Genomic DNA, 44727 nt, shown 5'->3' with positions numbered 1-44727 from the left:
GGGTGCAGCGTGCTCGGGTGCAGCGTGCTCGGGTGCAGCGTGCTCGGGTGCAGCGTGCTCGGGTGCAGCGTGCTCGGGCGATGCCGCGTCGCGGCACGCCCGATCGGTCGCGGCAACCTAGCCCGCCACGCCGTCCTCGAGCGCGAACAGCGCGCGCAGCTGGCGGGCGACGCCCGCGTCGGAGTTGTTGCCGATCCGCGGCACGCGCGGCAGGCGCGAGACGAGATCCGGATTCGCATTGTTCATCATGAACGGATGACCGGCGGTTTCCAGCAGGTCGATATCGTTCATGTTGTCGCCGAACGCCACGCAGTGCGCGGGATCGACGCCCAGCCGGCTCAGCACGACGCGCAGCGCGCGCCCTTTCGACACGTTCGCCGTCATGACTTCGAGGCAATCGGGCAGCGAATAGGTAACGTACAGCGCATCGCCGAAATTCGCGGCGAGGTTGTCGGACACCTCGGCCAGATCCTCGGGCTCGCCGATATACAGCACCTTCGCGACATCGGCGCCATCATGGGCCAGCAGGTCGACGACGCTGTAGTTGAAACCGGAGTCCTGGTGGAAGTCGAGCAGATGCGGCGCGTCGCGGTCGATCAGCCAGGCGTCGTTCGTGAACAGGTTGACGATCACCCGGCCGTGGGCGCCCGCCGACTCGGGCCGAACCAGCTGCCGCACGGTCGGCGCGGGGAGGTCCTGTGCGTAAATCAGGCTGCCGTCGGGCGCATGCACCCGCGCGCCGTTCGACGTGATCAGGTACGGCCGGATCCCGAGCACGTCGCGAATGCCGTTCACGTCCGCATGATGGCGCCCGGTCGCGATCACGAAGTCCACGCCGTCGTCGGCCAGCCGCCGCACCGTCTCGATCGTATAGGGATCGAGCTGGTGGTCGCTGTTCAGCAGGGTTCCGTCGAGATCGGTGGCGATGACTTTATACATGGCGGCAGGTCGGAATTGAGCGGGGGAGGCGGAAGCGCAAACGGCCATTCTAGCGCCGCGGCGCGCGCCCTGCCGCCGTTTGTCGCGGCGGGCGCGGCTCAGGGCGCCGCCGCGCGGCCCGCCGCCTCGCGGCGCGCGAGCTGCAGCGCACCCTGCGCGGAGTCGGCGAGCGGCGCGCGCAAGCGGGGCCGGTGGCGTTCGGGCACGGCGTCGGCGAGCGGCGCCGCGAGCCCGCCGCAGAGCGCGACGGGCCACGCGGCGGCCGGATCGAGGGCGTCGATCAGCTTGCCGATCTCGTCGCCCGCCTGCGCGACGAGCATGGCCGCATACGGGTGCGCGCGATGCGCGAGCACGATCGGCGCAAGCCGCGCGTAGGCGGTCTGGTTCGCGTCGCACGACCAGACCACGAGACTGTCGCGCTCGGCCGCGCCGGTTTCGTCGAGCAGCGCACGCGCGAACGCATCGAGCGGCGCCCGGCCGTCTAGCGCCTGCTGCGCGTAGGCGAGCGCGCGCAGCCCGAGCCACGCGCCGCTCGCCTCGTCGCCCGATGGGAAGCCGTAGCCGCCCGCGAGGCGGCAGGCGCCGGCCGCGTCGAGCGCGGCCGCGATGCTGCCCGTGCCCAGCGCGACGATCACGCCCGGGCCGCCGCCGTGCGCGCCCAGCACGGTCGTGTAGGCGTCGCTCTCCACCGCCAGCGCAGCAAGCGGCGCGCGCGCGCGGAACGCGGCCAGCCACGCGGGATTGTTCACGCCCGCGAGCCCGCAGCCGAGCACGCAGGCGTGCCAGTCGAAGCCGACGCCGGCCTGCGCGGCCGCCGCGCGGCATGCGGCCTCGATCGAACGCCACGCGTTCTCGACGCCGAGCGCGAGCCCCGACGGCCCGCCCGCGCCCCGGCCCAGCTCGCGCCCGGCGGCGTCGGCCAGCACCGCGCGGGTGCCGGTGCCGCCGCCGTCGATGCCGATCAGATAAAGGTCATGGCTCATTGCTTGGGTTCCGCCTGTTCATCGACGCGCAAGCTTAACCGCAACCGCGGCCGCCGCGCATCGGCCGAATGGCCGGGCTTGCACGTGCGCGGCATTCCGCTATCCTGACGCAGCTCAAGCCGGAACGACACGAGAGGATGCGATGGGAGAACGTTGCAACTGGGTCCGCACGGACGCCGACGCCCACTATCACGACACCGAGTGGGGCGTGCCGTCGCGCGACGACCGCCACCTGTTCGAGATGCTGATCCTGGAAGGCGCGCAGGCAGGCCTGTCGTGGTCGACCATCCTCAACAAGCGGGAAGGCTACCGCGCGGCCTTCGCCAATTTCGAGGTCGACAAGGTGGCGCGCTTCACGCCGGCGCGCGTCGACAAGCTGATGCTCGACGCCGGCATCGTGCGCAACCGCGCGAAGATCGAATCGGCGATCGTCAACGCGCGGGCGGTCCAGCAGATCCAGGCCGAGCACGGTTCGTTCGCGGCCTTCCTGTGGTCCTTCGTCGACGGCGCGCCGCGCCAGAACAGCTGGGATTCCTATCGCGACGCGCCGGCCTCGACCGACGCCTCCGACGCGCTCAGCAAGGCGCTCAAGCGCTATGGCTGCAAGTTCGTCGGCTCGACCATCTGCTATGCGCTGATGCAGGCCACCGGCCTCGTCAACGATCACGAGCGAACCTGCCCATGCCACGCGCGCTGTGCGGCGCTCGGCAAGGCGTCCGCCAAGCGCGGCGCGCGCGCCTAGCTGGCCGCACCTAGCCGGCCGCACCTGGCCAACCGCGCCTTAGCCGACCGCGCCTGGCCAGCCGGCTCAGGACGCGGCGCGCGCGGCCTTGGCCGGATTCGACGCGGCGGCCGGACGGCGCCGGGCGCGGAGCTTCTTCAGCCAGATCCACAGGCCCGTCACGCTGAGCATCGCGATCACGACGCCGAGCGCGCTGACGAGCACGCGGCCCGGCAGGCCGGCGATCCGGCCGGAATGCAGCGGGAACTGCGCCTGCATGAACACGTCGCCCGCCGACCCGCGGCCGGGCACGAGCCCCGCCACGCGCTTGCCCGTCGAGGCGTCCCAGAACAGCCACGGATTACCCAGGCCGACATCGCCGTGGTCATTGCCCGGCCGGAAGAAGCCGACCGCGTAAACATTGAGCGCGGTGGAATAGAACATGCCGCCCGGCGGCGCCTCGATGCCCTCCGCGCGCGCCGCGTCGGCGGCGATCGCCGCCATCCGCTCGCGGCTGATCGGCGCGGGCGCGTGCTGCGCGGGCGCGAAGCGCTGCGGATCGGTGAACGGCGTGGCCGTGAGCGGCGACAGCCGCTCGACGAGCGGGCGCACGACCTGGTTGCCGAGATTCATCGACACCGAGGTGAACGCGACCACGATCAGCAGCGCCCACACCCACACGCCGCCCGAGCGGTGCAGGTCGAACACCACCGGGTAGCCGCCGCGCGCGAAGCGGAACGCGAACGACTTGCGCCACTGCTTCCGGCTCGGGAACGCGAGCACCAGCGCGATCACGCTGTCGACGAGCCAGACCATGCTGACGACGCCCATCACCCACATCCCCAGATCGATGCCGCCCACGGCGGGCAGGTGCAGCGCGTAGTGCAGGCGATAGATGAACGGGATCAGTTCGAGCGGCGCGAGCGAGATCGCCCCCCATTCGCGGCGCGCCTGCACCGCGCCCGTCCCCGGGTCGACGGCCAGCTGGTTGAAGTCGAGTACGTAGGGCGCGCCGGTCGCGGGATCCGTGCGCGGCATCAATCCCACCTGCAAGGTATGGCCGGGCTCGATCGCAAGCGGCAGGTAGGTCACCTGGATGCGCGGATCGGCGCGCTCGATCCGGTTGGCCAGCTCGAGCGCCGACAACGGCGGCTGGCCGCTGTGCGCGTGGAAATACTCGGGATTGATCAGCGCATCGAGCTCGTGGTCCCAGGCGATGATCGCGCCCGTCAAGCCGGCCAGGAACAGGAACAGCGCGACCCCGACACCGAGCCAGCGGTGCAGGAGGACGAACAGCGGCCTCATGCGCGCGACAGACGAAACGGGACGGAAGCGGCCGGGCGGACGCCGAAGAAGTGGGCTGCGGGACTCACTGCACGAAAATAGAATAAGAATCGTTCTCATTCTATCAAATCTCTTGCCTGGGCGACAAGTCGCCGGCTCACCGCCGGTTGCGCGTTCCAGACACATCTGAGTTTGCAGCCAAATGATTTCGGACTCCGGCCGATCTTTGATAGCATGCGCGCCATTCATATAAATGCGAATGATTCGCAACACTATTCCATCTTCATGACCCATCCCGCCCTTCGACCGCTGCGCCTTGCCGCGTGGCTCGCCTTCTGCAGCAGCGCCCTCGCTCACGCGGCCCCGTCGCCGGACAGCACGCCGCCGCAGGAAAACACGCTGCCCGCCGTGCGCGTCACGGCCGCGCCCGACGCCCCGCAGCATCTGCGCGAGGACGTGAGCGGCGGGGCGCTCGGCACCCGCTCGCAACTGGATACGCCGTTCTCGACCACGATCGTCGATGCGAAGGAATTGGCGGAGCGCCAGCCATTCAAGCTCGCCGAGGTGTTCGGGGGCGACGCGTCGGTGACCGACAACGGCAACGGCTACAGCGTCTGGGCCAGCTACCTGTCGGTGCGTGGCCTGCAGCTCGACTGGCAGAACGGCTACAAGATCGACGGGCTGCCGTTCGTCTCGTACGGAATCACCATGCCCTACGAGCAGCTCGAGCGCGTCGAGCTGCTCAAGGGCCTGGGCGGCTTCATGTACGGCTTCGCGTCACCGGGCGGCGTGATCAACTACGTGACGAAGAAGCCCACCGCGCAGCCGGTGGCGAGCGTCGACGTCGGCTACCGGAGCACCGGGGTGTGGAGCGAGCACGTCGATCTCGGCCGCCGCTTCGGGCCGGACCAGATGTTCGGCGCGCGCCTGAACGCGACCCACGAGGAAGGCAAGATCTACAACGGCGGCAACGTCCGGCGCGACACCGCCTCGCTCGCGCTCGACGCGAACCTGACGCGCGACCTGTCCGTCAATTTCGGCGCGCTGTACCAGAACCGGCGCACCTCGGGCCAAACGCCGTCGATCTATACCAGCAGCTACACCGGCGCGAGCCTGCCGAGCGCGATCAGCGGCGGCACCTCGAACCTCGCCGGCGCGGACCAGTATCTCGCCACCAACCTGCAGCAGTACACGTTCGGCGTGCAGTACCAGCTCACGCCGGACTGGGTCGCGAGCGCGACCTACAGCTACAGCAAGGTGACGCGCCAGCGCAACGAAAGCACGCTGAACCTGCTCGACGGCGCCGGCAACTACAACGACACGCGCTACGCCGGCAACCAGGGGCATCGCTTCAGCCTGTGGCAGGCGATGCTCGAAGGCAAGGTGCGCACCGGCCCGTTCAGCCACCAGCTGGTGTTCGGCGCGGCGTGGCAGAAGGAGACCAGCGACTATTCGAGCAACGACCTGTACCACAGCATCGGCACGGGCAACCTGTACGCGCCCAATCCGAATACGCTGTACAACCCGGGCGGCTTCACGCAGTACCGCGACAACGACATCACGCAGAAATCGCTGTTCGCGAGCGATACCGTGAAGCTGACCGAGCGCTGGTCGGTGATCGCCGGCCTGCGCTACATCAGCTACGAACAGAATTCGTACAGTCCCGCCGGCGCGACGCTGTCCACCTATGCCGACAACGGCGTGATCACGCCGACCTTCGCGCTGCTGTACAAGCTCGCGCCGTCGACGACGCTGTACGCGAGCTACGTCGAATCGCTCGAACCCGGCCAGCGCGTCGGCGACACCTATGCGAACCACGGCGAACTGCTCAAGGCGCTGCGCAGCAAGCAATACGAGGTCGGCGTGAAGAGCGAGCACGCGCGCTGGAGCGCCACGGCCGCGCTGTTCCGGATCGAGCGCGGCGCGGCGTATGCGAACAGCGCGAACGTCTACGTGCAGGACGGCCAGTCGATCTATCAGGGCGTGGAACTGGCCGCGAGCGCGAAGCTCGGCTCGCAGTGGGAAGTGGCTGGCAGCCTGATGGCGCTCGACAGCTGGTATGCGAAGGGCGCGGCCAACAACGGCAACCGGGTGGCCGGCGCGCCGACCTTCGTCGCGGCGGGCAAGCTCGCGTATGCGGTGCCGACGCTGCCGGGCCTGACGCTCGGCGCGCAGGCGAAGTTCACCGGCAATACGCCGCTGCGCGCGGCGGGCGGCCTGAACGCGCCCGGCTATCTGCTGCTCGGCCTCGGCGCGACCTACACCACGCGAGTCGGCGGTCACGGCGTCACGCTGCGCGCCTCGCTCGACAACCTCGCCAATCGCCGCTACTGGCAGTATCAGTACGAGAACTACGTGATGCCGGGGGATCCGCGCACCGTCAGCGTCAACGCGAAGTTCGATTTCTGAGCGGCGGGATCAAAGCGATCCGCTCGCCTGACGCTGCTCCGGCGGGCGTGCGGTATCGCACGAGAATCAGTTGCCACCTTCCGGGGTCGGCACATACCGAAAGCGTTGCGGCAATATCTCGCCTGTGCCGTCAATAGGCCCATCTCTCGATGGTCATGCTGACCATGCCGGCATTGTCGAAGCGCGCCCGGTCTCGTCTGCCGTGCTCATCCGAGCGTCAGTCCCGACCGCGGCGGATCGAGCCGGCATTGATATCCCCGGGCAAGCGGTCGATCAAAATCCTTTCCAGTAATCCACGAATCCCTGCTTGTAATGAAAATAGGGGGTCTGCAATTCGCGGTTGATCCCGATGATGCGCGCCTCAAGCTCGGCCAGCCCCGGGCAGCCGCGTTTGAACAGATACCAGCTTTTGGCCTGCGGCGAATAGACCGACGCGGCGTATCCCCACTGGTCCATCAGCAAGGACATGCTCTTGTTGGTATGGAAGGCCGTGTGGACCATGGTGTCGATGTAGAACCAGTCCGGATCCTTCGGCACCCGCTCGGCGATCACGGTATGCAGCATCAGTACGCCATCGTCACGCACGAGTCGATTGACCTCATCAAGCGCATCTCGGTCCAGCACATGCTCGAACATCGCGCTGTTGATCACCAGCGTGTAGCGGGACAGATCCTGCTCGGCCACATAGCTGACGCGATTGTCCTGATTGCGCACGTAGCGATCGAAGATGGGAATGCCGATATCGAAGTACTTCTTCATGCAACGGGAGAACGTACCGTAGCCGGCCGCATAGTCAATCGCATCGTCAAGCTCGACGACGCCGTTCTTCGCCAACAGCGTCAGGGCGAGCGCCTGATCGATGTATGGCGGCTGGTTGGTGGTTCTCGATGCAAGATCGTTTTCAAACGTGTGATGCCAACTCGAATTCAGTTGCGACCATTGCGCATCGGTCATTTCCTGATGGGTTCTCGACACGGTGAAACCGCAGTTTCCGCATTTCCAGAAATCAACTGTCAGCGTCTCGGGAAACGGGCTGCCCGGATAGGTCGGGTAGTCTTTCGAGAAAAAGTACGCCGTTTCGCGGCTGCAGATCATGCATGGGTGAATTCTCATACTTGCCGTCGGACCCGACATCTTGGTTAGCTGCCGCAAAGTATACCGAGGGAACCGTTCGGGAGGCGAGCGCGCTGGCGGACGGCTCCTGCGCAAGTCTGGCGCAAGGGTGAACGCCGTGCAGTGACCGGCTTCTCCGCTGGCATCGCCGCCGGGTCGCGTTCAAAGAGCCGGTCCGGTCCGCCTGAAGGTCGATCGCGCGACGATACGGCCGGACCCATGAGCGTGCTCGGTCCGGCATTTCGCGATTGCGGCCCGGATGCCGTTCGCGCCGCATGCGCCGGCGCCGTCCGGAATCGCAGTGGCGATCCGCATCGCCGGTTGCCGTTTGCGCAGACGTCCCGGCGCCCGGTAACAAAAAACCCCGCCCGACTAGCGCCGGGCGGGGTCTTTCATCGTACGTCACGCCGGATGCTCCAAGCAAAACGGCGATGCAGCCTCTTTCGAGACTCGCATCGCCGCTCGCGGACGAACCGGAAAGAAGCTTTTAGTGGAGCTTCTTCGGCAGCATCTGGCTGCGCAGGCGCTTGTGCAGACGCTTCACCGCAGCGGCCTTCTTGCGCTTGCGCACAGCCGTCGGCTTTTCGTACGACTGGCGTTCACGCAGTTCAGCGATCAGGCCATTTTTTTCGATAGCACGGCGAAAGCGGCGAATCGCCACTTCGAACGGCTCGTTTTCCTTCAGAAGAATCGTCGTCATGTCGTTCCTAAATTGCTTGATACGGTCAAAAACGTAGCGGCCAAGCGCCACGCACCGGCCTTCCGGGCGTTCCCACAACAGGCGAAACGAGCGGCTAACGGCCTCGGAGGCCGGAAATGAGAGGCGGAATGCACCGCGACACGCTTGGCAACCCACACCAGGCGCCGCGTTTGACTGCCAGCAGACATGCCGCGAGCGGCAAAGGCTTGACAGAAAATCTCAATTCAGCCCGCCATCATAACAGGTAAACATTGGGCCGGCTACCGGTTTACCGCTTTCCCGTGGCGGGCTCCCCGAGCGCCTTCCCCTGCGTTCCCGCGCATTTGCTGCCCTATTTTGAGATAAATCCTCGAATCCGGGCACATATAAATAAGGGATCAATCCAATTGACGTCACGCCTCACTCAAATCCTTTCCAAACCTTTCATTTGTATTCAGCCGCTTTTATGAGAGACGACAACCTGCATTGAGGCCGCCGGCAAGGGACGCAGGCGGCCGCCGATGCCGACTCCGGCTTCCTTTTCGTCCGACTCTCCCAGGAGTGTTCCATGCTCGGAATCAACAGCAACATCAACTCGCTGGTCGCCCAGCAAAACCTGAATGGCTCGCAAAGCGCGCTGTCGCAGGCCATCACGCGCCTGTCCTCGGGCAAGCGCATCAACAGCGCGGCCGACGATGCCGCGGGGCTCGCGATCTCGACCCGCATGCAGACCCAGATCAACGGCCTGAACCAGGGCGTGTCGAATGCGAACGACGGCGTGTCGCTGATCCAGACCTCATCGAGCGCGCTGTCGTCGCTGACCAACAGCCTGCAGCGGATCCGCACGCTGGCCGTGCAGGCGTCGACCGGCACGCTGTCCACCTCCGACCAGAACGCGCTGCAAAAGGAAGTCTCGCAGCAGATCTCCGAAGTGAACCGGATCGCGTCGCAGACGACCTACAACGGCAAGAACATCCTCGACGGCTCGGCCGGCATCCTGTCGTTCCAGGTCGGCGCGAACGTCGGCCAGACGGTCAGCCTCGACCTGAGCCAGAGCATGTCGGCCGCGCAGATCGGCGGCGGCCTGGTGCAGCAGGGCCAGACGGTCGGCACCTTCACGAACCTGAGTCTCGACGCCAGCGGCTCCTCGACGGCGGGCGCGCCGGCGATCACGGCGGTCAGCGTCATCGCCGACGGCCGGGGCGGTTACACGTTCACCGACCAGAACGGCTCGGCGCTGACCTCGGCCACGGTCGGCAACATCTTCTCGTCGGGCACGGCGGCCGGCTCGGGCACGGCCGTCACGGACCTGGCGCTGAAGGCGTCGGTCACGAGCGGCATGTCGCCCGCGGCGGTCGCCGCGACCGCCGCGATGCAGGCACAGATCAACGCGGTCAACCAGCCGCCGACGGTCTCGAACCTCGAGATCTCGACCGTCGCGGGCGCGAACCAGGCGATGGTGTCGATCGACAACGCGCTGCAAACGGTGAACAACCTGCAGGCCACGCTCGGCGCGGCGCAGAACCGCTTCACCGCGATCGCCACGACCCAGCAGGCGAACTCGACGAACCTGTCGTCGGCTCAATCGCAGATCCAGAGCGCGGACTTCGCGCAGGAAACCGCGAACCTGTCGCGCGCGCAGGTACTCCAGCAAGCGGGCATCTCCGTGCTCGCCCAAGCAAATTCCAACCCGCAACAGGTGCTGAAGCTCCTGCAATAAGAAGCGGTCGCCCGACGGGCGGCCCCTTCCGGGCGCGCCCGTCGCGGCAAGCGCGCCAGCGGTCCTGGCGCCGCACCGGCCAGGTCGTTCAGGCCGGCCGGCGAGCGCCGCCGGCCACCCGCGCCCCCGAGCTTTCCCGCGCCGCGCGGCGCCTGCCGCCGGCCCGCCCGAGCCCGTTTCGCCCGCCACCGGCGCGGCCAGGCGGGCATTTCGCGCCGCGCCCGACATAAAAATCGGGCCGAATCTATTCGCCCGCCCCTCAAGTTTTGTTTCCGAAGGCCGAAATCCTGCTCTGAGGCGGCCAGCAAAGAACGAGTGCTTCCGCCGATGCCAATAGTGGCTTTTATGGGCTTTCGGCTCACTTAGGAGATTTTCCATGCTCGGAATCAATAGCAATATCAACTCGCTGGTCGCTCAGCAAAACCTGAACGGTTCGCAAAGCGCCCTGTCGCAGGCGATCACCCGTCTGTCGTCGGGCAAGCGCATCAACAGCGCGGCGGATGATGCAGCGGGCCTCGCGATCTCGACCCGGATGCAAACCCAGATCAACGGCCTGAACCAAGGCGTGTCGAACGCAAACGACGGCGTCTCGCTGATCCAGACCGCGTCGAGCGCACTGTCGTCGCTGACCAACAGCCTGCAGCGTATCCGTACGCTGGCCGTGCAAGCGTCGACCGGCACGCTGTCGACCTCGGACCAGAACGCGCTGCAACAGGAAGTCTCGCAGCAGATCGCGGAAGTGAACCGGATCGCGTCGCAAACGACCTACAACGGCAAGAACATCCTCGACGGCTCGGCAGGCATCCTGTCGTTCCAGGTCGGCGCGAACGTCGGCCAGACGGTCAGCCTCGACCTGAGCCAAAGCATGTCGGCGGCGCAAGTCGGCGGCGGCCTGGTGCAGCAAGGCCAGACGGTCGGCACGTTCACCAACCTGAACCTCGACTCGACCGGCACCTACACGTCGACGGCGTCCAGCGTGGCGATCACGTCGGTCACCGTCAAGGCTGACGGCAAGGGCGGCTACACGTTCAGCGACCAGAACGGCACCGCACTGTCCGCGACGGCAGTCGGCAACATCTTCTCGGGCGGCACGGCAGCGGGCACGGGCACGGCAGTCACGACCCTGGCGCTGGCGACGCAAGCCACGGGTGGCATGTCGACTGCGCAAGCCAGCGCGGCAACGACGATGCAGGCACAGATCAACGCGGTCAACCAGCCGCCGACGGTCTCGAACCTGAACATCTCGACCGTCACCGGCGCGAACCAGGCGATGGTATCGATCGACAACGCGCTGCAGACGGTGAACAACCTGCAGGCGACACTCGGCGCGGCGCAAAACCGCTTCACCGCGATCGCGACGACGCAGCAAGCGAACTCGACGAACCTGTCGTCGGCACAATCGCAGATCCAGAGCGCGGACTTCGCGCAGGAAACCGCGAACCTGTCGCGCGCGCAAGTGCTGCAACAGGCCGGCATCTCGGTGCTCGCGCAAGCGAACTCCAACCCGCAGCAGGTTCTGAAGCTTCTGCAGTAATGCTGTAACGGGCAACCGTACGATGGGCCGCGCAGTAGAGCGGCCCGTCTTGTGCGGCGGTGCAACTCCTCGTGGCCGCCGCACTCTTTTTCGCTTATCGCGACTGAAGTTCCAGATTCGCGCCAGCCGCTTCCGGCGACGCACGGAGTACAGCGATGTCCACACCCATTTCGTCGACGACCAACACGCCGATCACCAGCTCGACCAGCGCCACCCAGCAGGCCGCCCAGCAGGCGCTGCAGGAAGCCGCGCAGTCCATCATCAGCGGTGCGACCGGCAACTCGTCGCTCGACGTCAATTCGCTCGTTACCGCCCTCGTCAACGGCAAGACGGCCGGCCAGACCGCCCAGCTGTCGACCGCCACCGCGTCCGACCAGACCCAGCTCACCGCGCTCGGCACGCTGCAATCGGCGCTCGGCGCGCTGCAAAGCGGCCTCGGCGCGCTCGCCGACGGCACCTTCAACCAGGTCCTGACCGCCACCACCAGCGGCACCGGCCTGACCGCCACGACCGGCGCGGGCGCGGTCGCCGGCAGCTACCAGATCACCGTCAATCAGATCGCGACCTCGCAGACGCTGACTTCCGGCGCGTTCGGCGCGACGCAGCAGCTCGGCACCGGCACGCTGACCCTGTCGATCGGCAGCCAGTCGACCTCGATCTCGATCAACTCGACGAACGACACGCTGGCCGGCGTCGCCGCCACGATCAATTCGGCCTCGAACAATCCGGGCGTCACCGCGACCGTCGTGACGGGCAGCGACGGCGCCCACCTCGTGCTGCGTTCGACCAATACGGGCGCGGCCGACACGATCAACGTCGGCGTCAGCAACCTGTCCGGCGACAACGGCCTGTCGAGCCTCGCCGTCACGTCGACGCCGAGCACCACGGGCGGCCAGTCGACCATCGCCTCGGGCGGCAGCATCGCGTGGTCGCAATCGACCGCCGCGCAGGACGCGGAATTCTCGATCGGCGGCGTCGCCGCGAGCAGTGCGTCCAATACCGTGTCGAACGCGATCGCGGGCGTCTCGCTGACGCTCACGCAGGCGGCCGTCAGCACGACGCCGCAAACCCTGACCGTGTCGCAGGACGTCACGACCCAGGTCAACGACATCTCCAATTTCGTGTCGCTGTACAACGCAGTCGTGTCGACGGTCACGCAGCTGACCTCGCTGAGCGGCGGCGGCACCAGCTCGGCGTCGGCGGGCCCGCTGCTCGGCGACTCGACGCTGAATACGATCAACAACTCGCTGATGACGATCCTCGCGAGCGGCGTGCCCGGCGGCGGCTCCACCGCGACGCTCGGCGCGCTCGGCATCACGATCGCCGACGGTGCGTCCTCGAGCCTGCCGGACGGCTCGCTCGTGCTCAACAAGGCGCAGCTCACGGCCGCGCTGCAAAGCAACCCGGCGGCCGCTTCGACGCTGTTCAACGGCACCAACGGCATCGGCGCACAGATCAACACGGCAATCACGGGCTTCACGCAAACGGGCGGCATGCTAGCCACGCGCACCAGCGCGCTGAACTCGGACCTGCAGAGCCTCGCGACCCAGCAGCAGAACCTGACCAACTACACGACCCAGCTCACCGACCAGTACAGCGCGCAATTCACCGCGCTCAACACGCTGATGGCTTCGATGAACTCGAACCAGAACTACCTGACGGCGCTGTTCGGCGGCACCAACAGCGCGGGCGCGCTGGCAAGCAACAAATAAGCGTAGAGTCGCGCTTGGACGAACAAAGGAGCGATTCCATGGACCAGACTTCGCTGGTGCAATACGTACTGGAGCTGACGCGCGCCATCGACCAGGCGGCCCGGCTGGCCGACTGGTCGGAGGCCGCGCGCCTGATCGACGTGCGGTCCCCGTACCTGATGTCGATCACGGCCGAGCAGACGAGCGCGTCGCTCGAGCTCGTGCGGCAGATCCAGACGCTCGACGCGGCCGTGTTCGACAACGCGCAGACGACCCAGACCGAGCTGCAGACCGAATACCGCGCCGCGATGGCGCGCGCCAATGCGGCCAGCGCCTACCAGCAGGCCGCCGCGCGGTTCTGAACGCCGCTTCCCCTGACAACAATAAATCACGCGTGTAGACGCGTGCTCGTTCGCCTCCGTGCCCGCCTCGTGCGGGCCTTTTTTTATGCCGGAGCAAAAATCGGGACAGATTGACCATGCGGCAAACTGACGGGGGATTTGGGGTTAGCTCCGCGCTTCAGGCTCGGGGGGCGGCGCCGATAATCAGGTGAACTCGCTCATTCCGTCATGCCCATGGCCACCTTGTCCGTCCCGACCTCCTCCCCGCTGTCTCCCGAAGCCCAGCAGGCCGCCGACATCGCACTGGTGCTGCAAAGCGCGATAGAGCAGCACCAGCAGGGCGCGTTCGATGACGCGCAGGCGCTCTATGAGGCAATTCTCGGCGCACTGCCCGAGCAGCCGCAGGCGCACTATGGGCTCGCCATGCTGAAGGTCCGGACCGGCGCGCCGGCCGACGCGCTGCCGCACTTCGAGATCGCGCTCGGCAGCGCGCCGAATGACGAGAGCTACTGGTTCGGCTACATCAACGCGCTGATCGAGGCGGGCATGATCGCCGCCGGCTGGACGGCGGTCAATCTGGCGCAGCAGCGCGGCGTCGGCGGCCAGACGCTCAACCTGCTGATGCTGCGCCTGTCGAATTCGGTCGAGGGCACGCCCTCGCCGATGCGCTTCACGCTGAGCACGCCGCTCGACCTCCCGTCCATGCCGGATACCGCGGAAGCCTCCGCGTCGGAGCCTGCGGCCAGCGTGCGCCGGCCGAACCCGCAGGACATGAACCGCCTCGCCACGCTCTACAACAAGGGCCGCGACGAGGACGCGATCAAGCTGGCGCGCACGCTGACCCGGCGCTTTCCCGCGCATGGTCCCGCATGGCGCGTGCTGGGGCTGGCGCTGCATCGCAGCGGGCAGACGGAGCCGGCCCGCGAGGCGTTCGTGCGAACCCTCACCTTGCTTCCCGACGACACGCAGTGCCGGCTGCTGCTGGCCGATGGGCTGCGCCTCCTGAACCAGTTCGCGGACGCAGAACGGCAATGCCGCCAGATCTTCGAGCTTGCGCCCGACATGCCGGAGGCGAACCGCCTGATGTGCACGCTGCTCGGCGGGCTCGGCCGCGTGGATGAAGCGCGCACCTACGGCCTGCGCGCGATCGAACTCGCGCCGAACAACGAATCGATGTACAGCTCGCTTGCCGTGATGCTGTTCGACCACAACGGCTCGCCTACCGAGGCCGAGCCCTACTTCCGGCGCGCGTGCGAACTGAATCCCTCGGATGCCGGCGCGCACAGCAGCCTGCTGTTCAGCCTCACTCACCAGATCAACATCGACGTCGCCGCGCTCGCCGCCGAGCATCGCGGATTCGCGGCGCGCCACGAGGCGCCGCTGCGCGCGCGCTGGACCCCGCACCCGAATCGCCGTGATCCGGCGCGTCCGCTGCGCATTGGCTTCGTGTCCGGCGACCTGTTCAAGCACGCGGTCGCGTCGTACCTGACGCCACTGCTCGGCCCGCTCAAGCGCGAAGGTGATCTGTCGCTGTACTTCTATTACAACCACGTGCTCACCGATTACGTGACGGCCGGGTTGAAAGGCCATGCGAGCGCGTGGCGCGACGTGTCCACCCTGTCGGACGACAAGCTGTGCCGACAGATCCGCGACGACCGCATCGACATCCTCGTCGACCTGTCGGGGCACACCGGGCGCAACCGGCTCCTGACCTTCGCACGCAAGCCTGCGCCCGTGCAGGTCAGCTTCATCGGTTATCCGGGGACCACCGGCCTCGACGCGATGGACTATTACTTCGCGGACCGCTTCGCGATTCCGCCGGGGCCGGTCGAGCAGCAGTTCAGCGAGAAGATCGTGCGCCTGCAGGCCGCCGCCGCCTTCGAGCCAGAACGCCAGGCGCCGCCCGTCAACCTCCTGCCCGCGCGGCACAACGGCTATGTCACGTTCGGCAGCTTCAACCGTCTCAACAAGCTGCGCGCCGATGTGATCGCGGTCTGGGCGCGCCTGCTGCACGCGCTGCCCAATGCGCGCATGGTGCTTGGCGGCATTCCGCCCGAGGGTGGCCAGGACGAGCTGGTCGGCTGGTTCGAGCAGGCCGGCATCGGGCGCGAACGCCTCGACTTCCTGACACGTTCCGCGACGATCGTCTACCTGCAGCAGCACCACCAGATCGACATCTGCCTCGACACGTTCCCCTACAACGGCTCGACCACCGTGCTCCATTCGCTGTGGATGGGCGTGCCGACGCTCACGATCGAGGGCGACACCCTGCCGAGCCGCTCGGGCGCGACCTGGATGTCGCACGTCGGCCTCGATGCGTTCATCGCCGCCGACGCCGATGATTTCGTCGCGAAGGGCGTCGCCGCCGCACGCGATGTCGATACGCTCGCACGCGTGCGTGGAGAACTGCGTTCGCGCTGCCAGGCAAGTCCTGCATTCCAGCCTGAAGTCGTCGGACGCAACATCGCGGACGCGTTCAGGACCATGTGGCGCCGCTGGTGCGACGAGCTGCCGCCCGAAAGCTTCAGCGTGACGCCGCGCCCCGAACTCGACGGAGAATCCAAGTGAACGCCCTGCCCCTGCGCCAGATCGAACTGGAAGCCCAGGCGCCGATCTACGTCACCCAGCCGTACCTGCCGCCGCTCGAGGAATTCATGCCGTATCTCGAGCAGATCTGGGAAACCAGGACGCTCACCAACGGCGGCCCGTTCCACGAACAGCTGGAGCGCGCGCTGTGCGAGTACCTCGGCGTGCGCCATCTGTCGCTGTTCACCAACGGCACGCTCGCGCTCGTCACCGCGCTGCAGGCGCTGCGCGTGACGGGCGAGGTCATCACGACGCCCTATTCCTTCGTCGCGACCGCCCACTCGCTGCTGTGGAACGGCATCAATCCCGTGTTCGTCGACATCGACCCGGTCACGCTGAACCTCGATCCGGCCAGGATCGAGGAGGCGATCACGCCGCAAACGACCGCGATCATGCCCGTGCACTGCTACGGCCGGCCATGCGACGTCGAGGCGATCCAGCGCATCGCCGACAACTACAACCTGAAGGTGATCTACGACGCCGCGCACGCGTTCGGTGTCCGGACCGCGAGCGGCAGCGTGCTCGAGCACGGCGACATGTCGATCCTCAGCTTCCATGCGACGAAGGTGTTCAACACCTTCGAAGGCGGCGCGATCATCTGTCCCGATGCGAAGACCAAGCGGCACATCGATCACCTGAAAAACTTCGGCTTCGTCGACGAGGTCACGGTGGTCGCGGCCGGGATCAACGGCAAGATGAGCGAGATCAATGCCGCGTTCGGGCTGCTCCAGCTCAAGCACGTCGACGAAGCGCTGACGCGCCGCGCACGCATCGATGCGATCTACCGCGAACGGCTTGGCGACGTGGCCGGCATCCGATCCCTGCCGGCCCTCGACGTGAAGGTCGGCAACTACGCCTACTTTCCGATCCTCGTCGACGACGCGTATCCGCTGACGCGCGACGCGCTCTACCAGAAGCTGCGCGATCACGGCATCTACACGCGCCGCTATTTCTATCCGCTGATCTCGGATTTCCCGAACTATCGCGGCCTGCCGTCGGCGCAACCCGACGGCCTGCCCGTTGCGCGCGAAACCGCCGCACGCGTGCTGTGCCTGCCGATCTACCCCGCGCTCGACGACGCATCGCTGATGCGGATCATCGACCTGATCGCGGACGGTCGCGCATGACGCCGCTGCCCCCACGGCACGGCACGCGCGAGCACACGGACTCGGCGCGATGATCCGCACCGACCACGCCGACCGATCGCCGCGCGCGGTTCTGCGCGACCTCGCCGGCCATCTGCCGGAAGCGGCGTTGACGAACGATGCGCTCGCCGCGCTCTACCCGGAATGGCCTGCCGACAAGATCCTGGCGAAGACCGGCATCCGGACCCGTCATCTGGCGGGCGCCGACGAAACGGCCGCGGATCTCGCATATGCGGCAGCACGACGCCTGTTCGCGCGGGGCGCGGTCGCGGCCGAGCAGGTCGATTTCGTGATCCTGTGCACCCAGGCGCCGGACTATGTCCTGCCGTCCTCCGCCTGCATCCTGCAACAGCGTCTCGGCATCCCGACCCACGCCGGCGCGTTCGACGTCAACCTCGGCTGCTCCGGCTATGTCTACGGCCTGTCGCTCGCGAAGGGGCTGGTGGAAACGGGCGCCGCGCGCTGCGTGCTGCTGCTCACGGCCGACACATATTCGAAGTACATCCATCCGTACGACAAGAGCGTGCGCACGCTGTTCGGCGACGGTGCGACGGCCACCGCGATCACCGCCGCCGACGACGGTGCGGGCAGCATCGGCCCGTTCGTGTTCGGCACCGACGGACGCGGCGCGCCGAACCTGATCGTGAAGGCCGGCCTGTTCCGCACGCCGCTCGATGCGGCCGGCATGCAGGCGTACGAGGACGCGTCCGGCAACCGGCGCACCGACGCGCACCTGTACATGAACGGCGCCGAGGTCATGGCGTTCTCGCTCGCCGAGGTGCCGCGCGCCGCCGAACGGCTGCTCGAGCGCAGCGGCGCGGACCGGGACGACATCGATTTCTACGTGCTGCACCAGGCCAACCGCTTCATGCTCGAAGCATTGCGCAAGAAGATGAAGATCCCCGAGCACAAATTTCCCATCCTGATGGAGCACTGCGGCAACACGGTGTCGTCGACCATCCCGCTCGCACTCGAGCAGATGCGCGACGCGGGCACCCTGTCGCGCGGACAGCGCCTGATGTTGCTGGGTTTCGGCGTCGGCTACTCGTGGGCCGGCTGTCTTTTGGATTACTAGCAGGAGCGCAACATGAATGCATTGAACGATGGACTCGTCGACGTGAAGGCCTTCTACGAAGGGTTGGCCGAAGTCTTCGAGATCGACGCCGCCGGCATCACGCCCGAGTTCGATCTCGTCGCGCACAACTGGGATTCGCTCGCGATCGTATCGACCATCGCGCTCGCGGACGATTGCTTCGGCGTGTTGCTGAACGGCCAGGCGCTCGGCAACTGCAAGACGGTCGCCGACATCGAGGCGCTGATCGCAGCGCAGAAGGGCTGACGATGTCCGCGCAAGCCGCCGCGGGACGCGCGCTGCACACCCGAGGCGCGCGAATCGCGGGCCTGGTGTCGGCGCTGCCCGCGCGCGAGATCGGCAACGACGTGTTCGACGCCCGCTTCGGTGCCGGCCCGGTGCGCGACGTGATCAAGATGATCGGCGTCGAGCGTCGCCGCTGGGCAAGCCCCGGGCAGTCGACCGGCAGCCTGTGCCTCGCGGCGGGCAAGCGGCTCCTTGCCGGCCTCGACTGGGAGCCGGGCAGCGTCGATGCCGTGCTGTTCGTGTCGCAGACGCCCGAGTACCGGCTGCCGGCCACCGCATTCGTGCTGCAACGCGACTGGGGCCTGCCGGCCACCTGCCTTGCACTCGACGTCAATCTCGGCTGCTCCGGCTATCCGCAGGCGCTGTGGCTCGGGATGAACCTGATCCAGAGCGGCGCGGCGCGGCGCGTGCTGCTGGCCGTCGGCGACACGATCAGCAAGCTGATCGACCCGGACGACCGCTCGACCAGCCTGTTGTTCGGCGACGCGTGCACCGTCACCGCGCTCGAGGCCGGCACGCCGGACGACGACGCACACTTCGTGATCGGTTCGGACGGACGCGGCGCCACCAACCTGATCGTGCCGTCGGGCGCATTCGGCGACTACGATACGACTGCCGATCCGCGCTTCGCGGAACGCTCGCCGCGCCATCTGTTCATGGACGGCGGCGAGATCTTCAACTTCACGCTGCAGGGCGTGCCGCCGCTCGTTGCGCACACGTTCGCGCATGCGGGACGCGAGCCCGGCGCCTACGACGCCTTCCTGTTCCATCAGGCGAACCAGTTCATGCTCAAGCACCTCGCGAAGAAGGCCGGCCTGCCGGCCGCGAAGGTGCCGTCGAACATTGCCCGCTACGGCAACACGAGCTGCGCGTCGATTCCGTTGCTGATGACGACCGACCTTCGGGCCGAGCTGGCGGTGCGCCCGCTCGAACTCGCGATGTTCGGCTTCGGCGTCGGCTACTCATGGGCCTCCGCGTCGCTCGCCGTGGGGCCGCTGCGCGTCATCGACACCCTCGATCTATGACCTACTTTTCCGAACGCTGCCTCGCGGGCGGCACCTATCTCGTCACCGGCGCGTCGTCCGGCATCGGTCAGGCCGCCGCGCAGGCCATCGCCCGCGCCGGCGGCCGCGTGATCGCCGGCGGCCGCGACGCCGCACGGCTCGACGCCGCGGTCGCCGCGCTGCCGGGCGACGGCCATTTCGCGGCGCCCGCCGCGCTCGACCAGGCGGACCCGGCCGCGGACTGGACGGGCCAGCTCGCCGAATTGCATGGTTCGTTCGCCGGTATATTCCACGCGGCGGGGACCGAGCTGATCCGGCCGGCCCGCATGACACGTCAGGCCCAGCTCGACCAGGTGTTCGGCAGCAGCCTGTATGCGGCGTTCGGGATCGCGCGGGCGGTCAGCCGCAAGGATGTGATGAGCGACGGCGGTTCGGTGGTGCTGATGTCGTCGGTCGCCGGCGTGACCGGACAGGTCGGGATGACCGCGTATTCGGCCGCGAAAGCCGGCGTCGACGGCCTCGTGCGTTCGCTCGCCTGCGAACTCGCCGCGAGGCGGATCCGGGTCAATTCGATCTCCGCGGGTGCGGTGAAGACGGCAATGCATGCGCGACTCACCCAAGGCAGCCCTGACGACGCGGTGGCTGCCTACGAGCAGAGCCACCTGCTCGGCTTCGGCGAACCGGACGACGTCGCGCACGCCGTGCTGTTCCTGCTGAGCGGCGCGAGCCGCTGGATCACCGGCACCGCGCTCGCGGTGGACGGCGGCTACCGGGTGCGCTGATGGCCGCGCGACTGGTGGTGGCCGGCTGCGGCGCGTTCGCCCGCGAACTGATCAACTGGGTGGACGACGCCGCCGAGCGCGGCGCTGGACCACGTATCAGCGGATTCCTTGACGCGAATCCGGATGCGCTGGCCGGTTTTGCCTACGATCTCGAATGGCGGGGCGACCTCGATGCCTATACGCCGCGCGCGGACGAAGCGCTGCTCGCGGCGATCGGCGATCCCGCCGCGAAGCGCGACGTGGTGGCGCGCCTGCGCGCGCGCGGCGCCGTGTTCGCCGGCTTCCGGCACCCGAGTGCGCTCGTCGCGCGCACCGCGCAACTCGGCGAGGGCGTGGTGTTGTGCCCGTACACGGTGATCTCGGCGGACGCGCGGATCGGCGATTTCGTTGCCGTCAACCTGCACAGCACCATCGGCCATGATGTGCGGGTCGGCGCGTATTCGACACTGAGCGCCCACGTCGACTTGACGGGTGGGGTCGAGGTCGGCGACGCCGCGTTCTTCGGTTCCGGCGCACGCGTGTTGCCGCGCGTGAAGATCGGCGCCGGGGCCAAGGTCGGCGCGGGTGCGACCGTGATGCGCGCCGTGCCGGAACAGGCGGTGGTCTACACGACGCCCGCCAAACGACTCTGACGACCCCACTCAGCATGGAATTCGACACCGCACTGATCGACCACTACTGGCACCTCGGCTGTCACCGGCGCGAGTTGCCGGCCGATGGCGATTATCTGCGCTTCGACAGCGCGGCGGGTGAAATCGTGCTGTTCAACGACGCGGGCAACCTGGTCGCGTTCGACAATCGCTGCCGCGCATCGCGGCGCGCGTCTCTATGTCGGCGACAGCGGCAACCAACCGGCGACCTGTGCCTATCATGGCTGGACCTATCGTCGCGGCGAGCTGATCGTGCCCGGCCGCGAACGCTTCGACGCCTGCCAGCTCGCACACGCCGCGCTGCGCCGCTTTCGGATCGACTGGTGCGGCGACTTCCTGTTCTTCGCGAAGCAACCGCGCACCGATCTCTCGACCCAGCTCGGCGCGTTCGCCGCCACGCTCGAGAGCCTGTCGTTCAATATTGCCGGCCGGCTCGACCTGAACCGCTACGACTACGCGTGCTACTGGCCACTCGCGATCGAGAATGCACTGGAGCCCTGCCACATCGATGCGGTTCACCAGGACACGCTCGCGACCCTGCGGCTCGAAGCCGGCGAGAACCGCTTCGACGGCGACAACAGCGCATGGTATGCGCCGCTCGGTGAGGCTCGGCTGAACAGCCGGCTCGCGAAGCTGCGACGTTTCTTCATGATCGACGACGCGTACGACGGCTACATGAGCCTCTATCTGTTCCCGTTCACGATGATCTCGTCGACTTACGGGTACTCGTATTCGCTACAGCATTTCCTGCCCGCAGCCGACGGCGCGCGCACGCACTTCACGAGCCGCCTCTATGCGGCCCATGCGACCGATCCCCATGCGAGCGATCTGCTGGGGTCGTTTTTCGATTCGACGATCCGCGTGAACCGGCAGGTATTCGACGAGGATCACCGGATCTGTCAGCGCATGCCGCGCGACAGCTGGTCGATGGAGCCGCTGCGGTTCGCCGCCGCCGAAGAGGCGAAGATCGATCATTTCCGCGCGAGTTGCCGGCGCTTCGTTGCGACGACGGCCGCAGCGGTCGCCCGGGCGCCCGCTTCAGCCGACGCCTGAGCGCGCAGGCTTCTCACGGCCACCCGGCCAACGGCGACCGCCGCCGGCCGGATCGGCCCCGCTCCGTGCTCAACCCAGTTCGAGCGCCTGGGTCAGATCCCCCGGCGGCGTCGCGCCGCGCGCGGCGAACGCCTTGTCGCGCGACGCCACACCGTCGAGCGGCGTGAGGCCGTGCACGCGGCTGATGAAGCGCAGGATCGAGTTGGTGTCGTACAGCGTGTGATCGACGTGGCCTTTCTTCGCGAACGGCGCGATCACCAGCGCCGGGATCCGCGAACCCGGGCCCCAGCGGTCGCCCTGCGGCGGCGTCGCCGGATCCCACCAGCCGCCGTTCTCGTCGTGGGTCATGACGATCACCGTGTTCGCCCACTGCGGCCCGCGCTGGATATGCTCGATCACCGTCGCGATGTGGCGGTCGCCCGATTCGATGTCCGCGTAGCCCGCGTGCATGTTCAGGTTGCCCTGCGGCTTGTAGAACGTGACGGCGGGCAGGCGGCCCGCGTCGATGTCGGCGAGCAGGTGGTTGGTCGACGGATCGTCGCCGAGGCCCGCGTCGCGCAGGTGGCGACGGCGCGCCTCGGTGCCCGGCGCGAAATTCACGAAGTAGTTGAACGGCTGGTGGTGATACTGGAAATCGGGCACCTCGCCCGTGTCCCGATGCTCGAGCGCGTACTGCCACGCGCCGCCGTACCACGCCCAGTCGACGCCCTTCTCCGACAGCCGGTCGCCGATCGTCGCGTAGCTTTGCGGCGGCAGCACGCGCGGGTCGGCCGGATCCGCGTAGGCGGGATTGCCGCCCTCGGGCGGCGGCACGTAGCTCGGCTGGTACGGCGGCGCCATCGTGTTCACCGCGTAGCCGTCCGGCGTGAAAGCCCCGTCGCGCTCGAACTTCGGCGGACCGTCGAGCGCCGACGCGGGCGAATCGGCCGCGACCTTCAGGCGCGTGCCCGTCGGATCGTCGCCGTCGACCACCGACACCAGGTGCTTGGCCGCGCTCGTGTGCACGTCGGGATACAGCGGCGTCTGCGCGGAGATCAGGTAGATGTGGTTCAGCCAGGAACCGCCGAACGCGGCCATGAAGAAGTTGTCGCACAGCGTGTACTGGCGCGCGAGGTTCCACAGGCGCAGCGTCTCGGCCGAATTGCGGTAGTGGCCCATCACGAGGCCGCCCGAATCCGCCCACGCGGCGAACTGGTTGTTGCGGCCCGCGTTGATCTGCATCTGGTTCTGGTAGAAGCGATGCCACAGGTCGCGCGTGATCACGTTGTTCGGCAGCGGCTTGCCCTGCTCATCGCGGATCAGGAACGGCGCGTTCGGCAGGTTCTGGATGTCGCGCTCGGCGATCATGTAGCGCTTGCCGTCGATCTCCTGCGCCTGCGGCACGAGCCCGCCCCAGACCTTCGGCAGGGTGGGCAGCGGCGTCTTGCCGTCGCGGTCGAGCTGGAGCGCCTGGTTCGGCGACACGTCGGCGAGCGGATGGCGCACACCCGGGAAATGACCGTACAGGTTCACGAAGCTGCGGTTTTCCGCGTAGATCACCACGATGTTGCGCACCTTGTCGCGCAGCAGCTGGTCGAACCGCAGGTCGGCGGCGGAACGCGGCGCAAGCTGCGCGGTTTCGCAGCCGGTGAGCGCGAGGCTCGCGCCCAGCGCGGCCATGCCGCCCAATACGCGGCGGCGGTCGGGATCGGCGGGGGTGTCGTCGTCGGGAAGATCGGGGGTGTCGGTCATGGGTGGGGCGCTCCTCTACAGTCTGATTGGATCTTGGTCAGTCGGCCGCGGCGCGGCTTGCGGCGCGCGCGGCGTGTGAGCAGGTCTCGATGCAAGGCTTTGTCACGAAACTGTCACATCCGCGACTATAGCGTGCGACGGCGCGTGAGGACAGTCATGCCGCGGCGAAAGCGCGGCGACTTCGCGACTTCGCCGCCGACGGTCATCCGGAGCTAAGCATCGTGTCGTGACGGTTTGGTGTAAATGGGACGAACGGCAGGGGACGCGGTCAAGCGCGTCCGTCCGTGGCGATCCGGGCGGCGGAGGCGACAGAAAGGAGCCGGCCGACGGCGCGAGCGACTGCCGCTCCATCAGCCTCGCGGCCCCATGCCGCGGCGCCCGGCCAGCTTGCCCCGCGGCGGATCGAGCCGCCCTCGACCCAGCGCCGGGCTGCGTCGCCCCCAGCCTTCGGCGAGCCGACCCGTCCTTCGCTTTTATTTGCATTCCGAAGTATTGACGGCCTGGAATCGCATGGCGCGCGCGTGACACGAGACACTGGCGCCGCGGTCCGTTTCTCGCTGCCGCACAATGCGGTCTCGCCTTGGCGTGGAACTTGCGCGGAACATCACTGGTCTTCTCACCTTATGCCCTTCATCCCCGGAACGAGCCATGCCGCCCTCGAGCGACTCGACATCCCTCTCGCTGTACCGTCGCGTCGCAGCAGCGCTCCTGCTTTCCGCGAGCAGCGCCTGCGCGCCTCCGCCGGACACGCGAAGCGCGCCGCATGCGCCGAGCGCGTCGAACGCACCGGATACGCCGGCGCAATCCTGTACGCCGGACGCCGCAACGCCCAAGCGGCAATTCCGCGCCGCCTGGATCGCCTCGGTCGTGAACCTCGACTGGCCCTCCCGCCCCGGGCTCGCGGCCACCCGGCAGCAGGACGAGCTGCGCCGATGGTTCGACGAGGCGGCCCGCATGCATCACAACGCGGTCATCGTGCAGGTGCGGCCGGCCGCGGACGCGTTCTGGCCGTCGCCGTTCGAACCCTGGTCGACATATCTGACCGGCAGGCAGGGCACCGATCCCGGCTACGACCCGCTCGCGTTCGCCGTCGCCGAGGCGCACCGGCGCAATCTCGAATTCCACGCCTGGTTCAATCCGTTCCGGCTCGCCATGAGCAGCCGCGTCGATACGCTCGCCGCCACGCATCCGGCGCGCGCGCATCCGGACTGGATCGTCCGCTACGGCGGCAAGCTTTACTACAACCCGGGGATTCCGGCCGCGCGCGCGTTCGTCATCGACGCGATCATGGATGCGGTCGGCCGCTATGACATCGACGGCGTTCATCTCGACGATTACTTCTACCCGTATCCCGTCAGAGGCAAGACCTTCGACGACGCGGCCGCCTACGCGCGGTACGGCGCGAATTTTCCAACGCTCGCCGCATGGCGTCGCCACAACGTCGATCGCTTCATCGAGGCACTCGCGCAGCGCATCAAGGCAGCGAAGCCCTGGGTGAAGTTCGGCGTGTCACCATTCGCGGTGTGGCGCAATGCCTCGACCGATCCGCTCGGTTCGCCGACCCGGGCCGGCATCGAGACCTACGACGATCTGTACGCCGACACCCGACGCTGGGTGCGCGAGGGCTGGCTCGACTACGTCGCGCCGCAGGTCTATTGGGCCCGGGGCTTCCCGGCCGCCGACTACGATCAGGTCGTGGCGTGGTGGGCCGAGCAGGTGCGGGGGCGCGACGTCCATCTCTATATCGGGCAGGCCGCCTTCAAGGTCGGCAAGCCTTCCCGTCAGTCGCCCGGCTGGGCCGATGCGGATGAATTGAGCAAGCATCTGGCGGCCAATCGCGCCTGGCCCGAGGTGCAGGGCGACATCTACTTCTCCGCGAAGGACGTGCGCGCGGATTCGCTCGGCGCGATGTCGCGGCTGACCCGCACATGGTATTCGCGCCCCGCGCTCGTGCCGGTCATGGCTTCGCCCGGGGTGTCGCCGCCCGCTCCGGTCGACACGGTTCAGGTCGAACGGGCCGCAGGCGGCGCACGCCTGCAATGGCAGCCCCGCCCGGCGGCCGGTGCGACCGCCTATGCGATCTATCGCAGCGAGCAGACGCCGCTCACCGCGTGCGACCGCAGCGATGCGCGCCATCTGCTCGCGACGGTGCGCGGCGTCGAGTATGTCGACGCGACCGCGCGGGCCGATCGCGGCTACCACTACGAGGTCACCGCGCTCGACCGGTTCTCGAATGAAAGCGCGCCGGCGGAGGCGCGCCTCGCAGCGGCATCCGGCAAGGCGAGCCCGCGCTGAGGCGAGTGACCGGCGGGTTCGGTCGACACGGCGTGAAGAGTAAGACGACGATGCGAGTTCCAACTGATCTGGCATTCGTTGCGCATCGTGCCGCATGCGTGGAACAACGGCGGCGTCGCTCTCATCGGAAAAGCGACCGGATCTATCGGACATTCCGGCGTTCACCGGCACGGCAAGCAGAACAGGTGTGTCGCAACGGCCGCCCCGCAATGGTTCGCCGAGTCGGCGAAAAGACAAGAGGCGCCGAAGCGCCTCTTGTCCTGCCGCCTCACCGGAACCATGCGTGAGGCGCGTCCCGCGGCAAGCGCAATGCGCGCTCAGTTGGCCGGCTGGATCAGCAACGTCGCCCCGCCGGCATTGTCGGAACAAATGTCGTCGCTGACGTATGCGTACATATCCGTCGTGGTATTGGTGACATCAATTACCGACGGATGCGCCGTGGCGTTGGTGCCCCAGTGAGCCGTGCCCCAACCGCCCTGCATGAACACGGTGTCGATCAGGCAGCCGCCGCCCAATCCGCCACCGGCGCAGCTCATGTTGTTGGATACGAGCGAAATGACATAGCGTCCCGGCGTGAGCTGGAAGCGCGCCGGTGTGCCGCCCGGCGCGCGGCCGAACACGGCGGTGATGCAGTTGTTGCGCGCGTCGATCGGAATCGACGTCGCCGCGCTGCTTACCAGGGGAACGGCAACCGCCAGCAGTGCGGCGACAATTTTCGTACGCATTGATCTAGTCCTCTCAAGGTTCATGCCCGACTGGGTTTCGAAGCGTTGAGCGGGAGGTTCGCGCAAGGTGCTTGGCCCCATGCTCGAATCAGTCTTCGCATCCGGACCGGGAAGGGCACACAGCAAGCCGTGCCCTGCGATTCCGCGAACCGTCGACGCTCCATCGCGTAAGAATCGACGTCATGCATCGACTCGCTTGCATCGCGCATGACAGCTTCCTTACGCCCTCCCTATAACGACAGATCAATAGTCAACTTTAGTTTTTGAAAAACTGCCCGGCGTTTCTGTTGCCAGCCTGTTCAGCCCAATTCGGCGCACATTCCTTGCGGCCATCCAAATACGCAAGCGCGCGACACGAAGAAAAAGCTGATTCGCCTGAAGGAGCGTTCCGAAGCTGCGTGCCCGGTCACGACTACCGGAATGGGCAGCCAGAACCCGGTGCGCGGTTCGGCGGCCAGCCTCATTGGGCCTGCGAGGCCTCTCCCCCGATAAATGGTAGGGCCGCCGGGCCGAGGCCTTTCTAAACTGAAATGCTTCATGCGTGTCGGCGATGACGGCAAGGACATGGCTCGTGATGCGTCGGCACGTCATGGACTCACCGACGCCCCATGAGCAACGGGCCGACAACCGCACCTTGAGAGACAGGAGGTTTCATCATGTCACGGAGAGATGTCTTCCACGATCTTCAACTCAATCTCACCCTCGCCTACGCGACCAATGTCGGGCAGAACCAGATGAACATCACCCCGGTTCTGCTGCAAAAGGAAATTCAGGCCGCACTCAAGGCCTCGTCCCTTACCCGGGACCAATACACGATCATCTGGGGACCCTCCGTCTACATGGACCCCAGCGGATTCCCCGCCAACGTCACGGCCGTCCTGCAGGGGACGCAGGACCCCGACGATTACCGGGTCGCGACGAGCGGAACCAACTTCCTCGCGCTGCTCGAAGTCGGTCTCGAGGATCTCGACGTGCTGCCTCCGCTCGTCCCGTTCCAGCAATACGTCTCGGGCTGCCCGTCTCCCGCGCTGATTTCCCCGGCAACGGACATCGGCCTGCAAGCCGTTCTGACAACCCCATCCTCGCTGAATCCGGGCACGGGCAAGCTGACCGATGTGCTGAGCGCGCTTCCCGCCACCGCCCGGCTGACGATCACCGGGCACAGCCTCGGCGGCACCATGGCGGCCACGCTCGCGCTGCTCTTTCACGAGACACTCGGCAAGCTGGCCGCGAATCTCAGCTGTTACGCCTTCGCCGGCGCGACCGCCGGCAATGCGGCCTTCGCGCGCTATTCGGACAGCGTGCTGCAGGGCAAGCTGACGCGCGTGTGGAATTCGCTCGATATCGTTCCGCACGCGTGGAACAGCAGCGACCTGAAGCAGATCGATTCGCTTTACCACGACATCGGCACGCCGGATTACATCAAGAAGATCGTGCGGGATGTCGTCGCGCTCGATCTGGGATATACCCATTGCGGCACCTCGCATCGGCTCGAGGGCGTGCAGAATGAAGGCCACAACTATCGAAAATTCACCGGGCAGGCCGGGTATCAGCACATCGATGCGTATCGGGATCTGCTGAAGTTGGGGTGAAGCGGATCGCGGTGGAGACGCCTCCGCTGCACCGGCTGTCCATGCCGGCCGCACCGGGCCGATTCCGCCTCCCTCGGGCAAGGCGGAAATAGGCCCGGCCCGAGGTGCCGGACAGACGCGTCAACCCCTCGCCCGCGCGTTGTCCGGCAGCCGGGAGGACGACCGAGCGCCCTCCTCGCAACCCCTGCCTTCGGAGCACGATGCTCGCCCCCCCAACCCCAGACAAATCAACGCCTTACCCCCACCCCCGCCCGCAACTCCAAGCTCACCCAATCTCCCCCAAGCCTGCCCGTCCCCACCCAAGGTGCAATTCCGCTGCACCCGCGCCGCGTCGCGGCGTCCCCGCCGCCACGACGCACGCCGTCCGTTGCCGCCCGACGCCCCACCCCGCACCATCGTTCCGACGCTGTCCGCCCGGCCCGGCGACGTCGGCGCGCGGGCGCCGGACCTGACCGTCACGCCCTGCCCGCCGCCCGTGAGCCGGTCACCGACGCGCACCGCTTTTCCATCATGGAGCCGATCCGATGATCATCCGTTCGCAACAAGGGGACACCGTCGACGCCATGTGCTGGCGTCACTACGGCCGCACGCGCGGCATGGTCGAGGCCGTGCTCGAACACAACACGGGCCTCGCCGACCACGGCCCCATGCTGCCCATCGGCGTCGCGGTCGACATGCCCGAGCTTGCCGCCGCGCAAAAGCCGGTCCCGCTCCTGCAACTCTTCGATTAACCCTGGAGCCGCGCCAATGGCCGAACCGAGCACCACCACCTTTTCCGTAGCAGCCGCCATCGGCGTCGCGGGCCTGATGCCCGGCATCGACGGCAACGCGCTGCTCGGCGCATTCACCGGTGCGGCGCTCGTCGTCGTCACGTCGAAGGACGTGTCGATCCTGCAACGCTTCGCGTACCTGCTGATTTCGATCACGGTCGGCTATCAGTCCGCCCCCGAGGTCATCCAGGCGACTCCGATCCATTCGACCGGCGTCGCCGCCTTCTTCGCCTCGGCACTCGCGATCACCTTCACCCTGCAGCTGATCGAGCGCATCAAGTCGTTCGATCTGCTCTCGTTGTTCAGGAAGTGAGCCTGCCATGCTCGAGAATCCGCCTGCACTCGCCGCCTTCATCGCCTATCTGCTGGTCTGCATGCGGCTGCTGACCTATCGGCGCGGTCGCGCTCGGCATCGTCACGGCGTGGCCTGGGTCGCGTGGATGCTCGTCGTCGTGTCGGGCTGGTCGGCGTTCCAGGCGCTCGTCCACGAAGCCGGGATCTCGACCGTCGAGGCGCTGCGGGCCGCCCTGCTGTGTGTCTTCGTATTCGGCGTGCGCGGCAACGTCGCGCGCCTCCTGCGGGGCGCGCGATGACCGTGCGCCTGAACGACGCCGGGCCGGACGTCGCCCTGCTGCAACGCCAGCTGACCCGCGCCGGCTATCCGCTCGTCGCGACCGGCCGCTTCGACGCCGTCACGCAAAGCGCCGTGATCGCGCTGCAACGCGATCGCGCGCTCGCCGTCGACGGCATCGCCGGCCCCGCGACCTGGATCGCGCTCGAACGCGCGGTCCAGCCGGCGCCGCTCGAAGCGGCGGAGCTCGCCGCCGTCGCCGCGCGCCTGGACGCGCCGCTCGCCGCCGTCCGAGCCGTCGCCGAGGTCGAATCGCGCGGCAACGGCTTCCTGCCCGACGGCCGCCCCGTCATCCTGTTCGAACGGCATCAGTTCTGGAAACGGCTCGCCGCGCGCGGCATCGCACCCGCCCCGCTCGCCGCGTCCTGTCCGGACATTCTCGCGACCACGCCGGGAGGCTATGCAGGCGGCGCCGCCGAATACGCGCGCCTCGCGCGCGCCGAGGCGATCGATCTCGCCGCGGCCGACGAAGCCGCCAGCTGGGGCGCGTTCCAGATCATGGGCTTTCACTGGTCGCGGCTCGGCTACGCGAGCATCGACGATTTCGTGCTGCGCATGCGCGCCGGCGCGGCCGAGCAGCTCGACGCGTTCGCGCGCTTCGTGGGCGCGGACCCGACCCTGCTCGACGCGCTGCGCCGCCAGGCCTGGGCCGCGTTCGCGCGCGGCTACAACGGCCCGGACTACGCGCGCAATCAGTACGACGCGAAGCTCGCGCGCGTCTACGCGCAGTACGCGCGCCCCGCATGAGCCCGTGGCTGTCGCGCGGCGTCGCGCTGCTGCTCGCCCTCGCCGCCGCATGCGGCGCGCTCGCCTACGTGCGCCTGCTGCGCGCCGAACTCGACGCCGCCCGCACCGCCCGCCTGACGGCGGAAGCCGCGGTCGCGGCCCGCGACCGCGAACTCGCCGCGCGCCGCGCACTCGAAGCCGCCGCGCGCGTCCGGCTCGCCGCGCTCGAACACACGCGCGACACGGCCCGCGCGACGCTCGCCGCGCGGGAAAGCGCTTACCGGAGACTCGAGAATGACCATGCGAAGCTGCGCGAGTGGGCGTCTGCTGCCCTGCCTGATGATGTTGTGCGCCTGCACGAGCACCCCGCCTTCACCGGCGCCGGCTCCTATCTTGAATTCATGCGCGCCGGCGAGCCGCTGCACGCTGCCGGCGACCTCACTACGCGACAACGGTGATCTGCGCGCCGCGCTCGCCCGCGCCGAAAGCGCGTGGGCCGAATGCGCGGCGGTCGTCGACACGATCGTCGTCTGCCAGTCCGACCAGGAGTCCGTCCATGATTAAACCCGACAGTCTGCGCCGTGCGCTCGTCGCCGCGGGCGCGTCGCCCGACAAGCTCACTGTGTCGATCGAGCAGGGCGCGCTCGTCGCCACCGGCGCGCCGTCGCCCTCGTTCGAATACCGCTACGTGCTCAACGTCACGCTGCGCGATGCGCCGGGCGATCCCGATCCGTTCGCGATCGCCCTCGTCGCGTGGCTCGCCGAGCACGAGCCGGCGCTGCCGCTGCGGACCGACGAACGCGAGACCGGCGTGACCTTCGACATGACGCCCGACAACGGCGCGCCCCGGCTGATGCTGCGCGTGAAGCTGTCGGAACCGGTCGTCGTGACGACCCTGCCCGACGGCGGCCGGCGCGGCGAGCATCCGTCCGAACCGGCTCCGGCCTGGTCGATCGCCGGCCTCTATGCGCCGCCCGGCACGATCCTCGGCTGACGTCGCCGCGCCGGCGACATACGCGCCGCCGTGCGCCGCGCCGCGGCGTGCCGCACGATGCACGCATGAACGACCGCAATGAATCGACCCGCCTCATGCTCAACCAGATCCGCCGTGGCAGCATCATGGCGGTCGACCACGCGCGCGCGCTGTGCCGCTTCCAGAGCGGCGAGCTGCAGACCGACTGGCTGAGCTGGCTCACGCCCGCCGCGGGCACCACGCGCGAATGGCTGCCGCCCACCGTCGGCGAGCAGGCGGTGCTGCTGTCGGAAAGCGGCGACCCCGCGCAGGGCGTCGTGCTGCGCGGGGTGTTCTCGGATGCGGCCGGCGCGCCCGGCGACAGCCCGGACACGCACACGCGCGTCTATCCCGACGGCGCGCGCATCGACTACAACCATGCCGCGCACGCACTCACCGCCGAGCTGCCGGCCGGCGCGACGCTCACCGTGATCGCACCCGGCTCGGTCGAGGTGCGGACCCGGGCCGCGACGCTCAAGGCCGAGACCGTGACGATCGACGCGGGCGCCACCACCGTGACCGGCTCGCTGCTCGTGCAGGGCGCCTTCGAGTTCCAGGCCGGCATGACCGGCAAGGGCGGCGGCGGCGGCGCGACGATGCGCATCGACGGCGCCGCCGAATTCAGCGGCGACGTGCGCGCGCAAGGCAAGAGCCTCCCCGGCCACACGCACCGCGCGCAGGGCGAGAACGCGGTCACGAGCCCGCCGCTGTGACGCCGCGCCGCCCATGAGCCTGTCCGCCCTGATCGACCTCGCCAGCCTGCCGCGTCCCGACGCGCTCGAGATGCTGGATTTCGAAGCGCTCCTGGCCGCGCGCAAGGCCGCGTTGATCGCGCTGTGGCCCGCGGAGGAACGCGCGGGCATCGCCGCCACGCTCGCGCTTGAATCCGAGCCGCTCGCGCGCCTGCTGCAGGAGAACTGCTATCGCGAGCTGGTCTGGCGGCAACGCGTCAACGACGCGCTGCGCGCCGTGATGCTCGCCTATGCGACCGGCGCGGACCTCGAACAGCGCGCCGCGCTGTTCGGCGTCGAGCGGCTCGTCGTCGCGCCCGGCGACCCCGCCGGCCAGATCCCCGCTCAATACGAAAGCGACGCCGACCTGCGCCGCCGCATTCAACTCGCGCCGCAGGGCTTCAGCACCGCGGGCCCGGCGGCCGCCTACGTGTCGCGCGCGCTCGCCGTCGACGGCCGCCTGCTGGACGCGCGCAGTTCGCGTCCGCGTCCCGGCGACGTGCTGGTCACGCTGCTCGCGCGCGACGGCGACGGCACGGCGCCGCCGGCCCTGCTCGACGCCGTCGCGCGCGCACTGAGCGCGGAGGATCAGCGGCCGCTGAACGACACCGTGCAGGTCGCGTCGGCCGACATCGTCCGCTATCGGGTGCGCGCGACCGTCTTCACGCAATCACCGGTCGGCGCGGAGCTGCTGGTCCGGCGCGCGCGCGACAACGTCCGCGCACATGTCGACGCGATGCACCGGATCGGCGCCAAGGTGGCGACCTCCGCGCTGATCGGCGTGATCCAGGCGGCGGGCATCACGCGCACCGACCTGAGCGAGCCGGCCGTCGATCTCGTGACCAGCACCACGGCCGCGCCGTATTGCGAAGGCATCGAGATTCTCGACGGCGGCGTCGATGACTGACCTGCTGCCGCCGAACGCGACGCCGCTCGAACGCCGCGTCGCCCACGCGCTGGGCCGCGTCGACACGCTGCCGGTCCCGCTGCGCGCGTACTGGGATCCCGCGCGCTGCCCCGTGCCGCTGCTGCCCTACCTGGCCACCGAGGTCTCGGTGGACGGCTGGGAGCTGGCGGAATCGGAGGATGCGCGGCGCGCGCTGATTCGCGGCGCGATCGAGCTGCATCGCAAGCGCGGCACGCCGTGGGCGGTGCGCGAGGTGATCCGGCGGCTCGGCTTCGGCGAGGTCGCGCTGATCGAGGGCCGGCTGATCCGTCGCCGCGACGGCGCGATGCGCCGCAACGGCGACTACGTGCATGGCCGCGCCGACGCCTGGGCCGAATACCTGATCCGGCTCACGCGCGCGATCACGCGCGACCAGGCCGACAACCTGCGCGCGATGCTCGAACGCTACGCGCCGCAGCGTTCGCATCTCGCGCTGCTCGACTATCGCGCGAGCCCGATCCGTCACAACGGGGCGGCCCGCCGCGATCGCCAATACAACCGAGGAACGATCCATTCATGACGAACCTGACCGAAACCGGGAAGTGGGAGTCCGGCATCTATCAGCTGGAGACGTCCGACCCCGTCGAGGGCGGACCGGACGGCATCGACAACGTGCAGGCCCGGCAGCTCGCGAACCGCACGCGCTACCTGAAGGACACCCAGGAGGCGCACTTCGCGAGCGCGGACCCGCATCCGCAATACGCATCGAAGTCGTTGCAGACCACCAAGGCCGACCTCGATTCGCCGACCTTCCGCGGCGCGGTGCGCGTGCCGGACGCGCCCGGGGGCGACGCGTCGACGCTGGCCGCGAACACCGGCTTCGTCGCGGCGGCGCTCGCAGCCGGCGTGCAGGCGCAGGGCAAGCTCAACGGCGTGAACCGGCCGAACCTGCTGCCGAACGGCTCGGGGGAACTCGGCAACGCGGCCTGGAGCAGCGCGAACCTGCCTGCGGCGTCGGGCAACTGGGGCGACGGCCCGCAGTTCGTGAACCTCGCGCCGATCACGGGCGGCGATCTGCTGCAGGACCTCGGCGCGCCGCTGCCGTGCAACGCGGGCGTGAACCTCGCGCTGTCCGCCGAGCTGTACGCCTACGGCATGACGCGCGGCACGGTGCGCGTGCGGCTGCAGGCGCTCGACGCAGCGGGCCAGCCGATCGGCGACGTCGCGCAGTGCCTGCTCGACGCGGGCGCGAACGGCTGGCAGTACCGCAGCGCGAGCGGGGTCACGCCGCCCGGCACGACGCAGGTCCGCGCGATCAAGGCTGCCGACGCGCGGCCGCTCGCGCCCGCATTCGGCTGCGCCGTGCGTGCGATCAAGATCGAGCAGGGCCCGGCGCCGTCGCTGTATTCGCAGGAAGCGGACTGGGCCACCGTCGCGCCGCTCGATTCCCCCGCGCTGACCGGAGCGCCAAAAGCGCCGACGCCGCCCCTGACGGATAGCGGCGCGCGCATCGCGACCACCGAATTCGTGCGCCGCGCGGCGGGCAATCACGCAGGCTACCTGTCGCTGAACGCATCGCAGACGCTGACCGACAAGCATGTCGGCCAGTTCATCCAGACGAACGCCGCGGGCGCGATCACGCTCACGCTGCCCGCCGACACGCCCGATCTCCCGCCCGGCAGCGTGATCGATCTCGTCAACGGCGGGCCGGGCGCGGTCACGCTCGCGCCGGCGAGCGGCAACACGATCTACGTGATCGGCAGCGCGCCCGCGCTGTCGCCGGTGCTCGCGTCAGGCGACAGCGCGCGGCTCGTGTCGACGGGGCGCAATACCTGGCTCGTCAGCCAGGGCACCGCCCAGCTGCGCTACACGGGTGCATTCGGCGCGGGTCTCACCGCCGGCGGCAGTTACCAGAAGCTGCCGAGCGGCCTGATCCTGCAGATGGGCTTCTATTCCGGCTCGACGCAGGGAACCGTGATCGACGGCATCAGCGAGAACGTCATCCCGGTCAATTTTCCGATCGCATTTCCGAATGCCTGCTTCGGAATCGTAGCCACGCCAGGCGATGTGAGCGGTTATATGCAGGAGACCGCCTGGGTCCTGGCGCTGCCGTCGCGCACGACCGCCGCCATGGGCCTGTCGTGCCGCCTGGCCAACACGCCTATGTGGGCCTTCTACTTCGCCTGGGGACAATGATGGGTCAGAAATTCGCGTCCTACGACGCCCAGCTTTTCATCACCGGCCTGTACGACGACGTCGACAGCCCGGTGCCCGCGGACGTCGCCGCGATCGCGCTCTCCGACACCGACTACGCGATGCTGCTCGCGGGCCAGGCGGCCGGCCGGCGCATGGCGCTCGACGCGTCGCACGCCCCGACCCTGGTCGATCCGCCTTCGATCCCGCTCAGCGCCGAGCAGCGCGCGCGGCGCCTGCGCAGTGCGCGCGACGCGACGCTGCGCACCACCGACGGCGTCGTGGCCCGGCACCAGGACGAACTGCTGCTCGCGCGCGGCACGACCCTGAGCGCCGAGCAATTCACCGTGCTGCTCGCGTATCGCGCCGCGCTGCGCGACGCGCCGGCCCAGCCGAGCTGGCCGGATCTCGATCTGCCGGCGCCGCCCGCGTTCCTCGCGCCGCGCGACTGAGCGCCGCCGGCGCGCTGTACTCGCGCCGGGCACACACGCCGTCGCGTGCGCGCGCCGCGACGGCCCGGCACCATCGAAGCATGAACGCACGCCTCGCTTCGCCTTCGATCGCCCCCGCCCCGAGCCCGGCTCGCCGCGCCGACGTGGAGGCCCGCCGATGAAAGGCCTCAACGCCACCACGGGACGCGCGTTGAGCGGCCTGCCCCATCTCTACCAGTCGATCGGCAAGATCCTGACCACGCCGCTCGGCACGCGCATCGCGCGCCGCGATTTCGGCTCCGAGCTGCCCGATCTCATCGACGCGCCCAACAACGGCGCGGCCCGCGTGCGCCTGTACGCCGCGGTCGCCGCTGCGCTGATGCGCTGGGAACCGCGCCTGAAACTCACGCGCGTGCAGCTCGACGCGTCGACGGACGAACTGGTCGCCGGCGCGCAGACGCTGGAGATCGAAGGCGTGACAACCGAGACCGGCGAACCGGTCTCGACGCGCGTGCAACTCGATGCGAGACCCACCGTATGAGCGCGACCCCGATCGACCTGTCCCGCCTGCCCGCCCCCGACGTGGTCGAGCAGCTCGACTACGACACGCTGCTCGCGGCGCGCAAGGCGCGCCTGATCGCGCTCTATCCGGCGGGCCAGCAGGCCGAGGTGCGCGCGACGCTCGAGCTCGAATCCGAACCGATGCTGGTACTGCTCCAGGAAAGCGCGTATCGCGAGATCGTGCTGCGCCAGCGCATCAACGACGCGGCGCGCGCGGTGATGCTCGCCTACGCGACCGGCCGCGATCTCGACCAGCTCGCGGCCTTCTTCGCCATCGAGCGCCTGGTGCTGTCGCCGGCGATTCCCGAACAGGGCATCCCGGCCGTGATGGAAAGCGACGTCGACCTGCGCAAGCGCACCCAGCTCGCGCCGCAGGGGTACTCGGTCGCGGGCCCGGAAGGCGCGTACATCTCGCATGCGCTGAACACCGACGGCCGCGTGCTCGACGCCTCGGCGACGAGCCCCGCGCCGTGCGAAGTGCTCGTCACGATCCTGTCGCGCGACGGCGACGGCACGGCCGATGCGCGCCTGATCGACGCGGTCGCCGCCGCGCTGAAGGCCGACAATGTCCGGCCGCTGACCGACTGCGTCACCGTGCAGAGCGCACAGATCGTGCCGTACAAGGTCAGCGCGACGCTCTACACCTTCCCGGGGCCGGACTCCGGCGTCGTGCTCGCGGAGGCCCGCGCGCGTCTCGCGCGCTACGTCTCCGACGCCCATCGCCTCGGCCGCGAGATCACGCTGTCGGGCATCTACGCCGCGCTGCACGTGGAAGGCGTCGAGCGCGTCCAGCTCGACGAGCCGGCCGCGAACGTGGCGATCAACCGGACGCAGGCGGCGTACTGCGTCGACGCCGCGATCCGGCACGGCGGCATCTATGGATGACCTGCTCGCGCCGAACGCATCGCGCCACGAGCGGCGCATCGCGGCCGTGAACGGCCGGATCAGCGACCTGCCCTCGCCGATCCGCGACCTGATGAACGCCGACCGCATCCCGGCCGCGCTGCTGCCGTGGCTCGCGTGGCAGCTCGGCGTCGACGCCTGGAAAGACTACTGGCCCGAGCAGATCAAGCGCGCGCGCGTGAAGGCCGCGATCCCGATCGCGCGCCGCAACGGCACGGCCGCGGCCGTGCGCGAGGTGGTCGCGACCTTCGGCGGCAACATCGTGCTGCGCGAATGGTTCGAGACCAACCCGCCCGGCAAGCCCGGCACGTTCTCGATCGTGATGACCGTCAGCAGCCGCGACGGTCAGCCGCCCACCGCGGACTACGTCGCCGACATCCTGGCCGAAATCGACCGGACCAAGCCCGTGCGCGCGCACTACTCGTTCACGCAGGGGTTCGCGATCAACACCACGCAACGTTTCGGCGCGGTGGCACGCATGGCCGCCTATCGCCGCATCCGCATGACAGAGGCTTAATACATGGCTGCAATCTTCACCGTCACCGATGCCGGCCGCGCCGCGCTCGTCGCGAGCGGCAACACCGGCACCACCGCGCACCAGGTCGTCGAGATCGGGCTGAGCACCGTCAAGTTCACGCCGTCGAAGGACCTGCTGGCGCTGCCCGGGGAAAAGAAGCGCATCAGGACGATCGGCGGCCGGAACATCAGCCCGGACACGCTGCACCTGACCATCAACGACGCCACCGCCGACCAGTACGTGCTGTTCGGCATGGGGTTGTACCTGGAGAACGGCGTGCTGTTCGCCGTCTATTCCCAGGACGCGCCGATCATGGAGAAGTCGCCGTCGGCGGACCTGCTGCTGTCGGCCGACATCCAGTTCGTGTCGATCGACGCGGGCGCGATCACGATCGGCGACGCGTCGTTCGTCAATCCGCCCGCGACGACCGAGATCACGGGCGTGATCGAGCTGGCCACGCAGGACGAGGTCAACGCGGGCCAGGACGCGACGCGCGCGCTGACGCCGAAGACGGCGGCCTCGCGCTACGCGGCGAAGACGGGCGCGACCTTCGTGGGGCCGGTCGCGATCGACTTCGATGCGGGCCCGGAAACCGCCCACCTTCACCTGCGCCCGCCGTCGGGCGCGCTGGGACGCGAAAGCCGCCTGCGCTTCTACGGCACGTTCGGCGGCGGGACGGCCGACACCGGGACGCGCCTCGTCGCCACCGTGCGCTCGGGCTTCGACAACGGCTTTTGGGGCCGCGAATACCTCGACTTCTGGCTCAACAGCGCCGGGAACGACATCAACCACGACAACAAGCAAAGCCGCGTGATGCGTCTCACCGGACAGGGCACCGTGGTGATCGGCAAGCTGCCCCACGGCGACGCCAGCGCGCTTCAGGTCGACGGCGGCGGAAGTTTCCGGCGGGTGATCAACGTGGCGGGCAACGCGATCGCCGCGTTCAACACGAACAATTACGACGGCCTGACCATCGAGGCCTTCAACGTGGACAACACGGTGAAGAAGCCGATCTCGCTCGCCCCCTACGGCGGCCGCGTGATGCTCGGCACGGTCAACGACGACGGCGCGAACCTGCTCCAGGTGGCCGGCGACATCGGCACCTCGGGTGCGCTGCAGGCGGGGCGCGGCACGACCAAGGCCGTGGTGAACAGCGACCAGGCCACCGCGTACTACTACGCATCGGGCGATGGCCAGGCCTTCCTCGGCGGCAACGGCAAGGGCTGGACCTCGCTGATCACGGCCGGCGCGGAGCGCATGCGGGTCACGAATGCCGGGCGCGTGCTGATCGGCTCGCTGAACGACGACGGCAAGAACCTGCTGCAGGTCAACGGCAATGCCGCATTCGCCAACGGCGTGATCAGCCGGGGGCTCGACCATGCCAACGGGGGTCAATTCCGCGCCGCCGGCAACAACTTCGGTGCGTTCCTGCGCATCGACGACAGCAACGCCTATCTGCTGTCCACGAACAAGGGCGATCCCTACGGCGCCTTCAACGGCTACCGGCCGTTCTCGTGGTCGCTCGAAGACGGCGCGGTCAAGATCGCCTTCGACGGCTCCCCGACCTTCATCAACGGCACGACCACGATCGAAAAGGATCTGCAGGTCAAGAACGGCGTGATCAGCCGCGGGAGCGACCGTGGCAACGGCGGGCAGTTCCGCGCCGCCGGCGCCAGCTACGGCGCGTTCCTGCGCAACGACGATTCGAACGTCTACCTGCTGTCCACCAGCAAGGGCGATCCATTCGGGGGCTACAACGACCTGCGGCCCTTCGCGTGGTCGCTCGACACGGGCACGGTCAAGATCGCCAGCCATGGCGCCGACACCTACATCGGCGGCAATGCCATCGTCGGCAGCGATCTGCATGTCAACCGGGGCAACAATGAAGGTCACATCTTCCTCGGCACGAACACCGGCTACCTCTACGGCAACGCGGACAGCTTCGGCTGGTGGTGGCCGGACAAAGGCGCCTCGCTCCAGTACTTCGCCACCGACCACACGCTGCGCGTCGACGGCCAGCTGGTCTGGCACCTGGGCAATCTCACGCCGCTCGATCGCAACCTCGGCGGCCAGATGCTCGGCGACCTCAATTTCGCGCCCGGCAAGCGCATCTTCCTGTCGGAAGGCAGCGCGAGCGCGCCGTCGCTGACCTTCATCAACGACGGCGCGCCCGACACCGGCCTGTATCACATGGCCGACGGCCACTTCGGCGTGACCTGCAACGGCATCGGCACCGTTCACTTCGCCCCGGAAGGCACGTACTTCGACCAGCCGGCGTTCAGCCTTCACCCGCCCGCCGGCGAAAAGTCGAACCGGGTGCCCACCACCGCGTGGGTGTCGTCGGAGATCGCCGCCGCCTCGATCGGCCAGATCGTGTTCGAGCCGCGCACCAACGCGCGCGCGGGCTTCGTCAAAGCGAACGGCGCGCCGCTCAATCGCGCCGACTATCCCGCGCTGTGGGCCTACGCACAGGCCAGCGGCGCGCTCGTCGCCGAAAAGGACTGGGCCAACGGCAACTGGGGCTGCTTCTCCGACGGTAACGGCTCCACCACGTTCCGCATCCCCGAGCTGCGCGGCGAATTCATCCGCTGCTGGGCCGACGGCCGCGACGACATCGACGCGCAGCGGCGCATCGGCACCTATCAGGACTCACAGAACATCTGGCACGCGCACGGCGCCTCGTCGAGCACGGCGGACGATCACGTGCACAACGCCTGGGCCGACGGACAGGGCGTGCACAACCACCACGGCGTAACGGGCGCCAACGGCAACCACCAGCACATCGCGCCGTATTCGGAAGTCAACGTCGCCCCGTGGGGCGTCGCCGCGTGGTCCCAGCTGGGCTCCCACGGCGGCATCGACTACGACAACCCATGGGCCTACACGTCGCCCGCGGGCGATCACAACCACGAGTTCTGGACCGACGTCGGCGGCGCCCACAACCACGCCATCGGGATCGGCGGCGGCGGTCGCCACAGCCACGGCATCACGGTCAACGCGGACGGCGGCAAAGAAGCGCGCCCGCGCAACATCGCGATGCTCGCGATGATCCGCGCTTACTAACCATTCCACGAGTTCACCATGCTGATTCATCACTACGACTCGCTCACCGGCCAGTACCTGAGCAGCAGCCAGCCCGACATCGATCCGCGCAACGACACGCGCTGGCTGATCCCCGCCTTCAGCACGACCGACGCGCCGCCCGCGCGCACCCCGTTCACCTGGCCGTTCTACCGCGACGGCGCCTGGTCGCTGCTGCCCGACTATCGCGGCCGCATGCTGTATCGCCAGAGCGACGGCCTGCCGACCGAACTGGTGGTCGCGGGCAAGACGCCGGACGAACAGGGTCTCACCGATCAGCCGCGCCCGAGCGAGCGCTACAGCTGGCACGACGGCGGCTGGAGTGTCGCGCCCGAGCAGATCGCCCGCGAAAAGCACGATGCCGCGATGGCCGAGTTCGAGCTGCGCATGACGCGCGCGCGCAAGCAGAACGCCGGCAAGGCCGACGCGCTCGCCGCCGGCCTGCTCGACGACGAGGGCGTCTACTACTTCAAGGCGTGGTCCACCTACCAGATGGCGCTGGTGCGCGAGGTCGAGAAGGAAGGCTTCCCGGAAGGCGTGACCTGGCCCGCCGAACCGGCGCCCTACGTGCCGCCGCCGCCGAAGCCGACCCCGCCGACGCCCGAGCCGAAGCCGGATCCCGCGCCCCAGCCCGACCCGGCCGCACCGCCGAAGGACGATACGCCCGCGACGCCGGCCCAGCCCGCCGGGCCCACGGCGCCTCCGAAGAACGCGTCACCGGATCCGGCGGCGTCTTCCCCGGCCCCGTCCCGCGACGCCGCCCCCGCGGCGCCCGCCGGAACGGATCCGCAACCCGCCGCCCCCGCGGCTTAACCCCAGACCGCCCTGATTCGGGCTCCTGAATTTTCTCACCTTGGAGTAACGACATGCCCCAGGATTACCACCACGGCGTCCGCGTCATCGAAGCCAACGACGGCACCCGTCCGATCCGCACCGTCTCGACGGCCGTGATCGGCGGCGTCTTCACGGCCGAGGACGCCGACGAAAAAGCCTTCCCGCTCAACACGCCGGTGCTGCTGACGAACGTGCTGCAGGCGATCGGCAAGGCCGGCACGAAGGGCACACTGGCGCGCTCGCTCGACGCGATCAGCAAGCAGGCCAAGCCGCTGTGCATCGTGGTCCGCGTGCCGCAAGGCAAGACCCCGGAGGAAACCACCTCGAACGTGGTCGGCACGGTCACGCCGGACGGCCAGTACACGGGCCTCAAGGCGCTGCTGACGGCCGAGGCGAAGCTTGGCGTGAAGCCGCGCATCCTCGGCGCGCCGGGCCTCGATTCGCAGCCGGTCGCGGCCGCGCTCGCCGAACTCGCGCAAAAGCTGCGCGGCTTCGCCTACGTGTCGGCCGCCGGCGCGAAGACCAAGGAGGACGTCACCGCCTACCGCAAGCAGTTCAGCCAGCGCGAGCTGATGGTGGTGTGGCCGGAATTCCTCGGCTGGGACACCGCGACCAACAGCAGCACGGTCATCGACGCGACCGCGATCGCGCTCGGCCTGCGCGCGAAGATCGACGAGGACACCGGCTGGCACAAGTCGCTGTCGAACGTCGGCATCAACGGCGTGACGGGCGTGAGCCGCGACGTGTTCTGGGATCTGCAGGACCCGGCGACCGACGCGGGCTACCTGAACGAGCACGACGTGACGACGCTGATCCGCGCGAACGGCTTCCGCTTCTGGGGCTCGCGCACCTGCTCCGACGATCCGCTGTTCGCCTTCGAGAACTACACGCGCACCGCGCAGGTGCTGGCCGACACGATGGCCGAGGCGCACATGGCCTACGTCGACAAGCCGATGCATCCGTCGCTCGTGCGCGACATCATCGAAAGCATCAACGCGAAGTTCCGCGAACTGATCGCGAACGGCTACCTGATCGGCGGCTCGGCCTGGTACGACGAGAGCGTCAACACGCCGGAAGCGCTGAAGGCCGGCAAGCTCGCGATCGACTACGACTACACGCCGGTGCCGCCGATCGAGAACCTGACGCTGCGCCAGCGCATCACCGATCGCTACCTCGCCGATTTCGCCTCGCGCGTCGCCGCCTGATCCGCCGTCCTCACTTTCACTGGAGCACTCACATGGGTATGCCTCGCAAACTCAAGAATTACATGCTGTTCAACGACGGCAACGCGTACGTCGGCCAGGTCGCGGAAATCACGCTGCCGAAGCTGTCGCGCAAGATGGAGGACTACATCGCGGGCGGCATGACCGGCCCGATCAAGGTCGACTGGGGCCAGGAAGCGATCCAGCTCGAATGGACCTGCGGCGGCCTGATGCGCGGCGTGCTGTCGCAATGGGGCGTGACGACCCACGATGGCGTGCAGCTGCGCTTCGCCGGCGCCTACCAGGGCGAGGATTCAGCGCGCCCGGACGCGGTCGAGATCGTGATCCGCGGCCGCCATTCGGAGATCGACCTCGGCACGGCCAAGTCGAAGGAAGACACCGCGTTCAAGGTCACCACGCAGGCAAGCTACTACAAGCTCACGATCAACGGCCAGGTGATTCACGAGTTCGACTTCATCAACATGGTCGAGACCGTCAACGGCGTCGACCTGCTCGGGTCGCTGCGCAAAGCGATCGGCCTCTGATCCCCTTCGGCGAGAACGACTCCATCATGACGAACCACGCTCAACACGAAGCCGTCCGCGCCGAAGCGGCGGCTTCCGCGATCCCGCTCGACACGCCGATCGTGCGTGACGGCGAAACCATCGCCGCCGTCACGCTGCGCAAGCCGACTGCGGGCGAGCTGCGCGGCACTTCGCTGCACGACCTGGCGCGCTTCGACGTCAGCGCGCTGCAAAAGGTGCTGCCGCGCATCACCTCGCCGTCGCTGACGGAATTCGAGGTCGGCCAGCTCGACCCGGCCGACCTGCTCGCGCTGGCGGGGGCCTTCAGCGATTTTTTGCTGTCGAGATCGCAGAAAGCGGCCATGGCATCCCCGTCTGCGTAGAAGACCCGATGGCCGACATCGCGCTGGTGTTCCACTGGCCCCCCGGCGCGATGTACGACTTCACGCTCGCCGAGCTGATGGCCTGGCGTGAGCGCGCCCGCGAACGTTACCAATCCGAATCATGAGCAACGACCAGAAATCGAGTGAGCTGAGGGCGCGCCTCGGGCGCGCCTCCCAATCCCTGCAGGCGATGCTCGCGGGCCGGGACGTCGAGACGCAGAAGCTGAAGGCGTCCAAGGCCGAACTCGCCTCGGTCAAGCGCGCGCAGCAGGACATCGAGTCCTTCCGCAAGCTGACGGCGCGGCTCAAGACCGCGACCGACCGGCAGATCGAGGCCCGCATGCGCGTCGATCAGGTCAATCAGGAGATCGTCGCGGCAAGCGGCACCCCGCTTTGGAAGATCGTGGCCGAGCGCCCCGCGGCGCTCGCGAGCGCGAGCGCCGCCCAGGCCCGGCAGAGCGAGACGCGTCGCCAACTCGATGCGGTCGCCGCCCGGCTCGGCCGGCAGGGCATCGCTCCCAACCGCGGCCTCGCCGCGCAGTCGCGGCGCCTCGACACGCGCGCGGGCACCTTGCAGCAGGACACCGGCACGCGGCAAAAAGCCTCGGACGAGAAGCGCGACAAGCGCACGGCCGATCTGAAAGACCGCGCGGAAAACATGAAGGGTGCCGGCGAGGCGCTGTCGTCGGTCGGCCGCACGATCGTCGGCAAGCCGCTCGAAGCCGCGATGAACGCGGAGGCCTCGCAGAACCAGTTGAAAGCGAGCCTGATGCGACCGGACGGCACGGTGCCGCCCGTCTTCGAAAAAATGAACCTGCTCGCGGAGCAGTTCGGCGCGAAGCTGCCCGGCTCCGCGAACGCGTTCCGCGAGATGATGAGCACGCTCGTCGAGGAAGGCACCCAGCCCGCCGAGGTGCTCGACGGCGTAGGCGCGGCCGTCTCGAAGCTGTCGCTCGCGATCGGCAAGACGCCGGCCGAGGCGGCCAA

At 68.3% G+C, this 44727-nt stretch carries 43 protein-coding genes and 2 pseudogenes (1 of these 45 running past the window's edge); 37 read left to right on the top strand and 8 right to left on the bottom strand.

The genetic code is table 11. The annotated features are described in order from the left end of the window. Positions 1-117 precede the first annotated feature (117 nt). Entirely contained in the window at positions 118-939 is an 822-nt protein-coding gene (locus AC1RQF_RS04860) for a Cof-type HAD-IIB family hydrolase (RefSeq protein WP_492871436.1), read from the bottom strand. A gap of 98 nt (positions 940-1037) precedes the next feature. Beyond that, on the bottom strand, positions 1038-1922 hold the full coding sequence (locus AC1RQF_RS04855; protein ID WP_274000553.1) for a glucosamine kinase nucleotide-binding domain-containing protein: 885 nt from the start codon (positions 1920-1922) through the stop codon (positions 1038-1040). A gap of 142 nt (positions 1923-2064) precedes the next feature. On the opposite strand from AC1RQF_RS04855, the gene AC1RQF_RS04850 reads away from it, so the two are divergent. Beyond that, a complete protein-coding gene (locus AC1RQF_RS04850) occupies positions 2065-2664 on the top strand; it encodes a DNA-3-methyladenine glycosylase I (protein ID WP_274000552.1) in 600 nt (199 codons plus the stop codon). A 66-nt stretch (positions 2665-2730) separates the two neighbouring features. Here the strand turns inward: AC1RQF_RS04850 and AC1RQF_RS04845 are convergent, their stop codons facing one another. Further along, a complete protein-coding gene (locus tag AC1RQF_RS04845; protein WP_492871435.1) occupies positions 2731-3948 on the bottom strand; it encodes a PepSY-associated TM helix domain-containing protein in 1218 nt (405 codons plus the stop codon). A 264-nt stretch (positions 3949-4212) separates the two neighbouring features. Between AC1RQF_RS04845 and AC1RQF_RS04840 the strand changes: the two genes are divergently transcribed. Further along, on the top strand, positions 4213-6336 hold the full coding sequence (locus AC1RQF_RS04840; protein ID WP_492871434.1) for a TonB-dependent siderophore receptor: 2124 nt from the start codon (positions 4213-4215) through the stop codon (positions 6334-6336). Between the two features lie 273 nt (positions 6337-6609). Here the strand turns inward: AC1RQF_RS04840 and AC1RQF_RS04835 are convergent, their stop codons facing one another. Next, entirely contained in the window at positions 6610-7290 is a 681-nt protein-coding gene (locus AC1RQF_RS04835; RefSeq protein ID WP_274004414.1) for a class I SAM-dependent methyltransferase, read from the bottom strand. A 646-nt stretch (positions 7291-7936) separates the two neighbouring features. Then, positions 7937-8149, bottom strand: coding sequence for a 30S ribosomal protein S21 (gene rpsU, locus AC1RQF_RS04830; RefSeq protein ID WP_006401410.1), 213 nt, complete (start codon positions 8147-8149; stop codon positions 7937-7939). A gap of 547 nt (positions 8150-8696) precedes the next feature. Here rpsU and AC1RQF_RS04825 point away from each other — a divergent pair. The 12 genes and pseudogenes from AC1RQF_RS04825 (at position 8697) to AC1RQF_RS04770 (ending at position 22012) form a co-directional block, all read left to right on the top strand. After that, positions 8697-9848, top strand: a complete 1152-nt coding sequence (locus AC1RQF_RS04825; RefSeq protein ID WP_274000316.1) for a flagellin — start codon at positions 8697-8699, stop codon at positions 9846-9848. Positions 9849-10224: 376 nt separating this feature from the next. Then, complete coding sequence (locus AC1RQF_RS04820) at positions 10225-11382, top strand: flagellin (RefSeq protein ID WP_274000314.1); 1158 nt, start codon at positions 10225-10227, stop codon at positions 11380-11382. A gap of 155 nt (positions 11383-11537) precedes the next feature. Beyond that, a complete protein-coding gene (gene fliD, locus AC1RQF_RS04815) occupies positions 11538-13094 on the top strand; it encodes a flagellar filament capping protein FliD (protein ID WP_492871432.1) in 1557 nt (518 codons plus the stop codon). Between the two features lie 38 nt (positions 13095-13132). Continuing rightward, a complete protein-coding gene (fliT, locus tag AC1RQF_RS04810; protein WP_274000310.1) occupies positions 13133-13435 on the top strand; it encodes a flagellar protein FliT in 303 nt (100 codons plus the stop codon). 213 nt (positions 13436-13648) lie between these two features. Beyond that, positions 13649-15982 carry a tetratricopeptide repeat protein gene (locus AC1RQF_RS04805; RefSeq protein ID WP_274000308.1) on the top strand — a complete coding sequence of 778 codons (2334 nt, stop codon included), beginning with the start codon at positions 13649-13651 and terminating at the stop codon, positions 15980-15982. Continuing rightward, positions 15979-17127 (top strand): dTDP-4-amino-4,6-dideoxy-D-glucose aminotransferase VioA, encoded by a 1149-nt coding sequence (gene vioA / locus AC1RQF_RS04800; protein ID WP_274000307.1) that lies wholly within the window; start codon positions 15979-15981, stop codon positions 17125-17127. Before AC1RQF_RS04805 ends, vioA begins: the two co-directional genes overlap by 4 nt. Before the next feature lie 49 nt (positions 17128-17176). Then, positions 17177-18220, top strand: coding sequence for a ketoacyl-ACP synthase III (locus AC1RQF_RS04795; protein WP_274000305.1), 1044 nt, complete (start codon positions 17177-17179; stop codon positions 18218-18220). Between the two features lie 42 nt (positions 18221-18262). Next, positions 18263-18484: an acyl carrier protein gene (locus AC1RQF_RS04790; RefSeq protein WP_274004413.1), complete on the top strand. Its 222-nt coding sequence runs from the start codon at positions 18263-18265 to the stop codon at positions 18482-18484. A gap of 2 nt (positions 18485-18486) precedes the next feature. Further along, positions 18487-19548, top strand: coding sequence for a ketoacyl-ACP synthase III (locus AC1RQF_RS04785; protein ID WP_492871431.1), 1062 nt, complete (start codon positions 18487-18489; stop codon positions 19546-19548). Next, on the top strand, positions 19545-20309 hold the full coding sequence (locus AC1RQF_RS04780) for an SDR family NAD(P)-dependent oxidoreductase (protein ID WP_492871430.1): 765 nt from the start codon (positions 19545-19547) through the stop codon (positions 20307-20309). The genes AC1RQF_RS04785 and AC1RQF_RS04780 overlap by 4 nt, the downstream gene beginning before the upstream one ends. Beyond that, a complete protein-coding gene (locus AC1RQF_RS04775; RefSeq protein WP_492871429.1) occupies positions 20309-20941 on the top strand; it encodes a NeuD/PglB/VioB family sugar acetyltransferase in 633 nt (210 codons plus the stop codon). The genes AC1RQF_RS04780 and AC1RQF_RS04775 overlap by 1 nt, the downstream gene beginning before the upstream one ends. A gap of 14 nt (positions 20942-20955) precedes the next feature. Further along, positions 20956-22012: pseudogene (locus AC1RQF_RS04770) on the top strand (aromatic ring-hydroxylating oxygenase subunit alpha). A gap of 69 nt (positions 22013-22081) precedes the next feature. Here AC1RQF_RS04770 and AC1RQF_RS04765 read toward each other — a convergent pair. After that, positions 22082-23743 (bottom strand): acid phosphatase, encoded by a 1662-nt coding sequence (locus AC1RQF_RS04765; RefSeq protein WP_492871428.1) that lies wholly within the window; start codon positions 23741-23743, stop codon positions 22082-22084. Positions 23744-24391: 648 nt separating this feature from the next. Between AC1RQF_RS04765 and AC1RQF_RS04760 the strand changes: the two genes are divergently transcribed. Next, complete coding sequence (locus AC1RQF_RS04760) at positions 24392-26038, top strand: glycoside hydrolase family 10-like protein (RefSeq protein WP_492871427.1); 1647 nt, start codon at positions 24392-24394, stop codon at positions 26036-26038. 317 nt (positions 26039-26355) lie between these two features. Here the strand turns inward: AC1RQF_RS04760 and AC1RQF_RS04755 are convergent, their stop codons facing one another. Further along, positions 26356-26763: a hypothetical protein gene (locus AC1RQF_RS04755; RefSeq protein WP_274000292.1), complete on the bottom strand. Its 408-nt coding sequence runs from the start codon at positions 26761-26763 to the stop codon at positions 26356-26358. A 734-nt stretch (positions 26764-27497) separates the two neighbouring features. On the opposite strand from AC1RQF_RS04755, the gene AC1RQF_RS04750 reads away from it, so the two are divergent. The 5 genes from AC1RQF_RS04750 (at position 27498) to AC1RQF_RS04730 (ending at position 30503) form a co-directional block, all read left to right on the top strand. Then, positions 27498-28355 (top strand): lipase family protein, encoded by an 858-nt coding sequence (locus AC1RQF_RS04750; protein ID WP_492871426.1) that lies wholly within the window; start codon positions 27498-27500, stop codon positions 28353-28355. 524 nt (positions 28356-28879) lie between these two features. Further along, positions 28880-29086: a tail protein X gene (locus AC1RQF_RS04745; protein WP_274000289.1), complete on the top strand. Its 207-nt coding sequence runs from the start codon at positions 28880-28882 to the stop codon at positions 29084-29086. Positions 29087-29102: 16 nt separating this feature from the next. After that, on the top strand, positions 29103-29438 hold the full coding sequence (locus AC1RQF_RS04740; protein ID WP_252986944.1) for a putative holin: 336 nt from the start codon (positions 29103-29105) through the stop codon (positions 29436-29438). 7 nt (positions 29439-29445) lie between these two features. Next, positions 29446-29718, top strand: a complete 273-nt coding sequence (locus AC1RQF_RS04735; RefSeq protein WP_274000285.1) for a phage holin family protein — start codon at positions 29446-29448, stop codon at positions 29716-29718. Beyond that, a complete protein-coding gene (locus tag AC1RQF_RS04730) occupies positions 29715-30503 on the top strand; it encodes an N-acetylmuramidase family protein (protein WP_274000284.1) in 789 nt (262 codons plus the stop codon). The genes AC1RQF_RS04735 and AC1RQF_RS04730 overlap by 4 nt, the downstream gene beginning before the upstream one ends. On the opposite strand, the gene AC1RQF_RS04725 is transcribed toward AC1RQF_RS04730, so the two are convergent. Beyond that, positions 30476-30784 carry a hypothetical protein gene (locus tag AC1RQF_RS04725; RefSeq protein ID WP_274000283.1) on the bottom strand — a complete coding sequence of 103 codons (309 nt, stop codon included), beginning with the start codon at positions 30782-30784 and terminating at the stop codon, positions 30476-30478. The two genes, AC1RQF_RS04730 and AC1RQF_RS04725, sit on opposite strands and share 28 nt — an antisense overlap. On the opposite strand from AC1RQF_RS04725, the gene lysC reads away from it, so the two are divergent. The 17 genes and pseudogenes from lysC to AC1RQF_RS04640 form a co-directional block, all read left to right on the top strand. Continuing rightward, positions 30777-31046 carry an Rz1-like lysis system protein LysC gene (lysC, locus tag AC1RQF_RS04720; RefSeq protein WP_274000281.1) on the top strand — a complete coding sequence of 90 codons (270 nt, stop codon included), beginning with the start codon at positions 30777-30779 and terminating at the stop codon, positions 31044-31046. The genes AC1RQF_RS04725 and lysC overlap by 8 nt on opposite strands. Next, a complete protein-coding gene (locus AC1RQF_RS04715) occupies positions 31039-31476 on the top strand; it encodes a phage tail protein (RefSeq protein ID WP_492871425.1) in 438 nt (145 codons plus the stop codon). The genes lysC and AC1RQF_RS04715 overlap by 8 nt, the downstream gene beginning before the upstream one ends. Positions 31477-31541: 65 nt before the next feature. Next, the gene (locus AC1RQF_RS04710) at positions 31542-32207 is read left to right on the top strand and encodes a phage baseplate assembly protein V (protein ID WP_274000278.1); all 666 of its coding nucleotides are present in this window, start codon (positions 31542-31544) and stop codon (positions 32205-32207) included. A gap of 13 nt (positions 32208-32220) precedes the next feature. Then, positions 32221-33132, top strand: coding sequence for a baseplate J/gp47 family protein (locus AC1RQF_RS04705; RefSeq protein WP_492871424.1), 912 nt, complete (start codon positions 32221-32223; stop codon positions 33130-33132). Further along, on the top strand, positions 33125-33691 hold the full coding sequence (locus tag AC1RQF_RS04700) for a phage tail protein I (RefSeq protein ID WP_274000276.1): 567 nt from the start codon (positions 33125-33127) through the stop codon (positions 33689-33691). The genes AC1RQF_RS04705 and AC1RQF_RS04700 overlap by 8 nt, the downstream gene beginning before the upstream one ends. Then, entirely contained in the window at positions 33688-35307 is a 1620-nt protein-coding gene (locus AC1RQF_RS04695; RefSeq protein ID WP_274000275.1) for a gp53-like domain-containing protein, read from the top strand. The genes AC1RQF_RS04700 and AC1RQF_RS04695 overlap by 4 nt, the downstream gene beginning before the upstream one ends. Next, entirely contained in the window at positions 35307-35756 is a 450-nt protein-coding gene (locus AC1RQF_RS04690; protein ID WP_492871422.1) for a phage tail protein, read from the top strand. The genes AC1RQF_RS04695 and AC1RQF_RS04690 overlap by 1 nt, the downstream gene beginning before the upstream one ends. 157 nt (positions 35757-35913) lie before the next feature. Next, positions 35914-36276 carry a GPW/gp25 family protein gene (locus AC1RQF_RS04685; protein ID WP_274000271.1) on the top strand — a complete coding sequence of 121 codons (363 nt, stop codon included), beginning with the start codon at positions 35914-35916 and terminating at the stop codon, positions 36274-36276. Beyond that, entirely contained in the window at positions 36273-37181 is a 909-nt protein-coding gene (locus AC1RQF_RS04680) for a baseplate assembly protein (RefSeq protein WP_274000269.1), read from the top strand. Before AC1RQF_RS04685 ends, AC1RQF_RS04680 begins: the two co-directional genes overlap by 4 nt. Continuing rightward, complete coding sequence (locus tag AC1RQF_RS04675) at positions 37174-37716, top strand: phage tail protein I (RefSeq protein WP_274000268.1); 543 nt, start codon at positions 37174-37176, stop codon at positions 37714-37716. The genes AC1RQF_RS04680 and AC1RQF_RS04675 overlap by 8 nt, the downstream gene beginning before the upstream one ends. A gap of 3 nt (positions 37717-37719) precedes the next feature. Then, on the top strand, positions 37720-40779 hold the full coding sequence (locus AC1RQF_RS04670; RefSeq protein ID WP_274000266.1) for a phage tail fiber protein: 3060 nt from the start codon (positions 37720-37722) through the stop codon (positions 40777-40779). 18 nt (positions 40780-40797) lie between these two features. After that, positions 40798-41466: pseudogene (locus tag AC1RQF_RS04665) on the top strand (tail fiber assembly protein); the annotation flags it as partial. 197 nt (positions 41467-41663) lie between these two features. Then, complete coding sequence (locus AC1RQF_RS04660; protein WP_274000263.1) at positions 41664-42836, top strand: phage tail sheath protein; 1173 nt, start codon at positions 41664-41666, stop codon at positions 42834-42836. 32 nt (positions 42837-42868) lie between these two features. Next, positions 42869-43378: a phage major tail tube protein gene (locus tag AC1RQF_RS04655; RefSeq protein ID WP_252982063.1), complete on the top strand. Its 510-nt coding sequence runs from the start codon at positions 42869-42871 to the stop codon at positions 43376-43378. A gap of 26 nt (positions 43379-43404) precedes the next feature. Continuing rightward, positions 43405-43740 (top strand): phage tail assembly protein, encoded by a 336-nt coding sequence (locus AC1RQF_RS04650; protein WP_274000260.1) that lies wholly within the window; start codon positions 43405-43407, stop codon positions 43738-43740. 8 nt (positions 43741-43748) lie between these two features. Then, positions 43749-43865 (top strand): GpE family phage tail protein, encoded by a 117-nt coding sequence (locus AC1RQF_RS04645; protein ID WP_252982061.1) that lies wholly within the window; start codon positions 43749-43751, stop codon positions 43863-43865. Further along, positions 43862-44727 carry the start of a phage tail tape measure protein gene (locus AC1RQF_RS04640; protein WP_492871421.1) on the top strand. Its footprint extends 1786 nt past the window's final position, so only the first 866 of its 2652 coding nucleotides appear in the window; its start codon is at positions 43862-43864; its stop codon lies off the right edge, out of view. Before AC1RQF_RS04645 ends, AC1RQF_RS04640 begins: the two co-directional genes overlap by 4 nt.

The sequence above is a fragment of the Burkholderia sp. GW821-FHT14F03 genome, assembly GCF_058803765.1.
This window is presented reverse-complemented; position numbering and strand designations above follow the sequence as displayed.

Coding starts and splice junctions, on each gene's coding strand:
- lysC (WP_274000281.1), top strand. CDS start 30,777: ATGACCATGCGAAGCTGCGCGAGTGGGCGTCTGCTGCCCTGCCTGATG.
- AC1RQF_RS04765 (WP_492871428.1), bottom strand. CDS start 23,743: ATGACCGACACCCCCGATCTTCCCGACGACGACACCCCCGCCGATCCC.
- AC1RQF_RS04710 (WP_274000278.1), top strand. CDS start 31,542: ATGAACGACCGCAATGAATCGACCCGCCTCATGCTCAACCAGATCCGC.
- rpsU (WP_006401410.1), bottom strand. CDS start 8,149: ATGACGACGATTCTTCTGAAGGAAAACGAGCCGTTCGAAGTGGCGATT.
- AC1RQF_RS04760 (WP_492871427.1), top strand. CDS start 24,392: ATGCCGCCCTCGAGCGACTCGACATCCCTCTCGCTGTACCGTCGCGTC.
- AC1RQF_RS04750 (WP_492871426.1), top strand. CDS start 27,498: ATGAACATCACCCCGGTTCTGCTGCAAAAGGAAATTCAGGCCGCACTC.
- AC1RQF_RS04855 (WP_274000553.1), bottom strand. CDS start 1,922: ATGAGCCATGACCTTTATCTGATCGGCATCGACGGCGGCGGCACCGGC.
- AC1RQF_RS04850 (WP_274000552.1), top strand. CDS start 2,065: ATGGGAGAACGTTGCAACTGGGTCCGCACGGACGCCGACGCCCACTAT.
- AC1RQF_RS04700 (WP_274000276.1), top strand. CDS start 33,125: ATGACTGACCTGCTGCCGCCGAACGCGACGCCGCTCGAACGCCGCGTC.
- AC1RQF_RS04705 (WP_492871424.1), top strand. CDS start 32,221: ATGAGCCTGTCCGCCCTGATCGACCTCGCCAGCCTGCCGCGTCCCGAC.
- AC1RQF_RS04675 (WP_274000268.1), top strand. CDS start 37,174: ATGGATGACCTGCTCGCGCCGAACGCATCGCGCCACGAGCGGCGCATC.
- AC1RQF_RS04785 (WP_492871431.1), top strand. CDS start 18,487: ATGTCCGCGCAAGCCGCCGCGGGACGCGCGCTGCACACCCGAGGCGCG.
- AC1RQF_RS04660 (WP_274000263.1), top strand. CDS start 41,664: ATGCCCCAGGATTACCACCACGGCGTCCGCGTCATCGAAGCCAACGAC.
- AC1RQF_RS04650 (WP_274000260.1), top strand. CDS start 43,405: ATGACGAACCACGCTCAACACGAAGCCGTCCGCGCCGAAGCGGCGGCT.
- AC1RQF_RS04740 (WP_252986944.1), top strand. CDS start 29,103: ATGGCCGAACCGAGCACCACCACCTTTTCCGTAGCAGCCGCCATCGGC.
- AC1RQF_RS04730 (WP_274000284.1), top strand. CDS start 29,715: ATGACCGTGCGCCTGAACGACGCCGGGCCGGACGTCGCCCTGCTGCAA.
- AC1RQF_RS04840 (WP_492871434.1), top strand. CDS start 4,213: ATGACCCATCCCGCCCTTCGACCGCTGCGCCTTGCCGCGTGGCTCGCC.
- AC1RQF_RS04780 (WP_492871430.1), top strand. CDS start 19,545: ATGACCTACTTTTCCGAACGCTGCCTCGCGGGCGGCACCTATCTCGTC.
- AC1RQF_RS04860 (WP_492871436.1), bottom strand. CDS start 939: ATGTATAAAGTCATCGCCACCGATCTCGACGGAACCCTGCTGAACAGC.
- AC1RQF_RS04645 (WP_252982061.1), top strand. CDS start 43,749: ATGGCCGACATCGCGCTGGTGTTCCACTGGCCCCCCGGCGCGATGTAC.
- AC1RQF_RS04825 (WP_274000316.1), top strand. CDS start 8,697: ATGCTCGGAATCAACAGCAACATCAACTCGCTGGTCGCCCAGCAAAAC.
- AC1RQF_RS04845 (WP_492871435.1), bottom strand. CDS start 3,948: ATGAGGCCGCTGTTCGTCCTCCTGCACCGCTGGCTCGGTGTCGGGGTC.
- AC1RQF_RS04685 (WP_274000271.1), top strand. CDS start 35,914: ATGAAAGGCCTCAACGCCACCACGGGACGCGCGTTGAGCGGCCTGCCC.
- AC1RQF_RS04775 (WP_492871429.1), top strand. CDS start 20,309: ATGGCCGCGCGACTGGTGGTGGCCGGCTGCGGCGCGTTCGCCCGCGAA.
- AC1RQF_RS04695 (WP_274000275.1), top strand. CDS start 33,688: ATGACGAACCTGACCGAAACCGGGAAGTGGGAGTCCGGCATCTATCAG.
- AC1RQF_RS04670 (WP_274000266.1), top strand. CDS start 37,720: ATGGCTGCAATCTTCACCGTCACCGATGCCGGCCGCGCCGCGCTCGTC.
- AC1RQF_RS04755 (WP_274000292.1), bottom strand. CDS start 26,763: ATGCGTACGAAAATTGTCGCCGCACTGCTGGCGGTTGCCGTTCCCCTG.
- AC1RQF_RS04805 (WP_274000308.1), top strand. CDS start 13,649: ATGGCCACCTTGTCCGTCCCGACCTCCTCCCCGCTGTCTCCCGAAGCC.
- AC1RQF_RS04795 (WP_274000305.1), top strand. CDS start 17,177: ATGATCCGCACCGACCACGCCGACCGATCGCCGCGCGCGGTTCTGCGC.
- fliT (WP_274000310.1), top strand. CDS start 13,133: ATGGACCAGACTTCGCTGGTGCAATACGTACTGGAGCTGACGCGCGCC.
- AC1RQF_RS04725 (WP_274000283.1), bottom strand. CDS start 30,784: ATGGTCATTCTCGAGTCTCCGGTAAGCGCTTTCCCGCGCGGCGAGCGT.
- AC1RQF_RS04835 (WP_274004414.1), bottom strand. CDS start 7,290: ATGACCGATGCGCAATGGTCGCAACTGAATTCGAGTTGGCATCACACG.
- AC1RQF_RS04655 (WP_252982063.1), top strand. CDS start 42,869: ATGGGTATGCCTCGCAAACTCAAGAATTACATGCTGTTCAACGACGGC.
- fliD (WP_492871432.1), top strand. CDS start 11,538: ATGTCCACACCCATTTCGTCGACGACCAACACGCCGATCACCAGCTCG.
- AC1RQF_RS04745 (WP_274000289.1), top strand. CDS start 28,880: ATGATCATCCGTTCGCAACAAGGGGACACCGTCGACGCCATGTGCTGG.
- AC1RQF_RS04735 (WP_274000285.1), top strand. CDS start 29,446: ATGCTCGAGAATCCGCCTGCACTCGCCGCCTTCATCGCCTATCTGCTG.
- AC1RQF_RS04680 (WP_274000269.1), top strand. CDS start 36,273: ATGAGCGCGACCCCGATCGACCTGTCCCGCCTGCCCGCCCCCGACGTG.
- AC1RQF_RS04820 (WP_274000314.1), top strand. CDS start 10,225: ATGCTCGGAATCAATAGCAATATCAACTCGCTGGTCGCTCAGCAAAAC.
- AC1RQF_RS04690 (WP_492871422.1), top strand. CDS start 35,307: ATGGGTCAGAAATTCGCGTCCTACGACGCCCAGCTTTTCATCACCGGC.
- AC1RQF_RS04715 (WP_492871425.1), top strand. CDS start 31,039: ATGATTAAACCCGACAGTCTGCGCCGTGCGCTCGTCGCCGCGGGCGCG.